Genomic DNA, 56,022 nt, shown 5'->3' on the forward strand with positions numbered 1-56,022 from the left:
TCGTCGTCGAAGGCCTTCTCCATTTCGTAGCCCTGCTCCTCGGCCGGGCGGTTGACCACCAGCAGACTGTCGGAGGGCAGCGCGCGGCCCAGTTCCGGGGCGGCCGGGAAGGCATCGTCGGCCGGTGCGGCGGCAACCGGCAGGTCCAGCTGCAGTGCGAGCGCCTGGCGGATATCGGTCGGCGCGGTGCGCACATGCACGGTGCCGCGGCGTTCGGCCGCGTCGAAGTACCAACCTTCGTTGGCGCCCTGCCAGGCCGCCTGGTCGGCCAGCATCGGCAGCACGCGACCGTCCAGCGTCACCGCGGCGGGGCGCTGGCGGCTGAGCACGCGCAGCGCATAGCGGCGCTGCGGCAGCTGACCGGCGTACTGGCCCTGCACCGGATCGATGCGCACCTGCACTGGGCCGCTGCCCTGCGCCGGTGCCTGCACGTGGATCTGCTGGGTGCTGGATTCGCCCTTTTCGTAGCGGCGGGTAGCACCGTCGTCTTCGTAGAGGGTGTAGCGGGCCTCGCCCTGCGGGTACAGATCGAAGGTCACTTCATCCAGCGGCTTCTCACCGTCGTAGAGCATCGCCGGGTACATCGGGATGATCGCGCCGGCGCGCACGAACACCGGGATCGTGGCCAGGTCGACCGGGCGGTCCAGCGAGCGTCCTTCGGCACCGGCGAGCAGCTGGCGGCCATCCCAGTAGTCGATCCAGCGGCCCTGCGGCAGGTGGATGTCGCGGCGCCAGCCACGGCTCGCGGCCTGGCTGCGGTACACCGGCGCGATCAGCAGCTCGCGGCCGAGCAGGAACTGGTACTTGTGCGCTTCGGTATAGGCCTGCGGGTCCTGCGGGTAGTCCCACATCAGCGCGCGCAGCAGCGGGGCACCGGTGGTCGCCGCGTCATGCGCCAGCCCGTACATGTACGGGGTCATGCGCATTTTCAGCTTGAGGTAGTCACGGTTGACGCTGCGGTAGGGTTCATCGAACCACCACGGGTGCTTGCGCGCATTGCCCGACCAGCCGGACATGCCCATCAGCACGGGGGTGAAGCTCTTCCACTGCAGGTCGCGGGTGAAGGTCTCGGCGCTGCCGCCGAAGATCGCGTCCACATCGCCACTGGCGTAGGCCATGCCGGACAGGCCTGAGCCGATCAGGGTCGGGATGTGCCAACGAATGTAGTCCCAGCTGCTGCTCTGGTCGCCGGTCCAGGCCACCGCGTAGCGCTGGATGCCGCCCCAGCCCATCACCGTCCACAGGAACGGGCGCGACTCGGAGTTGTGCAGGATGCCGTTGAACGCGGACTGGTTGGCATCCATCGCGAACTGATAGCCCTTGCCGGTCCAGGCCACGTCCAGCTTCTGTACGCGGCTGCCGGCGGTGCCCACTTCCCAGGCGATCTTGTCGACGCCGTTCTCGGTCCACAGCCCGGTCTTGAAGCCGTACTTCGCCAGCCCCTGCACGGTCTCGGGCAGCTTTTTGTAGCCGCAGCCGTAACCATCGTTGGGCAGGATCCAGCCGCCGGGCATGTCGTGGTCGCGGTACTGCCTGGCCACGCTGTCGACGACATCCGGCGTGGTGCCGGTCGGGCCATCGCTCCAGCCTTCGGGCACGCTGCCGGGCTTCTTGATGTTGTCACCGTCGTTGTAACAGTCGGCGTCGCCATAGGAGAACGCCCAGCGCGGCAGCAGACCGGCGCGGCCGGTCAGCGTGGTGTAGCGGTCCAGCAGGGTATGCAGGCTGGGCCCGACGAAGTAGTACGCATCGAAGCGGTCTTCGCGGTGCAGCAGCGTGGCCTGGTCGGCCTGGCGCAGATCGTAGGTGCCGTCGCTCCACGTGTTGCGCAGCATGCCCCAACCGCGCGAGCTCAACAGCATCGGCGCCGGGTTGGGACGATCGCCCTCTTCCCAGCCACCGGAGTACGACACCTCCAGTTCGCGGCCCTTGAACTCGAAGCGACCGTTCTGCTGGCCGCCGCCGTAGAAGTGCTCATCGCTGTCGCTGGAGAGCACCTGCACGCTCTGGTCCTTGTCCAGGTCCAGCGGCTGCAGTTCGCGCCACAGCGCGACATCGCGGTCGCCCTCACGGCGTACCAGCGACAGACGCAGTGGCTGGCGCTGGATATGCAGCACCAGGGCATCGGTGCGGATGCGCACCTCGTTGGCATCTTCTTCCAGCTGGGCGGCGACCTTCGCGGGCGCTTGCGGCAGCACGATCGGAGCAGCCTTGTCGCCGGCACCGGTGAGCGTGCCGTTGCGGCCGGCCCGCACGCGCAGCACGTCATCGCGCAGCAGGTCCACGCGCACGGTGGCGCCGGTATCGGTGCTGAGTGTCCAGCCGGCGGTGCCGTCGTTGGCGGGGGTGGCACTGATCGCACGCAGGTTGCCCACGGGCGCGGCACTGGCGGTGCCGCCCAGCGCCACTGCGGCAAGCAGTGCGATCGTCAGACCAGTGCGTCGTAACCGGAAGTCCACCTTGCCCCCAAGCCCGCGGTCAGCGGGAAACTGAAACCAGTGCGGCCGACTCTAGGGCAGGGTCTCGAAAGATGTCAACAAATTGCAAAGAAAAAGGAAGGATAATTTATATAAAACGAAAGATAATGCACCGCCCTGCTTTCCAAACGGCGCCTGAATACGCGTTTCCATCCGTCTGAAACCTTGCTGCGGCGCGGCATTACGGCGACGACCGGAGAGCTGCCCGCCCAGAAGACGACGAAAACTGTGACCGAACGACCTTTTCTTTATCTTTCGATATTTGACATTTCGAAAGAAAACACAGAAGGTGCGGTCGCCCAACAGGAATTGCGAATGGACGCTTCTCTGCTCCCTGATTTGCCCGCGTGGCAGCGCCTCGGTGGCGCCTATACCGCCGAAGAAATCGCTCAGCAGCCCCGTCTATGGGCCGCGCTGGCCGGCCTTCTGGACACGGCGCAGGCGCGCATCGACGGCTTCCTCGGGGAAGCCCTGCGCGATCCCGGCCAGTTGGTGATCTTCACCGGCGCCGGCAGCTCGGGCTTCATTGCCGAGATGGTGGCCGACCAGATCAATGCGCAGTGGCCTGCCGAGGTCCGCGCCGTGCATACCACCAGCCTGCTGACCCATCCGGCGTTGTACCTGCGCCGCGACCGCCCGACCCTGCTGGTCTCGTTCGGGCGCAGCGGCTCCAGCCCGGAGAGCGTGGCCGCAGTGGATCTGGTCCGCGACCAGGTCGAGCAGGCGCGCTTCGTGGATATCACCTGCAATGCCGAGGGCGAACTGGCCAAACGTGGCCACGGCCGCAGCGATACGTTGTCGCTGCTGATGCCGGTGGCCAGCTGCGACCGCGCCTTCGCCATGACCAGCAGCCTGAGCTGCATGCTGCTGGCCGCGCTGAGTGCGTTCGACAGCGCCCCGTGGGCGCAGCGACTGCAGCGTCTGCACACCCTGGCCAGCCACGGCGAACGTGCGCTGGATGCCTGGGACGGCGCAGTGGGCGCCCTGGCCCAGGCGCCGTATTCGCGCGTCATCTATCTCGGCAGCGGTCCACTGGAAGCGGTCGCCCGCGAGGCCGCGCTGAAGGTGCTTGAACTCACCGCCGGCCGCGTGCTGGCGCTGGCCAATACGCCGCTGGGGTTCCGCCATGGGCCCAAGTCCACCCTCAACCGCGAGACCCTAGTGGTGATGCTGCGCAGCGCGCAACCGCTGGCCCGCCGCTACGAGCAGGACCTGTTGAACGAACTGCGCCGCGACGGCATCGCCGGGCGGGTGCTGTCGATCGGACCGGACGATGCGGACCGCGCCGACGGCGACTTCGTCCTCGCCGCACCCGCACTGCCCGATCCGTGGCTGGCCCCGCTGTGGCTGCTGGTGCCGCAGTGCTATGCGCTGCAGCGTTCGGCCGCGCTTGGCATGACGCCCGACAATCCCTTCCCCGACGGCACGGTCAACCGTGTGGTGCAGGGCGTGACCATCCACCCCCACGGCTGAGCACGCATGCAGACCTGGTACGGCATCGACATCGGCGGCACCAAGATCGAGCTGGTCGCGTGCGATGCCACCCTGGTGGTCCATCACCGCCAGCGCGTGGCGACACCGACCCGCGACTACGCCGCGTTCCTGCAGGCCATCGTCGATCTGGTCGACGCGGCAGACGCTGCCCTCAGCCAGCGCGGGGTGGCGGTCGGCATCGGCCTGCCCGGCGTGCGCGACCGCGCTAGCGGCCGCCAGCTCAGTGCCAACGTGCCCAGCCTGACCGGTCACACGGTCGGCGCGGACCTGCAGGCACGCCTGCAGCGCCCGTTGGAACTGGGCAACGACCTGCAGTGCTTTGCCTTGTCCGAAGCGCATGACGGCACCGCCGCCGGGTATCCCAGCATGTTCGGGGTGATTCTCGGCACCGGCGCGGGCGGTGGCTTCTGCGTGGGTGGCCGGCTGATCGCCGGGCACAACGGCATCGCCGGCGAGTGGGGCCACTGGAGCCTGCCCGCCACGCTGCAGCAGCGCCACGATCTGCCGCTGCTCGCATGCGGGTGTGGCCTGCGCGGCTGCCTGGAGCGCTACGTGTCCGGCAGCGGCCTGGCGATGATCCATGAACGCCGTGGTGGCGATGCGCTGGACGCCGCCGAGGTGGTCGCACGTGCCCAGGCCGGCGATGCCATCGCACAGCAGGCGCTGGCCATCCACCGCGACCTGCTCGGCTACAGCTTCGCCAGCCTGATCCTCGCGCTGGATCCACACGTGATCGTGCTCGGCGGTGGCCTGTCCAAGCTGGAGCAGCTGTACCGCGATCTGCCCGCCGCGATCGCGCCCTACCTGTTCGACGGCGTGCGCGTGCCGCCGATCCTGCCGCCCACCTTCGGCGATGCCGGCGGTGCGCGGGGCGCCGCCCTGCTCGCGCGCCAGCACCATCCCTCCCCCTGAACACCGTTGTTACTGGAGTTGCCATGTCCGCCGTCCAATCGTTGATCGCCGCCCATCGCCAAGGCCACCCCGTCGGGCTGTACAGCGTGTGCTGCAGCAACGCGCAGGTGTTGCTGGCGGCGATGCAGGTCGCGCAGCGCTATGACACGCTGCTGCTGATCGAGGCGACCTCCAACCAGGTCGATCAGTTCGGCGGCTACACCGGCATGACCCCGCCGCAGTACCGCGATTACGTACTGCAGCTGGCGCGCGATGCCGGGTTCCCGGCCGAGCGGCTGGTGCTCGGTGGCGACCACCTCGGTCCCAACGCCTGGCAGAAGGGCCCGGCAGACGCTGCAATGGCGAACGCGCGTGCGCTGATCGCCGCCTATGTCGCTGCCGGTTTCCACAAGATCCACCTGGACTGCAGCATGTCCTGCGCCGATGACCCGACGCCGTTGCCGGACGCCATCGTCGCGGCGCGCTCGGCCGAACTGGCGCGCATCGCCGAGCGCACCGCGGCCGAGCACGGGCTTACGCCACCGGTCTACGTGATCGGCACCGAAGTGCCGATTCCCGGCGGTGAAGCCTCGCTTGCCGGTGGCCTGCAGGTGACTACACCGGCCGCTGCGGCGACCACGCTGGCGATCCACCGCGAGGCGTTCTCCGCCCCGGACCTACTGCCGGCGTGGGACCGCGTGATCGCGATGGTGGTGCAGCCCGGCGTGGATTTCGACCACAGCAGCGTGCACTACTACGACCCCGCCGCCGCCGCGGACCTCTCGGCCTTCGTCGAGCAGCAGCCGCGCATCGTGTTTGAAGCGCACTCCACCGATTACCAGACCGAAGCCGGCCTGCACGCGCTGGTCCGCGATCACTTCGCGATCCTGAAGGTCGGCCCGGCGGCGACCTACGCCTTCCGCGAAGCAGTGTTCGCGCTGGCCATGATCGAGCGTGAGCTGCTGCCCGCCGCGCAGCACTCGCAGCTGATCGAGGTGCTGGACCGCTGCATGGTCGACAAGCCCGCCAACTGGCGCAGCTACTACCAGGGCGACGAACACGAACTGCGCCTGCTGCGCGCGTACTCGCTCAGCGACCGCAGCCGCTATTACTGGGGCGAGCCGGCGGTGCAGGCCGCGCTGGACACGCTGGTCGCCAATCTCACCGCGCACGCGCCGCCGCAGATGCTGCTCAGTCAGTTCATGCCCGAACAGCTCAAGGCGATCGAGGCCGGCGAGCTGCAGCCCGAACCGCTGGCGCTGATCCAGCACAAGGTGGCGCTGCGCCTGGCCGAGTACGCCCGCGCCTGCAATCGCAACGTTTCGGGCGCGCATAACGAAACCCGGCAGGCCAAGGAGCTTTCGGAACGGTAAGCTTCGGCTTTCCCTTTCGAACGGAATCGCCCCCATGCGAAACACCCGGCAGCGCCGCCAACAGATTCTCCAGACGCTGGTCGAGCACGGCAACGTGCAGGTCAGCGAGCTGGTGGAGCGCTTTGCGGTCTCGGCGGTCACCATCCGCGCCGACCTGAGCCACATCGAGTCGCAGGGGCTGGCCACGCGCACCCACGGGGGCGCCACGCTGGTGCGCACACCGCCGCAGGAACAGGACATCCACGAGAAGGATGCGTTGAACCTGCCGATGAAGGACCGCATCGGTATCGAGGCGGCCAAGCTGGTCAAAGCCGGCGACAACATCATCATCGACTCCGGCTCGACCACGATGACCCTGGCGCGGCACCTGCGCGGGCATCGCGATGTCACGGTGATGACCAACGGGCTCAACATCGCCTGGGAGCTGGCCAATGCGCCCGGCGTGGAGCTGCTGCTCACCGGCGGGCTGCTGCGCAAGCAGTCGCTGTCGCTGCATGGCAGCCAGGCCGAGGCCAGCCTCAACACCTACAGCTTCGACACCCTGTTCCTCGGCGTGGATGGCCTGGACCTGCAGTTCGGCCTGACCACCCACCACGAGGCCGAAGCCAGCCTCAACCACCGCATGGTCGAGCGCGCACGCCGCATCGTGGTGCTGACCGACGCCTCCAAGTTCGGCCGGGTCAGCCTGCACCGCATCGCAAGGCTCGACCAGGTCCATACCATCATCACCGACGCCAGCATCGAGGCCGAGTACCTGGAAGGCCTGCAGCGGCTGGGCGTCGAAGTGATCATCGCCGAGTCCCCGCCTTGACCGAGTCCCGCTCCCTGCACGGCCGCCTGCTCACCGACACCGGTTGGGTCCGCGGCGATCTCCATTTCAACCAGCGCATCACCGCCATCGACACCGCGCACGCCGACCCGCGCGGCGATGATGAGGTGCCGCTGATCCTGCCCGGCTTCATCGACCTGCATGTGCATGGCGGGGCCGGGGTGGACATCATGCAGGGCGGCATGACCGCGCAGACGGTGGCCCGCGCGCACGCCCGGCACGGCACCACCGCGCTGCTGGGCACCACCATGACCGCGCAGGAAGACGACATCACCCGCGCGCTTGAAGGCCTGGCCGCTGCGATCGCCACGCGCGGGGAAGGCATGGCGCGGGTGCTCGGCGTCCACCTGGAAGGCCCCTTCATCAGTGCGCAGCGCCTGGGCGCGCAGCCACCGCTGGTGGTCGAGGCGACGCTGGCCGACGTGCAGCGCCTGCATGCGATCGCCCCGATCAGGGTGCTCACCCTCGCCCCGGAGATCGGCCAGCACCTCGCGCTGATTCCCGCACTGAACGCGCTCGGCATCCGCGTGCAGCTTGGCCACAGCGCCGGCAGCTATGAAGACGGCGTGGCCGCACTGAACGCCGGTGCGGCCGGCTTCACGCACCTGTTCAACGGCATGACCGGCGTGGATCACTACCAACCCGGCATCGCCACCGCCGCGCTCGCGCATGCGCAGTACGCCGAACTCATTCCCGATCTGCAGCACGTGCATCCGGGCGCGATCCGCACCGCGCTGCGCGCGATTCCGCGCCTGTACTGCGTGACCGATGCGACCGCCGCCACCGGCATGCCCGATGGCGAGTACGCACTCGGCGTGCAGCGCGTGCACAAATGCCTGGGCTGCGTGCGGCTGTCGACCGGCTCGCTGGCCGGCAGTGCGCTGACCATGGACCAGGCGCTGCGCAATCTGGTCTCGCTCGGCCTGGACATCGCCGATGCCTCCAACCGGCTGTCGCGCTACCCGGCCGATTACCTCGGCATCGATGACCGCGGGCGCATCGCGACCGGTGCCTGGGCGGACCTGGTGGTGCTCGATCACGATCTGCGCGTGCGCGGCGTGGTGGTGGAAGGCGACGACATCGCGCTCGACTGAGCGTGGACTCCCGCGCCGCCATGGCGCATGCAGCAGCAGACAGGACCGGCACGATGAACGACGTTTCCGCAGCCATGCCCGTGCACGCCGGCGCCCCCACGCCGCGCTGGCCGGTACGCTATCTGTTGTTCATCGGCGGCATGGGCGGGCTGCTCTACGGCATCGACATCGGCATCATCGCCGGCGCCCTGCCCTATCTGGAGGCCACCGCCACCGCGAGCTGGCACCTGACCAGCCAGCAGTTGGGCTTCGTGGTCGCCGCGGTGCTGCTGGGCAGTGTGCTGTCCTCGCTGTTCGCCGGGATGGTCGCCGACCTGATCGGCCGCCGTGGCGCGATGCTGCTGGCCGGCGTGCTGTTCACCGCGAGCATTCCAGTCATGGCGCTGTCCGATGGCTATGGCGCGCTGTTGATGGGGCGCCTGCTGCAGGGCATCAGTGGCGGCCTGATCGGCGTGGTGGTGCCGCTCTATCTGGCCGAAGTGCTCAGCCCGGAACGACGTGGGCGTGGCGCGGCGATGTTCCAGCTGCTGCTGACCATCGGCCTGGTGTTGGCGGCCGTGATCGGGCTGTACCACGCGCATGCGGTGGATGCGGCCACCGCCGCGGTGCGCCACCTGCCGGGTGCCGAGCAGCAGCGCCTGCTGTTCGACATCAAGGATCACGCCTGGCGAACCATTTTCTGGAGCTGCCTGCTGCCCGGGCTGGTGTTCACCGGCGGCGTGCTGCTGATCAGTGAATCCCCCCGCTGGCTGGTCCGCCGTGGCCGCATCGACAAGGCCCGCCGTGCCCTGCAGCGTACCGTTGCCGCGGGCGAGGTGGAGCCGACCCTGCAGCGCATGCAGGCCCCCGAAGAAATGCAGATCGGCCGCAACGGCAAGCGCGACCCGCTGCTCAGCCGGCGCTATGTGTGGCCCTTCGTGCTGGCCTGCCTGGTGCTGGCCTTCACCCAGGCCACCGGCATCAACTCGGTGCTGGCTTACGCGGTCAACATCCTCAACCAGGCCGGCCTGCCTGGCTCGGTGGCCAATGGCGCCGATGTGGCGATCAAACTACTCAACGCGGTGATGACCGTGGTCGCGTTGCTGCTGGTGGACCGCAAAGGCCGCAAGTTCCTGCTGATGCTGGGCAGTGGCGGCATCACGCTGTCGCTGCTGGCCGCGGCGCTGCTGTTCGTGCAGAGCGAACGCGGGCGGCTGGATGTGCAGGCCGCGCTGCAGCAGCAGGTGAGCGGCACCCGCCTGTCGCTGCCGCTGGACGCCGCGCAATGGCAGCGCCTGGATGGCAACGCCGGCGCCGCACCCCAGCAGTTGACGGTGTCCTACGCCTACGGTGGCTTCAGCAACGTGCGCTCACTGCGCAGCGACAACCCGATCGACGCCACCCTGCAGATCCGCCGCGAAGATGCGGTCTCGGCCGACAGCGTGATCGGCCGTTTCTTCCGCACCCTGCACCTCAATCCCTTCCCGGACCCCGCCCAGGCCGCCAACGCGCCGCTGGTGATCGAACGCGCGGTGATCGGCCCGGTGCCCTCGCCCACCCACGGCTGGCTGGTCGCCGGCTGCATCCTGCTGTTCGTGGCGTTCTTCGCGGTGGGCCCTGGCGTGTGCGTGTGGCTGGCGCTGTCCGAGCTGATGCCCACCCGCATCCGCTCCAACGGCATGAGCATCGCGCTGTTGATCAACCAGTTCGTCTCCACCGTGATCGCCGCGATTTTCCTGCCCACGGTCGGCCACCATGGCTACGCCAGCATGTTCTTCTTCTGGGCCGGCTGCACGCTGCTGTACTTCCTCATTGCCGCGTTCTGGCTGCCGGAGACCAAGGGCAAATCGCTGGAGCAGATCGAGGCGCATTTCCGCTGAGGCGGGTTGCCGCTGGCGGGGCGTTCAAGGCGCCTTGCCGGTGATCTCCGTGTACAGCCGGTGCGCTTCCTCGGTGCTGTCCAACCCGGACACCTGCATGGACTGCGCGAAGGGGCCGGCGATGACGGCGACATTGAGGACCTGATCGCCGACGGTGAACGCCACACGCTTGGCGACGCGCGCCTCCGTCGCAGCGAGGATGCGCGGTGCCGCCGCATCGGTGAAGCGCAGGATCAGCGTCCCGTGTCCCGTGGTCGCGTCGCTGCCCAGGGCCACCGAGGCGATGTCGGCCGTGGTGATGAAGGCGGGCTCGATCAAGGGCAGCGCGTTGCCGTCGCGGTCCTTGAGCATGGTGACGCCGGCGCGTTTGGCATCCTCGGCCACCTCACGCATCTGGATGCGTGCCTGCGCCAGTGGTGCGATGCCCGCCGGGGAGTCACTCACCGTCGGTGCGGGAGGGGCTTGGGTGCAGGCGCTCAGTCCGGCACCCAGCATCATCGTCGCGATCAACAGACAGCCGCGCATACGTGTCTCTCCTTGTGTGGGGACACGAGTATCGCCGCTGCGCGTGCTCAGCGCAGGCGGCGGATGCGCCAGGCGACGGCGATCTGCAGCACGCCGTAGAGCAGGCTGCCGATACCGATCCACAGCGTGGTGACGGCAATGCCTGCCATCGGATTGGCCACCATCATCGCGCCGAGCACGATCGCCAGCACGCCGCTGAGGATCAGCAACCACTCGCCCTGGAGTTCCTTGCGCACCCGGATCGCAAACACGATGCGGTAGATGCCGGCGACGATCAGCCAGGCGGCGAGCAGCAGGATCAGCACGCTGGCCGTGGCCAGCGGGTTGAGCACGGCCAGCACGCCGAACACCAGCGAGGCCAGCGCGTAGACCAGCAGCCAACCGCGCGGCACGCCACTGCGGCCAAACAGCGCGAACAGGCTGATCAGGCCTTCCACCAGCGCCATCACGCCGAGCGCCCACGCCAGTGCGGTCGCGGCCGACAGCGGCCGTGCGATCGCGATCAGCCCGAACACGACGGCGACCACCCCATACAGCATCAACACCCACCAACTGCGGCCGATGGCGGTGAGAAGCGGCGAGGTGCGCGGATCCGGCGGCAGGTTCATGAGGCGTCCTTGGTGGGGGGGGTGACGCCCCGATGGTACGTCCTGATCCCGTGCAAGGCGCGGCAACGGTGCTCAGGGCACCCGTGCACAGACCCAGACCTGCATCGGGCCGGCGCCGGCGTACTGCAGCGCGCGCAAGGCGGCATCGGTGGTCGCCCCGGTCGTCATCACATCATCGACCACGGTCAGCCCGGCGGGCGGGTGGCCCCGTACCGTGAAGGCATCACGCAGATTGCAGCGCCGAGCATCCGCGTCCAGATTCGATTGCGCGGCGGTTGCGCGCGTGCGCTGCAGCCCGTTCCAGAGCGGGCAGCACAGCCCGCGTGCCAGTGGCTTGCTCAGTTCCAGCGCCTGGTTGTAACCCCGCTGGCGCAGCCGGCGGCGATGCAGGGGCATCGGCTGCAGCGGCCCGGCCAGGAATGTGGGCACACGCTGCAGCATCAGCTGCGAGAGCAACCGTCCGGCGGCCAGATCCTGGTGGAATTTGAATCGGATCAGCAGGCCGTCGATCGGTGGCGCATAGAGGAAGGCGGCACTGGCTGCCGCCTGGCGGGGATACTCGTCCACGCAGCGCTCGCAGTGATCGCCCTCTGGATCGCCGGGATCGGTTGCCGCCAAGGGCAGTGCGCAGCGACGGCAGGCGTGATCGTTCCATGGCAGCGCCTGGTGGCAGGCCCGGCATAGATCCATCCCGTCCTCGCCGGGGCACTCGCAGACCAGGCAGCGCAGCGGCAGGATCTGCCAGCCCAGCCAGCCGAGAGCACCGTAAACTTTAGATAAAATCATATGGTTGACAGATGGCGGCAGCCTCACCAGACTGCCGCCCTTTCGTTCCACTATCTGTCAGGACACTCCCATGGCTTCTGTCATCCGACACGACTGGCACCGCGAGGAGCTGCTGGCCCTGTTCGCGCTGCCCTTCCCGGCGCTGCTGCACCGCGCGGCCAGCGTGCACCGCGAGCAGTTCGATCCGGCGGAGGTCCAGATCTCGACCCTGCTCTCGGTCAAGACCGGCGGCTGCCCGGAAGACTGCGCTTACTGCCCGCAGGCGCAGCGCTACAGCACCGGGGTGGATGCACAGAAGCTGATGGCCACCGACGATGTCGTCGCCAAGGCGCGCCAGGCCAAGGCCGCCGGCGCTTCGCGGTTCTGCATGGGCGCGGCCTGGCGCTCGCCCAAGGACCGCGACATCCCCAAGGTGGCGGCGATGATCCGCGAGGTGAAGGCGCTCGGCCTGGAGACGTGCGCCACCCTGGGCATGCTCAGCGGCGCGCAGGCCACTGCCCTGCGCGAAGCCGGGCTGGACTATTACAACCACAACCTGGACACCGCGCCGGACTACTACGATTCGATCATCCACACGCGCCAGTACCAGGATCGCCTGGACACGCTGGGGCATGTCCGCGATGCCGGGCTGAAGACCTGCTGCGGTGGCATCGTCGGCATGGGCGAGACCCGCGAGCACCGTGCCGGCCTGCTGCTGGCGCTGGCGACCCTGCCTTCCCATCCGGACTCGGTGCCGATCAACCGGCTGGTACAGGTCGCCGGCACCCCGCTGCATGGCACCCCCGAGCTGGATCCGTTCGAGTTCGTGCGGATGATCGCAGTGGCCCGCATCGTCATGCCACGTTCGATGGTGCGGCTCTCGGCCGGGCGCGAGGCGATGAGCGACGAACTGCAGGCGCTGTGCTTCCTGGCCGGAGCCAACTCCATCTTCCATGGCGAAAAGCTGCTGACCACCGGTAACCCGGACACCGAACGCGACCTGGCCCTGTTCGAACGGCTGGGGCTGCGCCCGATGGCGGTCACGGTGGATGCCACCGGGCACGACCACCCGGGTACGGTCCATGCCGACATCACCGCCGGCGGCCCCTGCGGGCGCGCGGCCTGAGCCCCGAGCAGCGGGCCCGGCAACCGGGTACGCTAACGGCCCACCCGGACCCCCTGACGACCATGGCCCGTCCTGACCTGCACGACCGCATCCAGGCCCAGCGCAAGCTCCGCGACGCGCAGGGGCGCCTGCGGGTGCGCCGCGTGGTGAGCCGGCGCGATGGCGTGCAGCTGGAAGTGGACGGTCAATGGCTGACCAACTTCTGCAGCAATGACTATCTGGGTCTTTCCCAGCAGTTCGGCGTGGTCAGCGCACTGCAGGATGCCGCCGCGCGCGAAGGCGCCGGCGCGACCGCCTCGCACCTGATCTGCGGCCACCATGCCCTGCATGAAGCGCTGGAACAGGAAATGGCCGACTGGCTCGGTTATCCGCGGGCGCTGCTGTTCGGCAGTGGCTTTGCCGCCAACCTCGCCGTGCAACAGGCCCTGCTCAGCGAAGAAGACGATGTCTGCGTGCAGGACCGGCTCAACCACGCCAGCCTGCTGGATGCTTCGCGCCTGGCCGGTTGCCGCCTGCGGCGCTATCCGCATCTGGATACCGAAGGCGCGCTGCGCCAGCTCAAGCACGCGCCCAACGGCGCGGCGATGCTGGCCACCGATGGCGTCTTCAGTATGGACGGCGACATCGCGCCGCTGCGGTCGCTGTCGCTGGTGGCGCGCATGCAGGACGCGCTGTTGTACGTCGATGACGCGCACGGCATCGGCGTAGTCGGTGAACACGGCCGCGGCTGCGTGGCCGAGGCCGGCCTGGGCGTCAACGATGTGCCGCTGCAGCTGGCGACACTCGGCAAGGCGCTCGGCGGCAGCGGTGCGGTCGTGCTCGGCGACGAGGCGATGATCCAGCATCTGGCCGAAACCGCACGTCCCTACATCTATACCACCGCCGTGCCACCGGCCCAGGCCGCCGCCGCATTGGCCGCGGTGAAGCTGGCGCGCCGCGACGACTGGCGCCGCGAGAAGCTCACCGAACTGATCGGCATCTTCCGTACCGGCGCCCGCCAGCACGGCCTGGAACTGATGCCCTCCGATACCCCGATCCAACCGCTGCTGTGCGGCGCCGAATCCACCGTGCTGGCGCTGTCGGCCACGCTGGAAGCGGCCGGTTTCCTGGTCAGCGCGATCCGCCCGCCGACCGTCCCCGAGGGCAAGGCACGCCTGCGCGTGACCTTGTCCGCGCTGCATGCACCGGCCCAGGTCCACGCGCTGGTCGATGCGATCGCGCACGCCCGCGACACCGTCGCGCAGCAGCACGCGTTCAATGCCCTGACCGCGTGACGCTGCAGAGTTGAACATGCATATCGATATCATCGGCCAGGGACCGGCGCTGGTCCTGATCCACGGCTGGGCCCTGCATGGCGGCGTGTTCGCGCCGCTGGTGGAGCGCCTGTCCCCGCACGTGCAGCTGCACCTGGTGGATCTGCCCGGCCACGGCGCCAGCCGTGACGACACCACACCACTGCGGCTGCCCTATGTGGTCAACGCCATCGCCGCCGCCACGCCGCCGGCGGTCTGGTGCGGCTGGTCGCTCGGCGGCCTGTTCGCCCTGCATGCCGCCGCCACACTGCCGCAGGTTCGCGGCGTGGCGATGATCGCCGCCACGCCGCGTTTCGTGCGCGGTGACGATTGGCCGCACGCGGTGGAGCCGGCGGTGTTCGAGCAGTTCGGTAAGGATCTCGCGACGGACTACCGCGGCACGCTGGAGCGCTTTCTTGCGCTGGACGCGATGGGCTCCGAACACGCGCGGCAGGAACTGCGCACGCTGCGCGAAATGCTGGTCGCGCGCGGTGAGCCGGCCCCGCGCGCGTTGCAGGAAGGCCTGCGCCTGCTGGAGACCACCGACCTGCGCGGCGCCCTGGCCACCCTGGGCAAACCCAGCCTGTGGCTGGCCGGCCAGCGCGACCGGCTGGTCTCTGCGCGGGCCATGCAGGCCGCCGCCGCACTGGCGCCGGGCGCGCAGGCCCACGTGGTCGCCCACGGCGGGCACGCGCCCTTCCTGGGCCATACCGACGAGGTCGCCGCGCAGCTGCAACAGTTTGTTGCCGCGCTGTCTTGACCTGTTCCGGCCACGCATCGCCGATCATGTACGCCTGCCTTTTCCCACAGGACTGACCCATGGATCTTGGAATCGCCGGCCGCTGGGCCCTGGTCTGCGCCGCCAGCAAAGGCCTCGGGCTGGGCTGCGCACGCGCACTGGCGCGCGAAGGCGTCAACGTAGTGATCGCCGCGCGCGGTGAAGCAGCACTGGACCGCGCCGTGCTCGAACTGCAGGCCCTGCCGGGTGCGCGCAAGGTGATCGGGGTGGTCGCCGACGTCACCACCCCGGAAGGCCGCGCCGCGGCGTTGGCCGCATGCCCGCAGGTCGACATCCTGGTCAACAACGCCGGCGGGCCGCCGGCAGGCGATTTCCGCCAGTTCAGCCGCGAGGACTGGATCGCCGCGCTGGATGCCAACATGCTGGCCCCGATCGAGCTGATCCGCGCCACGGTCGATGGCATGATCGAGCGCGGCTTCGGCCGGGTGGTCAACATCACCTCCTCCTCGGTGAAGGCCCCGATCGACATCCTCGGGCTCTCCAACGGCGCGCGCTCGGGCCTGACCGGGTTCGTGGCCGGGCTGGCACGCAAGACCGTCGCCCACAACGTCACCCTCAACAATCTGCTGCCGGGCCAGTTCGATACCGATCGCCTGCGCGGCAACTTCGCCTACCTGGCACAGCAGCAGGGCATCGATGCCGGCCAGCTGGCCGAACGCAAACGCACGCATATTCCCGCCGGCCGCTTCGGTACCGCCGATGAGTTCGGCGCCGCCTGCGCGTTCCTGTGCAGCGCGCAGGCCGGCTACATCACCGGGCAGAACCTGCTGATCGATGGCGGCGCCTACCCGGGCACCTTCTGATTCCACCCGCACCACCGTTTTGAGCCATGAGTACCCCATGACGTCCAGCTTCGATCCGCATCACGTCCGCCGCGCCTTCTCGCGCGCCGCCAGCAGTTACGACGCCGCCGCCGCGCTGCAGCGCGAGGTGGAGAAGCGCCTGCTTGAATCGCTGGACTATCTGGAAAACCGCCAGCCGCAGGTGGTGCTCGATGTCGGCAGCGGCACCGGCCACGCCAGCGCGCTGATGAAGAAGCGCTGGCCGAAGGCGCAGGTGATCGCGCTGGATCTGGCCCAGCCGATGCTGCGCGAAGCGAAGAAGCAGGCGGGCTGGTGGAAGCCGTTCTCGCGCGTGTGCGGCGATGCGCAGGCGTTGCCGGTGCTGGACCAGAGCGTGGATGTGATCTTCAGCAACCTGTGCCTGCAGTGGGTGGAGGATCTTCCCGCGGTGTTCGCCGGGTTCCGCCGTGCGCTCAAGCCGGGCGGTCTGCTGCTGGTCTCCACGTTCGGGCCGGAGACGCTGATCGAACTGCGCGATGCGTTTGCCGCCGACGACGACGTACCCCATGTCAGCCGCTTCGCGCCAATCGCACAGTTCGGCGATGCGCTGATGATGTCCGGCTTCCGCGATCCGGTGCTGGACCGCGACCTGTTCACCCTGACCTACGACGACCTGACCGCGCTGATGCGCGAACTGCAGGCGATCGGCGCCACCAACGCGCGCCAGGACCGCCGCCACACGCTGACCGGGCGCGGGCGTTTCGATGCCGCGCGTGCGGCCTACGAGCCGCTGCGGCGCGAAGACGGCAAACTGCCCAGCAGCTGGGAAGTGATCTACGCACACGCGTGGGCACCGGAAGGCGGCGCACCGATCCGCGAGCGCGGGCACGATATCGCCACGGTGCCGGTGTCGGCGATTCCGATTCGCCGAAAAACGCCCTGAGCCGATCGCGCTGATCGAGGTGATCGCGCCGGCCGCGGTGATCACGGTGATCCCGTAGAGCCGACCGTTGGTCGGCTGGCCGCACGGCGGCCCGGCCGACCCACGGTCGGCGCTACGACGGGAACAGATCGCGATGGAAGAAGTAGATTTCCTGCGCCAGGAACCGCCAGCTGGTGTGGAAGCTGCGGAAGCGCGTGCTCGGCGTGGACGAGGCCAGCGCATCGATGCCCAGTTCGCGGCACAGGCGCAGCGCGCGCGCCATGTGCAGCGGGTCGCTGACGATGATCACGCGGTGCAGCTTGCGCTGTTCCATCAGGCGCCGCGCCTCGATCAGGTTCTGCCGCGTGGTGCGGGAGGCGGTCTCGATCAGGATCGCGTCATCGGGCACGCCCTGCTTGAGCGCATAGCGGCGCGCCACCTGCGATTCGGAAAAACGCGCACCGGTGCCGCCGTAGCCACCGGTGAAGATCAGCAGCGGCGCATAGCCCTGCTGGTAGAGATCCAGCCCATGGCGGATGCGCTCTTCGAACACGGGTGACGGCTTGGCGTCATACGCCGCCGCGCCGAGCACGATGATCGCATCGGCCTTCTGCGCCTGGTCGCGCTCGCCGATCCAGACGATCCACGCCGTGACCCCGAGCAGCCACACGGCCAGCACGACGCACAGCCGCCACAGCCACCCGAAGAAGCCCACCCGTGTGCGTCGGCTCATGCCGCGCCCCACGGCAGAGCATCCAGATCGACGTTGCCGCCGGACAGCACCACGCCGACCCGTTTGCCGGCGAAGCGTGCCGGTTCGGCGAGGATCGCCGCCAGCGCAATCGCCGAGGACGGTTCCACCACCTGCTTGAGCACCTGCCAGATCAGCCGCATGGCGGCGATGGTGGCGTCATCGGCGACGGTGATGACCTCGGCCGCGCCTTGCAGCAGCGCGAAGTTGGGCGCGCCCAGCGTCCCGCGCAGGCCATCGCAGACGGTGTCAGGGGTGAAATCGATGCGGCGCTCGCCAGCCGCCAGCGAGCGTGCGGTATCGGCCGCGCCCAGCGGCTCGGCCAGGAGCAGCTCCACCGCCGGGTTGGCCACCTGCAGTGCCAGCCGCGTGCCCGCCGCCAGGCCACCACCGCCGACCGGCACCACCATCATGTCCAGCCCGTCGCTGGCCTGCAGCAGCTCCAGCGCGGCCGTGCCCTGGCCGGCGATGACGCAGGGGTCGGTATAGGGATGGACCAGGGTCGCCCCGGTTTCGGCCTGGACCTGGGCGCACATCGCCTCGCGCGCGGCGATCGAGGCATCGCAGCGCCACAGCGTGGCCCCATGGCGGCCGATGTTGGCCAGTTTTGCCGCCACCGCGCCCTCGGGCACGACCACGTGGCAGGCGATCCCGCGGGTACGTGCGGCCAGCGCCAACGCGGCGCCATGGTTGCCCGACGAGTGGGTGACCACCCCGCGCCGGGCCTGCGCATCGTCCAGCGCCCACACGGCATTGCAGGCACCGCGGAACTTGAAGGCGCCGCTGCGCTGCAGATGTTCGGCCTTGAAGACCATGGTGGCACCGGTCATCGCATCCAGCGTGCGCGAGCGCAGCACCGGAGTGACACAGGCGTGCGCGGCAATGCGCGCCGCCGCCGCCAGCACGTCGTCAACACAGGGCAAGGGTGAATCGCTCATGACGCAAGATTAACGTATGCCCCCCGTCCACATCCGCCTTGATGAACGTGTCAGCATGGCAACCATTCATTCGGATCGGGCCGAGTTAAGGGCTGATTCAATGCCCTGGGCTGAAGCTGGCCCTACAGCCCTTTGGGGGGACCCCATCATGAAAATGCGCCTTGTTCTTGCCGGTGGCCTGTTGTTGGCCCTGTCCGGCTGCGCGACGTACGACTATGTCGGCGGTGGCGGCGGCAATGGCTACTACCACGGCGCACCTTCGGTCGAGTACCGCTACCCGGCCGGGTATCCCTACGGGTACGGCAGCGGCTATTACGGTGGTGGCTATTACGGTTACGGCGGTGGCTACGGCTATCCGGTGTATCGCCCGTACCCGAACTATCGCCCGCCGCACAATCATCGCCCGCCGCCGCGCCCCGGCAATGGCAACGGGGGCCAGCCGACCCGTCCGCCGGATCGCCCGCGGCCGAACAACGGCGGCTCGCCGTGGCGGAACATGGATTCGGTCGGTGGACCGCGCCGGCCACAGCAGCAGCAACAGCAGCGTCCGTCGCCGCCGCCGCAGGCACGCCCGGCCCAGGCCCCGCGTCCGTCGGCGCCGAGGATGAACGGTTCCCCGTGGCGGAATCTCAACAATGCGAACCAACGCACAGTTGAGCCCTGAGATGGCTTGATTTTCACGCGCCCGGCGGTTCACTCTAGCCGGGCGGTGACAGCCACGGTCACAAAGTGCCAAAAGCGACAAGTGGCGTCACATCCGGCTCTATGTCGATATCCGCCAGGAACATCTGGATCCCCCCTGTTCCGGCCCTGTCGGATGTCGGCACCTTAAATGCAGAAGGCCCCGCTACTGGCGGGGCCTTCTGTTTTCCGGGTACGCAACCGGCCGCTGCGGCCATAAAAACAGGGCCGGCAGTCCCCCGACTGCCGGCCCCTCTGCTTCCCCACGATGCGCTTGAACCGGCCCCTGTTCCAATTCCGGTCCGTTACGCACAAGGCGCATGCCATCCTGGGTGCTATTGGGTTATCTGCAGAAAACGTGCCAACTTGAGGGCGGATTTCATGGCCCCCGACGAATGGCGCTAAAATCGCCACCCGCGCCCTGCCTGCAGGGCTGATCCGGGCCGCCCGGCCCCGTCCCGAGCTCCTCCGCCATGACTGACTCCTTCTACCGCTACGACGTGATCGTCATCGGCGGCGGCCACGCCGGCACCGAGGCCGCGCTGGCGGCCGCACGCAGCGGTGCGCGCACCCTGCTGCTGACCCACAACGTCGAGACCATCGGCGCGATGAGCTGCAACCCGGCCATCGGCGGGATCGGCAAGGGCCATCTGGTCAAGGAGATCGATGCCCTGGGCGGCGCGATGGCGCATGCGGCCGACCGCGCCGGCATCCAGTGGCGCACCCTCAACGCCTCCAAGGGCCCGGCCGTGCGCGCCACCCGCTGCCAGGCCGACCGCAATCTCTACCGGATGGCGATCCGCCAGATCGTCGAGGCCCAGCCCAACCTCACCGTGTTCCAGGCGGCCGTCGATGATCTGGTCATCGAAGGCGATGCCGTACGCGGGGCGATCACCCAGACCGGCCTGCGCTTCAGCGCGGCCGCCGTGGTGCTGACCGCCGGCACCTTCCTGGCCGGCAAGATCCACGTCGGTGAGACCCAGTACGCCGCCGGCCGCATGGGCGACCCGCCGGCGACCACGCTGGCCGCGCGCCTGCGCGAGCGCCCGTTCGTGATCGATCGCCTGAAGACCGGCACGCCGCCGCGCATCGACGGCCGCTCGCTGGACTACCGCCTGATGGAAGAACAGCCCGGTGACGACCCGCGCCCGGTGATGTCCTTCCTGGGCAGCGCGGCCGAGCATCCGGCGCAGGTCAGCTGCTGGATCACCCACACCAGCGAGCGCACCCACGAGATCATCCGCAACGCGCTGCACCGCTCGCCGCTGTACAGCGGCCAGATCGAGGGCATCGGCCCGCGCTACTGCCCCTCCATCGAGGACAAGGTGGTGCGCTTCGCCGAGAAGGCCAGCCACCAGATCTTCGTCGAGCCCGAAGGGCTGGACGTGGTCGAGATCTATCCCAACGGCATCTCCACCTCGCTGCCGTTCGATGTGCAGCTGGCGCTGGTCCGCAGCATGCGTGGCTTCGAGAACGCGCACATCACCCGCCCGGGCTATGCGATCGAATACGACTTCTTCGATCCGCGCGGACTGAAGAACACGCTGGAGACCAAGACCGTCAGCGGCCTGTTCTTCGCCGGCCAGATCAACGGCACCACCGGCTATGAAGAAGCCGCCGCGCAGGGCCTGCTGGCCGGCCTCAATGCCGCGCGTTTCACCCGCGAGGAGGCTGGCTGGTGCCCGCGCCGCGACGAAGCGTATCTGGGCGTACTGGTCGACGACCTGATCACCCACGGCACCAACGAGCCGTACCGCATGTTCACCAGCCGCGCCGAATACCGGCTGCAGCTGCGCGAGGACAACGCCGACGTGCGCCTGACCGGCGTCGGCCGCGAGTTGGGCCTGGTCGATGATCGCCGCTGGGCGGCATTCCAGACCAAGCAGGACGCCGTGGCACAGGAAACCGCGCGCCTGCGTGCGCTGTGGGCGACGCCGGGCAATGCGCTCGGCCGCGAGGTGGAGGCCACGCTGGGGGTGACGCTCAGCCGCGAAACCAACGTGCTGGACCTGATCAAGCGCCCGGAACTGGACTACGCCACACTCATGCAGGTGCCGTCGCTCGGCCCGGCCGTGGCCGATGCCAAGGTCGCCGAACAGGTCGAGATCGGCGTGAAGTACGCCGGCTACCTGGACCGCCAGCGCGACGAGATCGAGCGCCAGCAGCGTCACGAGAACACCGCCATCGCCGCCGATTTCGATTACGCCGGCGTGCGCGGCCTCTCCGCGGAAGTGCAGCAGAAGCTCGAGCGCGTGCGGCCGCAGACCATCGGCCAGGCCCAGCGCATCCCCGGCATGACCCCGGCGGCGATCTCGCTGCTGCTGGTGCACCTGGAACGCGCGCGCCGCATCCGCGCCGCGTAACACGGCACATCGCCGGTAGAGCCGACCGTGGTCGGCTGCACAGCATCGGCCGGGACATTCCGGGCAGCCGACCAACGGTCGGCTCTACCGGCGGTGGTGTAAGGCCATCAACGGGCGGCGGGCGCAGCCGCGTTATCATCGGGGGCCGGGACAACGCTGCAGGCGACGTCCCAGCCCCTGCGTTGCCGGAGTTTGCGCATGTCCCCGATCCGCCCCTTCCTCGACAAGCTGCCCGTGCTCGGCGAGCGCGTCTACATCGATCCGGCATGCACGATCATCGGTGATGTGGTGCTGGGCGATGACGTCTCGGTATGGCCGGGCACGGTGATCCGCGGCGATGTGAACCACGTGCGGATCGGTGCGCGCAGCAACATCCAGGACGGCACCATCATTCACGTCAGCCACCACAGTCCGTTCAACAAGGGCGGCTACCCGACGATCATCGGTGAGGGCGTCACGGTCGGCCACGGCACCATCATCCATGCCTGCACGATCGGCGATTACTGCCTGATCGGCATGGGTGCGTGCATCCTCGATGGCGCGCAGGTGAGCACGCACGGCTTCCTCGGTGCCGGCGCGGTGCTTGGCCCGGGCAAGGTGGTCGGCGAAGGCGAACTGTGGCTCGGCAATCCGGCACGGCTGGCGCGCACGCTCAGCGACAAGGAGATCGAGTCGCTGCATTACTCAGCCGATCACTACGTACGCCTGAAAGACCAGTATCGGGGTTGATTGCGGCCACCCCGCTGGGCATCGGGATCGGTGCGCGGTAAAGTCCTCAGCCGACCAGGAAGCAGTCGAGAACCGCATGCCCCCGCTGGCAGACCGGAGAGGAATCCGGCGTCCCCGGTGGCCTTTCGTACGATCCACCGTGATGCGCCGCCGATGAGCGCGCCCATGCTGGATACCTACCGGGAGGTCATCACCCCCGAAGGCGTGCCCCTGCACCTGCCGGTCGCCGGTCCGTTGCCGCGTGCGCTGGCCTGGGCGATCGACTTCGTGATCCGGGTCGGCGCATTGATGATGCTGAGCATTCCGCTGGCCTTCCTCGGCGGGTTCGGCCAGGGGCTCTACCTGGGCCTGATGTTCCTGCTGATGTGGGCCTACACCATCGTCCAGGAAGCCTGCTGGGGCCGCACCCTGGGCAAGCGCGCGATGGGCCTGCGCGTGGTCGCGCGCGATGGCGGCCCGATCGGCTGGATGAGCGCGATCACCCGCAACCTGCTGCGCACCGTGGACATGCTGCCGTTCGGCTATGCGTTGGGGCTGCTGTCGAGCCTGTTCGATGCGCATGGCCGCCGCCTCGGTGATCTGGTCGCCGGGACCGTGGTGATCCACCAGAGCGCGGCGCCGCTGGGCGGCACGGTGCCGGTCGGCAGCGTGCTCGCCCCCCCGCAACCGCTGCAGCCGGCCGAACAGGCCGCCGTGGTCGCCTTCGCCGAACGCGCGCCGCGGTTGTCGGGCCCACGCCAGCAGGAACTGGCCGATATCGCCGCGCCACTGACCGGCAGTCACGGGCAGGTCGGCGTGCTGCGCCTGTATGCGATGGCCAACTGGCTGCTGGGGCGGCGATGAGACAGGAACAATTCGTTGCCCGCTACCAGGCCGAGTGGCAAGCGCTGGAGCAGTGGCTGGCCCAGCGCGGTGAGCACCCGCGGCAGGCGCGCCGGCAACCAGTCCATGACGGCCTGGACGATGGCGACTTCCCGCAACGCTACCGCCGCCTGTGCCAGCAGCTCGCGCTGGCACGCCGGCGTGGTTACAGCCCACAGCTGGTGGCGCGACTGCAGCAGCTGATGCAGCAGGGCCACACCCTGCTCTACCGCACCCCGCGCCCGCAGTGGCAGCGCGCGCTTGCCTTCCTGTTCGCCGATTTCCCGCAACTGGTGCGCAGCCAGGCGCGCAGCATGTGGGTGGCCGCCGCCTTGTTCGCGGTGCCGCTGGTGGGCAGTTTCGCGCTGATCCTGTGGCGCCCCGAGCTGATCCACCTGCTGATGGACAACGCGCGGATCGCCGAATTCGAACGCATGTACGATCCGGCCTCGCCGAACCTGGGCCGCGACAGCGGCACCAACTGGTCGATGTTCGGCTACTACATCATGAACAACATCAGCATCGGCCTGCGCACGTTCGCCTTCGGGCTGATCGCCGGTGTCGGCACCGTGTTTGTGATGCTGTTCAACGGCGTCGGCATCGGATCGGTCGCCGGGCATCTGCAGCACATCGGCCACGGCGATCCATTCTGGCGCTTCGTGGCCGGCCACGGTGCCTTCGAGCTGACGGCGATCGTGATCGCCGGCGGCGCCGGCCTGCAGCTGGGCATGAAACTGCTCGCACCCGGTCGCCGGCGGCGCATCGATGCGCTGGTCGAGGGCGGTGTGATCGGCGCCAAGCTGTGCGTGGGCGTCGCCGCGATGCTGCTGGTCGCCGCCTTCATCGAAGCGTTCTGGTCCTCGATCGCCGCGGTTCCGGCCTGGGGCAAATACAGCGTGGCGGCCGTGCTGTGGACCACCGTGTTCGTGTGGTTGTGGCGTGGCGGACGCGGAGCGGCCGATGCAGATTGATCGGCTCAACGTCGTCCTGCGCGCGCGCTCGGGCTGGGAAGCCATGGAACTGGGCATGGCCCTGGTGCGCCGGCATGCGGCGGCGATCTGGGCGCCGTGGGTCATCGTGTCGCTGCCGGTGTTCGTGCTGCTCAACGCGCTGGCCTGGTGGACCGACAGTTTCGGCTGGGCGTGGTTGGCGATGTGGTGGCTCAAGCCGTTGTTCGAACGCATCGCGTTGTATGTGATCTCACGCGGGGTGTTCGGCGATGTATCGACGACCACGCAGACACTGCGCGCGCAGCGCACGTGGGGCTGGCAGGGCTTCTGGGGCTATCTGGGCTGGCGGCGCCTGAGTCCGCTGCGCTCGGTGCTGCTGCCGGTGAATCTGCTCGAAGGCACCGACGCTGCACAGCGTCGCCAACGCCGCCGCGCCATCGCCGGTGGCGCGATGGGCTACGCCGTCCTGTTGACGATGCTGTGCATGATCTTCGAGGTCGTGCTGGTGGTCGGCGGTATCGCGGCGGTGTTCCTGTTCATTCCGGTAGACCTGCTGTCCGAGTCCTGGCGCGCGGCGTGGGAGCTGGCCAAGCAGGACATGCCGGCGTGGATGCAGCTGGGCGTGAACCTGCTGTTCTGGGCGGCGGCCACGTTGATCGGTCCGTTCCATGTCGGTGCCGGCTTCGGCCTGTATCTGGACCGCCGCACGCAGATGGAAGCATGGGACCTGGAGATCGCCTTCCGCCGCCTGCGGGCCCGGCTGCAGCAGGCCGCGCCGTTGCTGGTGCTGGCCCTGGTGCTGATCTGGCCGGGAGCGGGGCTGCACGCCCAACAGGCCCCAGCGCATCCGAACAGCAAGGGTGCGCTGCCGACGACGGCCGAGGACGCACCGTCGCCGGCGGAAGACGCCGATGCGGTGTCGGACGGGGACGCGGACCGCGGCGAAGACGATGAAACCAATGACCCGCCGCGGACGTACGACAACGATCCAGACAACACGCCCACGGTCATCTTTGGCACTGACGCGGTGGATACGGCCGGCTTCCGCCAGGCCGTGCAGCGCGCATATGAAGACCCGCTGCAGAGCCCGACCCGCGAGGTCACCGAGTGGAAGCGCACGGATAGCGAGGCGGCCGAGGCCGAGAAGGCGAAGCGCGAGGCCGCCGCCAAGGGATCCGGGCAACGCGGTAACAAGGGCCCATTGCTGCCGGCACAGATCGCCGAATGGACGCTGTGGGCTGCGGTCGGGGTGCTGGTGTTGCTGCTGCTGGCCACCGCGCCCCGCTGGCTGCCGTGGCTGCGCGGCTCCGGCCGACGCCGTCAGGCACAGGCTGCGGCGGTCGTGGAAGAGCCGATCCGGATACCGGATGTGGCGCCCCCCGATCCCGCCGCGCGTGCACGTGCCTTGTGGCAGGAGGGCCGCCCGCGCCAGGCGCTGGCCCTGCTGTATCGCGCCAGCGTGGAATCGATGAGCGAGCGCGCCGGGGTCACTCTGCCTCCGGGTGCCACTGAAGCGCAGTGCCTGCGTGCCTCGCGGCGGATGCCGGTCGAGGCCGACCGCAGCCTATTCGCACGCATCGTGCGGGTCTGGCAGTACGCCGCGTATGCCGGCCGGTTGCCGGCCGATGATGACTTCCAGGCGCTGGCCACGACCCTGCAGCGCCAGTTCGGGTGGCGCGCATGAGCACCCGCCTGCGCTGGCTGCTGGTTGGTATCGTGCTGCTGGTGATCGGGGTGCCATTGGCGATCCTGTTCCTGCGCACGCACGAGCGGGTGACCCAGGTCGAGCGGCTGCCGCCGCAGGGCGAAGCCAGCTACAACCCGCTGTACGTGCTCGGTCAGGCGCTGCGCGCGGACGGACTCACCGTGCAGTCGCGGCCGCGCCTGGACCTGACCCGGATGCCGCTGGCGCCGGGCGATACCGTGGTGCTGCTGCAGGACAGCGCGGAAGTGCCGGCACCGGCCGTCGCCGCACTGTTGGCCTGGGTGGAGCGTGGCGGGCACCTGATCGTGCGCACGCCACCGGTCGGCAAGGATACCGCACGCAGCGGCCCGCTGCTGGACGCGCTCGGCGTGGACAGCGGAGACCACGGGAGCTATTGCCAGCCCCTTCACGTGCGCGATGACCCGCAGCATGTCGAATTCTGCAGCGGACGCCGCTTCGCGGTGGAACCGCCTGCGGCCGTGACGGTCGAACGCGAATGGGGCAACGCGGCCAATCTGGTCTTCGCCCGCCTGCGCCACGGCCAGGGCCGTATCGATGTGCTGGCCGACATGGCCTTCATGCACGGCAAGGGCCGGCCCAACCCGACCGTCCCGCCGAACGCGCCCAACGCCATCGTCGACGGGCTGCACGACAAGGCGCATCGCGACCTGACCCGCTACGTGCTGGCGCCCAACTATGGCAAGGGCACGATGTGGCTGGTCTACGCCTCGCGTCCGCCTTCGCTGTGGAACCGCGTGTTCTATCTCGGCTGGCCGGTGTGGGTGCCGTTGCTGCTGGCATTGCTCGGCTGGCTCTGGCAGCGCGCGCAGCGCCTGGGCAGCGAACTGCCCTCCCCCGCCGCGGAACGCCGTTCGCTGCTGGAACACATCCGCGCCAGCGGCGAACACCTGCTGCGCTTTGGCAAGGCACCGCTGCTGTACGACGCGGTCCGGCGTGCGTTCCTGGCGCGCCTGCGGCGGCGTTCGCCGAGTGCGGCCGCGCTGACCGGCGAGGCCCGGGTGCACGCGGTCGCCACCTTGCTGCAGTGGTCGCACGAGCGCGTGCAGACCGCCTTGACCCCACCCGCTTCCCACGACGTCGCCGGCCTGCGCGACCGCATCCGCCTGCTGATCCAGATGAGAAACCTGCTATGACCGAGCCGACGCTTCCGCCGCCGTTGTCCCCTCCTGCCGTGACGCCCTCGCCGTCGCCATCGCCATCGCCGTTGTCCGAGCGCGTCGATGCCGTGCGCGAGGCGGTAGGCCGCGCGTTCATCGGCCAGCCCGAGGTGCTGGATCAGATCCTGATCGCACTGCTGGCCGGTGGCCACGTGCTGATCGAAGGCGTGCCCGGGCTGGGCAAGACCCTGCTGGTGCGTGCGCTCGCCCAGGCGCTGGAGCTGGACTACGGCCGCGTGCAGTTCACCCCGGACCTGATGCCCAGCGACGTCAGCGGCCATGCGGTGTACGACCCGAAGACCGAGAGCTTCAAGATCCGTCGCGGCCCGGTGTTCACCAACCTGCTGCTCGCCGATGAAATCAACCGTGCCCCGGCCAAGACCCAGTCGGCCCTGCTGGAAGTGATGCAGGAAGGCCAGGTGACCATCGAGGGCAAGGCGTTCGCACTGACCCCGCCGTTCCTCACCCTGGCTACGCAGAACCCGGTCGAACAGGAAGGCACCTATCCGCTGCCCGAAGCGCAGCTGGACCGCTTCCTGCTCAAGGTGCTGATCGACTACCCGGCGCTGGAGGACGAGAAGCGCATGGTGGATGCCATCACCACCGGCCGCAGCGCCGCGGACTTCGATCTTTCACAGGTGCCACGCGTGCTCAGCGGGGCGGAAGTGGTCGCGCTGCAGCAGGCGACCGTGGCGATCACGGTCGATCCGGAAGTGATCGACTACGCAGTGCGGATCGTCGCCGCCACGCGGCAGTGGCCGGGCATCGCGCTCGGTGCCGGCCCGCGCGGCAGCATCGCGCTGGTGCGTGCGGCGCGTGCGCAGGCGGTGCTGTCCGGCCGTGATTTCGTCACCCCCGATGACGTGCGTGATATCGCCAAACCGGCGCTGCGCCACCGCATCGCGCTGGCACCGGAGCTGCAGATCGAAGGACAGAGCGCCGACGATGCACTCACCGCGCTGCTGGCCAAGGTGGACGCACCGCGCAAATGAGCGGGCACGTCCCCCATCGTGAGCGGACGGCATGAGGCCGGCCGCACTGCTGCTGGCACTGCTGGCCGGCTGGGGCCTGCTCGGCGTGCCGGTGGTCATCGGCCTCTGGCCTCAGGGAGTCTGGTGGGCGACCGGTGCCGGCGTGGGCCTGATCGCACTGGTGGACCTGCTGCGCCTGCGCCACCAGCCCTCGCCCAGCGTGCACCGCGAACTGCCGGAGTCGCTCGCGCTGAACGTGGAGCGTGAGGCCACGCTGCGCCTGGAATCGAGTCGGCACCAGCGCGTGGAGGTGTTTGATCTGGTGCCCGGTGGCTGGAGCCTGCAGGGCCTGCCGCGTGCGCTGGCGCTCAAGCCGATGGTGACCAGCAGTGTGGCGTACCGGTTGACCCCGACCGCGCGTGGCCGCTTCGTGTTCGACGGCGTGCACCTGCGCGTGCACAGCGCCTGGCGGCTGTGGCATCAGCGGCGGCAGCTGGCGCCGGCGATGACGGTGCGCGTCTACCCCAACTTCGCACCGCTGACCCGCTTTGCGCTGTTCAGTGCCGAACAGGCCTCGCGTCTGGTCGGCGCGCACCTCAAGCGCCGCCGCGGCGAAGGCACCGATTTCCACCAGATGCGCGAGTACCGCGTCGGCGACAGCCTGCGCCAGATCGACTGGAAGGCCACCGCGCGGGCACGCAAGCTGGTGTCGCGCGAGTACCAGGACGAGAAGAACCAGCAGCTGGTGCTGATGATCGATACCGGCCGGCGCATGATGGCCAGCGAAGGTGGGCTGTCGCACTTCGACCACGTGCTCAATGCGGCGCTGGTGGTGTCCTACCTCGCGCTGCGCCAGGGCGACGGCGTGGGCCTGTTCGCGGCCGGCGGTGAAAGCCGCTGGGTCGCGCCGAAACGCGGCATGGGCACCATCGATACCCTGCTGCGCGCCAGCTACGACCTGCAGGCGCAGCCGGTCGCCACCGACTATCTCGCCGCGGCCACCGAGCTCTCGCTGCGCCAGCGCCGGCGTTCGCTGGTGATGCTGGTCACCAACGTGCGCGATGAGGACATCGAAGATCTGCTCGCCGCGGTGCGCCTGCTGCAGCGCCAGCACCTGGTGTGCGTGGCCAGCCTGCGCGAACGCGCACTGGATGATGCGCTGGCCCAGCCGGTGGAGACGCTGCAGGATGCCACCCAGGCCGGCGCGATCGCCCGTTACCTGCAGCAGCGCAGCGATGCCCATGACGCGCTGCGCAGCCATCGGGTGATGGTGCTGGACGTCACCGCCGAAGCGCTGCCCGGCGCGCTGGTGGAGCGCTATCTGGCGGTCAAGCGGGATGGGTTGCTGTAACGCGTACCGACCAGCGGTCGGCACCTACCCGATGGCGGAGGCCTTGGCGATCAGGCGGGCGGTCGCCTTCTGCAGCAGCACACGGTTGCGTGCCAGTTTCATCCACTGCGGCAGGCGCGAGAACATCGACCTATTGGCGATACCGGTGCTCTCTCGCAGCGGCGCAGCAGCGTAGTCGTGCAGTGCCTGCAGATGCGCTGCGTTGTAGGCCCACAGCAGGCCGGCGGCGGTCTTCTCGATCAACAGCAGCGACATGCCGAAATGCGGATCGACCGCTTCGGTGCCGCGGACCTGCGCCACGCTGACGGTGACCTCGTTGCTACGCCCACAGTGGCCGCAGTTCGCCGCAAGGGATTTCAAGGGCGGCGAGGCCACCTTGCGTGTCGCTGCGACACTGACCCACCGATGGCCACAGTAACCACAAGGACGCCGGCCGCTGTAACTCACCGGCCCTACCCAGTCGCCAGGCCCACAGCGGCTGCAACCGCAGCCGCCGTCCAGCGCAACGCTGCAGTTGAGGCACCGAAAGCTGGCGGCGTTCTCGCGTCTGAGCACCCATCCCGGCGACTGGCAGCGGTGACAGCGTACCGCCACCCGATCCGCATACCGCCACAGGCGGTGGCCGTCATCGAGATGCCGGCCAGGCAATGGGCGGGCACGCAGATGGCGCCGGTACACCATGCTCATCAGACGAAGATGCGCGTCGGCGCTTCGTCGATGATCGCGTGCGGTACGAAGCGGGCGCTGTCGCGGGTGATCCGGCTGTTGTCCTCGCGGATACCCATGCCACACGCCTGGTCGCCCACCACCCAGCTGCCGATCAGCGGATACCCGCCATCGAACGCGGTGAGCGGATGCGCGGCCTGGCGGATTGCCGGGCCGGTATACGGGCCCTCGCTTTCCTGCCAGCTGCCATCGGCCAGGTGCATGGCCACGTTGGCGCCCTCGCGCGAGAACAGCGGCTTGCGCACCCAACCGCGTGGCAGCTCGCTGCCATCGTCGAACTCGGCGGCGAGCAGGTTCGGGTGGCCGCGGTGGCGCTGCCACAGCAGCGGCAGCACGCCCTTGTTGCTGAGGATCGCTTTCCATGCCGGTTCCAGCAGTTGCACCCCTGAAGCGGGCAGCGCCTGGCCGAACGACTCGGTCATCAGGTCTTCCAGCGGGTACAGCTTGAACAGGCTGCCGATCACGGTGTCGTCGAGCGCAGTGAAGCGCCCGTCTTCGGACAGGCCGATATCCTCGATCGCGATCGCTTCGCCGCGCAGGCCGGCCTGGGCGGCGCAGTCGCGCAGATAGGCGACGGTGCCCTGGTCCTCTTCCGACGCACCGACCGCGCTGAAATACAGCGGCGGCGGCAGCTGCGCGGCCAGTACACCGAAACGTTCGACCAGGGCCTCATGGATCGCGTTGAACTGGTCGGCATGCGGCGGCAACCGGTTCTGGTTGCGCTGGTCCTCCAGCCACTGCCACTGGAAGAACGAGGCTTCGAACAGCGACGTGGGCGTGTCGTAATTCAGCTCGTAGAGCTTGGCCGGGCCGGTGCCGTCGTAGGCGAAATCCAGCCGCCCGTACAGGTGCGGCTCGCGGCGGCGCCAGCTGTCGGCGATCCAGTCGCGGAACTGCGGCGGGATCGCCAGCTGCTCCATCAGCTGCTGGCTGCCCACCACCTCGTCCACCAGGTCCATCGCCATCGCATGCAGCTCGGCGCTGGGATCTTCGATGTCCTGTTCGATCTGGCGCAGGGTGAAGGCGTAGTACGCGGTTTCATCCCAGTACGGCAGGCCATCGATGGTGTGGAAGCGGAACCCCGACTCTTCGGCCCGGGCGCGCCACTGGCTGCGCTCGGCGATACGCACGCGCTGCATCGATCAGCCGCCGACGCTGCTGCGGTTGCTGCTGGTGTTGCCGAAGCCACCGCGGCTGGCGGTGACCGCCCGGTTCGGGGTGGCGTTGACCGGGGCCAGGCCGGCCTTGCCGGCGCCGATACCGCTGGCGGTGTTCATCCCACCGGTGGACGGACCCGGACGGGCCCAGCCCTTGGCCTTGTCCTGATAGGCCGGCGCCGCCGCCGGCTGCTGGGCCAGGCCCGCGCCGCCACGGTTGCTCAGCATCTGCGACATGAAGAAGCCCATCATCATCGGGCCGATGAACGAATGGCCGGTCGAGGTCTTCTGCTCCACGCACTGCTCGGCGTTGTACTCGGCCTCACAGGCTTCACGCGTGGCGTACTTGGGGGCCGCATCGGCCGACTGCTTCTGCGCCTCGGCAAAGGCGTTGCGGCAGCTGGACGGATCGCCGGTGGCTTCAGTACAGGCCTGCACCGAGGTGTAGAGCCCCTCCTGCACCTGCACGGCCTCGTTCTTCTGGCAGGCGGTGAACAGCAGCGGCGCAGCGCTCATCAGCAGCAGCGCAGTGGTCCTGGAACGTTTCATGGCGTCATGCCCCCTAATGCGGTTATCTCCCCAATCATGCCTGATCGGCGCGAACAACCAAAACCAGCAAAGTCGAAAACATGAACAGCGTTTCAGGATTCGATCCCGCGGCAGCGGCGAAGGTGGTTGCAAACGCAACCGGAATTTTTCGGCAGAATCGAGCTGAAACGCGCCCCCACGGCCCGCCAGATCCTGCCAGCCACCATGCCTGAATACCGCTCCCGCACCTCCACCGCCGGCCGCAACATGGCCGGCGCCCGCGCCCTGTGGCGCGCCACCGGGATGACCGATGGCGACTTCCACAAGCCGATCATCGCCGTCGCCAACTCGTTTACCCAGTTCGTGCCCGGCCACGTGCACCTCAAGGACCTGGGCCAGCTTGTGGCGCGCGAGATCGAGCAGGTCGGCGGCGTGGCGAAGGAGTTCAACACCATCGCGGTGGATGATGGGATCGCCATGGGCCACGACGGCATGCTGTATTCGCTGCCCAGCCGCGAGATCATCGCCGACTCGGTGGAGTACATGGTCAATGCGCACTGCGCCGACGCGCTGGTGTGCATCTCAAACTGCGACAAGATCACCCCCGGCATGCTGATGGCCGCGCTGCGGTTGAACATCCCGGTGGTGTTCGTCTCCGGTGGGCCGATGGAAGCGGGCAAGACGCGCCTGTCCGAGCACAAGCTGGACCTGGTGGATGCGATGGTGATCGCCGCCGATGAAAGCGCCAGCGATGAGAAGGTCGCCGAATACGAGCGCAGCGCGTGCCCCACCTGCGGCTCGTGCTCAGGCATGTTCACCGCCAACTCGATGAACTGCCTGACCGAAGCACTGGGCCTGTCGCTGCCGGGCAACGGCTCGACCCTGGCCACGCATGCCGACCGCGAGCAGCTGTTCCGCCGTGCCGGCCGCCTGATCGTGGAACTGTGCCACCGCTGGTATGGCGGCGAAGAAATCGGTGCGCTGCCCCGCGGCATCGCCACCCGCCAGGCGTTCGAGAACGCGATGACGCTGGACATCGCGATGGGCGGCTCGACCAACACCATCCTGCACCTGCTGGCCGCAGCGCAGGAGGCGGAGGTGGACTTCGACCTGCATGCCATCGACGCGCTCTCGCGCCGTGTCCCGCAGCTATGCAAGGTAGCCCCGAACACGCCGAAGTACCACATGGAAGACGTGCATCGCGCCGGCGGCGTGTTCGGCATCCTCGGCGAACTCGCGCGCGGTGGGCTGCTGCATACCGACGTGCCGACCGTGCACAGCCGCACCCTGGCCGAGGCGATCGCACGTTGGGATGTCGCGGTGAGCAGCGATGAAAAGGTCCACGATTTCTTCCGCGCCGGTCCGGCCGGCATCCCGACCCAGGTCGCCTTCAGCCAGGCCACGCGCTGGCCGACGCTGGACGTGGACCGTGCCGAAGGCTGCATCCGCAGCGTCGCACATGCCTATTCCGCCGAGGGTGGACTGGCCGTGCTGCGTGGCAATCTGGCCATCGATGGCTGCGTGGTGAAGACCGCCGGTGTGGACGAATCGATCCATGTGTTCGAGGGCAACGCGCGCGTCTTCGAGAGCCAGGATGCCGCCGTGCAGGGCATCCTCGCCGATGACGTGGCGGCCGGCGATGTCGTGGTGATCCGCTACGAAGGCCCGCGCGGCGGCCCGGGCATGCAGGAGATGCTGTACCCGACCAGCTATCTGAAATCCAAGGGGCTGGGCAAGCACTGCGCCCTGCTCACCGACGGCCGTTTCTCCGGCGGCACCTCCGGGCTGTCGATCGGTCATGCCTCACCGGAAGCGGCCGCGGGCGGCGCCATCGGCCTGGTTCGCGATGGCGACCGCATCCGCATCGATATCCCCGCACGGCGCATCGATCTGCTGCTGGATGACGCCACGCTGGCGGCACGCCGTGCCGAGCAGGATGCACTGGGCTGGAAACCGCGCGAGGCGCGCCCGCGCAAGGTCACCGGTGCGCTGAAGGCCTATGCGCTGCTGGCAACGAGTGCCGACAAGGGCGCGGTGCGGGATCTGGCCAAGCTGGCGGGGTAGACGCCGGGCGCCACGCCCGACATGCGCTAAGGTGCAGGTGACATACCAACAGGGACGTGGCGATGGCGTTGTTTTCGATGGTACTGGCCTTGGCAATGGGCGCGTCAACGGCGGCGGCGTCCGAACCAGCATGTGCGGTGGACCGCAGTGCGATGTTGGCGCTGTCGGTGGAGGCCTTCGACCAGGACATGGGCGGGGGCTGGCGCGCGCTGGACGCCCGCCCCGGCTGCCAGCAGGCCGCCGCGGACCTGCTCGCGGCCTACCGCGCGCAGCCCAAGGCTTCCGGCATCATGTTGCTGGTCTGGCATGAGGCCCAGATCCGCGCGGACCTGGGACAGACCGCGCAGGCGGTGGCGCTGATGCAGCAGAGCTACAAGCCTGCCGCGCAGGACCGGGCCGGCTGGAACCTGTATGTGGATGGCAGCATCGCCTTCCTGCAGCAGGACCGCACAGCCCTGCAGCAGGCGCGCGATGCGCTGGCACTGATCGCCCCGCCAGCGGACATGCCGGTGGTGGATGGCATGCTGATCCTCAACGACAACGGCAATGAACAGCGCATCCCGTGGCCGCCCAACCTTAACGTGCTCGACGGGTTGATGCACTGCTTCGACAAGCCGTACCGCGAGGCTTACGGCATGGCGTGCCGGGCACCGGCAGCCCGTTGAGAAGGGCATCCACGCATGGCGTGGATCTACGGGTTACCCCATCACCCGCTTCAACGGCGGCAGTGAATCGATGATGCGTTTGCCGTTCCGGCGGGTATGAGCGCTTGACCCATCACGCACCGCTGGAAAACACTCGGTGCAGACCTCTGCACAAGGATGTGACGATGCACGGCACGCGTTCTCTGCTCTTACTGGCCTTGTCGGCCGTCGCATGTCCGGCCTTTGCCGACGACTGCGCCGTGGATCGCGCCGCGATGCTGGCGCTGACCCCGGAGCAGTTCGATCAGGATCTGCGGGGCGGCTGGCGGCCGATGGCGGAGAAGGCCCAGTGCCAGTTCGCTGCCGCCGATCTCATCGCGGCCTACCGTGCGCAGCCCAAGGCCGCCGGCAACAGCACGATGATCTGGCATGAAGCGCAGCTGCGCGCGGAGGCTGGGCAGGATGCGCGGGCGGTGGAACTCATGCGCCAGACCTATAAACCCGCACCCGATGCCGGTGGCTGGAATCCGTATGTGGATGCCAGCATCGCCCTCATCGAGAAGGACCAGCCGGCCCTGGCCGCCGCCCGCGCGGCGCTGGCAGCCGTGCCTGCGCCGCCGGAGGCCAACGTCAAGGACGGATTTTTCAGTTTCACGATGCCGAGCGGCGAGGTGATGCAGGTCGCCTGGCCGCCCAATCTCGATGTGGTCGATGCGTTTGTGCGGTGCTTCGGCCAGAGCTACCGGCAGGCCTACTCCAATCAGGCCTGCCGTCATCCAGACACCTCGGCCGCGCCTCACGGAAGCACCCCCTGACCGAGCTGCCAGGGAGCAATCTGCGCTACCCGATCACCCGCTTGAACGGCGGCAGTGAATCGATGATGCGTTTGCCGTAGCGGCGGGTCAGCAGCCGCGAGTCGAGGATGATCACGCGGCCGGTATCGGTGGAGGTGCGGATCAGCCGGCCGGAGAACTGAGTCAGCGTACGCAGGGCGTGCGGGATCGCGATCAGGTTGAAGGCGTTCAGGCCACGGCTCTCGAACCACTCGCTCAGCGTCGAGGTCTGCGGGTCGGTCGGCACCGCGAACGGCACCTGGGTGATCACCACCGTGGTGCAGGCCTCGCCAGGTAAATCGAGGCCCTCGCCAAAGGAATTGAGCCCGAACAGCACCGAGCCCTCGCCGGCCGCCGTGCGCCGCAGGTGTTCGTCGATCATCTTCTGCTTGGCGGTCTCGCCCTGCACCAGCACCTGCTTGCGCTGCGCGGCCGGCATCAGCTCGGCCACCTTTTCCATCTTCCAGCGCGAGGTGAACAGCACGATGCTGCCCTTGTCCCAGTCCAGTTCCTTGACCAGGTACTTGGCGATCTCCTTGGGATGACCTTCCTTGTCATCCGGGGTCACCGGAAACGCCGGCACGATCAGCTGCGCCTGGTTGGGCAGATCGAACGGCGAGGCCAGCGAGACCATCTCGGCCTCGGCCGGAATGCCGTTGTCGATCGCCAGCGCCTGGAAATCGCCGCCGCCGGTGAGCGTGGCCGAGGTCATCACCACCGAGTCCACTTCATCCCAGAGCAGCTTGCGCAGCACGTTGGCGGCCGACACCGGCGAGCCATGCAGGACCAGGTCGCCATCGCGCGAGAGGGTGATCCAGCGCGCGGTGGGCGGCTGGCCCTCCTTGTCTTCGCGGCGCCAGCCGGTCCACAGGTTGTGCTGCTGCTCGATCATCTCCAGCGCCATGCCGAGGTTGCGCTGCAGGCGCTCGCGCGCGGCATCCTCGGGCTTGCCCTTGGCCACCTGGGTCAGCGCGGCGTGGGCCCAGTTGAACAGTGCGCGGGTGTCGTCGGCGATGGCCTCGATGTCCGGCATCCAGATCTCCGGCAGGCGGCCGTTCGGGGCGCGCCACATCGGTTCCTGCGCGGACGGGTCCGGCCGCCAGCTGCGGTCGATCACGTCGCGGAAGGCCTTGAGCTGCTTGCTGACCTTGGCGGCGGCCTCGATGGCCTCGTTGGGCAACAGGTTGCCCAGCTTGTCCTTGTCCACTGCGCGGTAGGACGCGGCGATCAGGACCTGCAGGCGGCCGGTGCGCTTGGCCATCTCGTCCAGCGCGAGACTGGCCGCGCCCTGGTCAATGGCGACGTTGCCGATGTGATGGCCTTCATCGAGCACCAGCAGCATGTCCGACGGCGGGGCGATCAGCGGCTGGCCGTTGTCGCTCTCACCGATCGACAGCGCCGACAACAGCAGCGCGTGATTGGTCACCACGATCTGTGCCTCGCGCACGCTGTTGCGCGAACGCAGCACGGCGCACTGCGCCGAGTAGGCGCACTTGCGCCCGGCGCAGCCCGAGGCCGGCGTGGTGATGCGCGAGCGCAGCGTATTGCTGATCGTTTCCGGCGCGTTGTCCAGGTCGCCGTTCCAGCGGCCTTCGAGGAAGGCCTTGCTCAGCGACTGCGCCAGGTCCATCTCGATCGGCGCCAATGGGCGGTCAAACAGCGGCTGCTCGTCTTCGAACATCCCTTCCTGCGCGCCATCGCCATGCGCTTCAGCGGCATTGCGGGTGCACAGGTAACGCGTACGGCCCTTGGCCAGCGCCACCGTGGCTTCGATGCCGGTGGCCTTGAGGAAATTGGGGATGTCGCGTTCGACGAGCTGCGACTGCAGCGCCACGGTGCCGGTGCTGATCACCAGCTTCTTCTTGGTCGCCAGCGCGATCGGCACGCCGGCGGTCAGGTAGCCCAGCGACTTGCCCACGCCAGTGGGCGCCTCGACCACGCCGACGCCGCCGCTGTGCGAGAGCGCACGCGACACCACGCCGATCATCTGGCTCTGCGAGCGCCGGGTGCTGAAGCCGGGCGTATTGGCCTGCAGCTTGGCGTAGGCGTCGCGGATGCCGGCCTTGAGTTCGTCGTTCAGGGCGCGGGGGGCTTCAACTTTTTCGGTCACGCCGGGGGACTGCCTGACTGGATCACGGTCCCCATTTTCTCACGACCCGGCGGCCGTGACCGGCGCCATTTTCCGCGCCGGTTCATCTCCGTGACGCGGCCCACGCCAGGGCGATGGACCGCGACCCGCCGTTTGCACCCGCTCAGCGCGGCGGCGGCGACGGTGGAAGCGCGCGGCCGCGCAATGCGCGGGTCATCGCCCAGACCAGCAGCACCAGGGCGAGCGCCTCGAACAGGTTGAGCGCGAAGTGGCCAGCGCCCAGCAGCTTGGACATCAGCTGCAGGTTTTCGTAGTTGCCCTGCTGCACCATCCACATCGGCACCAGGTTCAGCACCAGGCCGGCCAGCGTAGTGAGCGCCATCACGCCCAGTGCGCCCAGCGCCACGCTGCGGATCGCGCCGCGCGGGGTATCCACCACCCACACCACGGCGATCGCCAGCGCGATCAGCACCGGCAGGCGTACACCCACCATGGTCAGCATCGAGATCAGCAGGTCCATGTCCACCGGCTCAGTCCTCGCCGGCCAGCGGCGCCAGCCGGGTGCGCAGCTCGGTGTAGATCGCATCGGTCTGCGGGCGCACTGCGTGCCACTGCAGGAAGCTCTCGGCGGCCTGCTCGACCAGCATGCCCAGCCCATCAACGATGTTGCGGCAATTGGCCGAGCGCGCCCACGCGGTGAAGGCGATGGCGGCCTCGCCGTAGTTGAGATCCACCGCGGTGGTCATGCTGTTGACCAGCGACAGCGGCAGCTTGAACTCCGCGGCACGGTCGCGGCCGGCCGAGGTGGCGTTGATGATCAGTTCGAAATCGCCCAGCTCGCGGATGTCTTCCCAGTAACGGGTGATCGCGCGGCCGGGCTCGCCCATCGCATCGATCAGCGCATCGGCGCGTTCCGGGGTGCGGTTGACCACCACCAGCTCGAGGATGCCGGCATCCAGCAGGGCCGGGGCCACGCTGCGGGCCGACCCGCCGGCGCCGATCAGCAGGGTGCGTCGGCCACGCAGGTCCAGCCCGTGGCGGTCGGTGAGGTCACGGACCAGGCCGATGCCATCGGTGGTATCGCCGTGCCAGCGGTCGCCCTTGCGCAGCAGGGTGTTGACCGCGCCGGCGCGGCGCGCGCGCGAGGTCAGCGTGGTGCACAGCGCGAAGGCGGCTTCCTTGTGCGGCGCGGTGATGTTGGCGCCCACGCCACCTTCGGCGGCGAAGGCCTCCAGCGCTGCCAGGAACTCGGCCGGGGAGGCTTCGATCGCACGGTAGTCCAGCGCCAGGCCTTCCTGCCGGCCGAACGTGGCGTGGATGTGCGGCGACTGCGAATGCGCGATGGGCTGGCCGAATACGGCGTAACGGTCGGTCATGGGTGTCCTGCTCCGGGCCTAGAATGGAACGCAAACCCCAACGGACGCGATGATGCGCATTCCATTGTCTCTGCTCGCGCTGAGCGCCAGTTTACTCTGCACACCCGCCGCGATGGCGCTTTCCGAATTCGGCATCGAAGGCATGGGCGTGGTCTCGACCAGGGCCAATGAAGCCCAGGGCACGATCGCGCCGGACGGCCAGCGCATCGTCTGGGCCAGCGACCGCGCCGGTGGCCAGGGCGGCTGGGACCTGTGGCAGGCGGTGATGCGCGATGGTCGCTGGCAGGACCCTGCCCCGCTTGCGCTCAACAGCGCCAGCGACGAGCGCGATCCCTATTTCAGCCACGATGGCCGCTGGCTGTACTTCGCCTCCAACCGCCGCGGCGGCCAGGGCGGCTTCGATCTGTACCGCGCGCCCGTGGCCGCCGATGGCAGCATCGGGCCCGCGCAGGCCCTGCCGACGCCGCTCAACACGCGCGACGACGAGCGCGCGCCCGCGCTGCGTCCGGATGGGCGCACACTGCTGTTCGCACGCAATGGCACGCAGACCCAAGGCGGCTTCGATCTGTATCTGGCGCCTGTGCAGGGCGAGGGCTTCGGTGCCGCGCAGGCCCTGCCCGCCCCGCTCAACACGCCCGCCGACGAACTCGGCGCCGCCTGGTTGAGCACGGACGGTGCACTGGCCTTTACCCGCGCGAGCGCCGGGCATTCGCAGGTCATGCTGGTCAGCTGCGATCACCGCCAGGCGGCGGTGCCGTTGACGCTGTCGTTCAACACTGCCGACGGCCAGACCGGCGCGCCGGTGGTGGACGCGTCCAAGCCTACGGAGATGGTGCTGGCTGGCATGGCACGCGCACCGCGTGCCGGCGGGCTGGATCTGTACCGGATCAGGCTGCCGTCGGCGCCGCAGGCCCCGGGCTGCGGTTGACGTAGCAGTCGCCGGAAGGCCGCCACGCGTGGCGTGGCGCTACCGGTGAGGGTGCTGGCCGGGCGCTAGCGCGCCTGCAGCAGTTCCGCGCGCAGCTGCTCGTACTGCGCTTCGCTGATCTCGCCGTGATCCTTGCGCTGGTTCAATGCGGCCAACTGCGCCTGCAACGCAGGCGAGAGCTGCGCCTCACGGGCGATGCGGGCGGCGGCGGAGGGTTGCTCCGGTGCCTGCCGCGCAGCGCGGCGCACGCCACGGATCACCAGCCCGATGACCACGGCGAAGGCCAGCACACCGGCCGTCCAGGTCACCCACTGTAGCCATCCCATCGTCTGCATCATCCTCGTCCTGTATCGGGGTGGGCGCGTATTGTCAGCGCTCGCGCAGCCAACGCGCCACCTGCGGGGCGAAATAGGTCAGCACGCCATCGGCGCCGGCGCGCTTGAAGCCGATCAGCGACTCCATCACGCAGGCCTTTTCGTCCAGCCAGCCATTGGCGAAGGCGGCCTTCATCATCGCGTACTCGCCGCTCACCTGATAGGCGAAGGTCGGCACGCCGAACTGCTGCTTCACCCGGCGCACCAGATCCAGGTAGGGCATGCCTGGCTTGACCATCACCATGTCCGCACCCTCTTCCAGGTCCAGTGCGATCTCGCGCATGGCTTCGTCGCCGTTGGCCGGGTCCATCTGGTAGGTCTTCTTGTCGGCCTTGCCGAGGCCGGCCGAGCTGCCGACCGCGTCGCGGAACGGACCGTAAAACGCCGAGGCATACTTGGCCGAGTAGGCCATGATGCGTACGTTGACGTGGCCGGCGGCATCCAGCGCACGGCGGATCGCACCAATGCGGCCGTCCATCATGTCCGACGGCGAAATGATGTCCACGCCCGCCTCGGCATGCGACAGCGACTGCTTGACCAGTGCCTCTACGGTGATGTCGTTGAGCACGTAGCCGGCCTCATCGATGATGCCGTCCTGGCCGTGCGTGGTGTACGGATCCAGCGCAACGTCGGTCATCACGCCCAGCTCGGGGAAGCGCGACTTGAGCGCACGGACAGCGCGCTGCGCCAGCCCGTTCCCGTCCCATGCCGCCGCCGCGTCCAGACTCTTGCCGGCCGGATCGATCACCGGGAACAGGTCGATCACCGGGATGCCCAGTTCCAGCGCTTCTTCGGCCACCTTGAGCAGCTCGTCGATCGACAGCCGCTCCACGCCCGGCATCGAGGCGATCGGCGCGCGGCCGGCCAGCTCGTGCACGAACACCGGATAGATCAGGTCGTCGGTGGTCAGGGTGTTTTCGCGCATGAGGCGGCGCGAGAACTCGTCGTGACGCATGCGGCGGGGGCGATAGTCGGGATGGGCCATGAGGTGCTCCGGAACGGAAGGCAGGAATTACTGCAGCAGGTACTGCCGCGGTTGCAGGGGCTCGGGCAGCGGCTGGGCGCCGAGGCTGTCGAGCAGATCGATTTCAATGGTGCGCACCATCGCATCCAGCGGCAGATCATTGGATTCCAGTCCGAACGGCTCTTCCATCTCTTCGCCGAGCTGGTCCAGGCCGAAGAACGCATACGCCAGTACGGCCGAGACCACCGGCGTGGCCCAGCCCAGCGAGCTGGCCAGGCCGAACGGCAGCAGCACGCAGAACAGCCAGGCGCAGCGGTGCAGCAGCAGCGTGTACGCGAACGGCAGCGGCGTGGTCAGGATGCGCTCGCAACCGGCCTGGATGCTGGACAGCGCATGCAGGCGTGTTTCGAACTGGGTGTACAGGTAGGGATCGAGCTGACCGGCGCGCAGCGCCTGGGCCAGATCAGAGGCGATCATCGCCAGCAGTTGATCCGGTGCATTGCGGCGCTGGCCGAAACGCACATGGTCGGCCTCGGCCACCCACGGCAGCGCCGCCAGCGCCACGTCGCGGCCCCGCAGCCGGGCGGCCAGCGCATGCGCAAAGCCGATGCACAGCCGGCACACACGATCGCGCAGTGCGGGGTCGTCCATCAACAACGCCTGGCACAGGCGGGCCAGGCTGCGCGATTCATAGATCAGCTGGCCCCACAGCTTGCGGCCTTCCCACCAGCGCTCGAAACAGGCGTTGTTGCGGAAGCTGAGGAAGATCGACAGCACCAGGCCCAGCAGGGTGAACGGTGCCACCGACACGCGCTCGATGCCCGGGGGGTGCCACAGTTCGGCCAGGGCCGCGACCGCGACGGACAGCAGCAGGATCGCCACGACCTTCGGGGCCACCGCCGGAACGATGGAGCCGCGCAGGATGTAGAGCAGTTGCCAGCCGTGGGGACGAGGACGAATGATCATCGGTGCAGGGAGAGCGCCCGGACGGGCGTGGACCGCCGGCGGAGCCGGATGCGGCAGCCGGTCATTCTACGCCGATGGCACCGGGCGGCCGTGAGCTGCGACGGTCGGTCGCACCCTGGCCACGCACGGGCCGCTCAGATGATGCCGCCACCCAGCCCGAGCCGGACGATACCCACCACCACCACGATGCCGTTGAGCACCAGCCCGGTCCAGGCCCGGCCGCGCTTGCTGGCGTGGGTGAACAGGATGCCTATGGCGGCGATCACTGCACCCACCGCGGCAAACGGGATCAGGAACCAGTTGCCCCAGCCCAGCAGCGGGATCAGGGCCACAATCATCCAGAGCAGCGCGACGATGCCCCACAACAGACTGATCAATCCCATATCCGGCTCCTTGAGGTGAATGCGTGGCCCACCATAGCGGTTCCCGGCGCAGGCGCAAGCGGCAGCGAGACGCCGTTGGCGGGGGCCTCACCGCCGCGGTGCTAGGGTGCGCTGGCAGGGGTTGGGACCGATTCAGTCGCCAGCACCGATCATCCCAGCCATCACACACAGGGGTAACGCCATGAACATCCGATGCGCTGCATTGCTGGGCCTGGCGCTGCTCAGCGCCGGCTGCGCCAGCACCTCCAAGGTCATGCTCGGCCAGGCGCGTGCGCCGGTCGATCCGGCCACGGTGCAGATCTATTCCACCCCGCCGGCGGGGTCGCAGGAAATCGCCCAGCTCGAATCGGCCAGCGCGGTGGGGTTTGGCACGCAGGGCCAGACCGATGCCGCCGTGATGCGGCTCAAGCGTGAAGCGGCCGCCCTCGGTGCCAACGGCGTGATCCTGATGGGCGTGGGCTCCAGCGGTTCGCCGGTGGGCATGTCCGTCGGCGCCGGCAGCTACGGCTCGCACGTAGGCGGTGGTGTGGGCATCGGCATCCCGACCACGCAGAAGCGCGCGGCCGGTGTAGCCATCTGGGTGCCAAATCCGCCGCCGCCGCCGCGCCTGCCGACGCAGACGATCACCCCGCAGCGGTAACGAGCGCTGCGGTAAAGAACACCGCGGCAGGCCACGACCGTGGGGCGTGGCTGCTGGAACAGCGCACCGACCAACGGTCGGTGCCTACCGGAAAACGTCCCGCGCCTACCGGAACCGTGTCAGCGCTTGGCCGCGCCATTGTACTTCGGCACGAACACGTCGTTGACCGCCTTGGCGAGCTGGTCCGGCGGCAGCAGGCCCTGGTCGAGCAGGAAGTTGTTGAACGCCAACCGGTCGAAACGATCCCCGAGGGCCAGTTCGGTCTGCATGCGCAGCTCAAGAATGCGGGTGTAACCGTAGAAGTAGCTGCCGGCCTGGCCGGGCATGCGCACCATGTAACGGTCCAGTTCCTGGGTCGCCATCGCCTTGGACAGGCCGACCTCATCGATCAGCACGCGCTCGGCGTTGGCGCGGTCGATCTGGCCCAGGTTGAGCATCGGATCCAGCATCGCGCGGGCGGCACGCAGCAGGCGGAACTGCAGCGCGATCAGCTGCCCGTCCAGCGGCTCGTACGGCACCATCTCCGCTTCGGCATACAGTGCCCAGCCTTCCACGTTGACCGAGTTGAAGGCAAACATGGTGCGCGCCAGCGAGATGCCGCGCTCCACCATCGCGGTGAACTGCAGCTCGTGACCGGGGCGTCCTTCATGCGCGCTCAGCGTCCAGGCGGCCGAGCCGAAGTTGAAATCGTCGTACTGCGCGGCCTTGTCGCCGGCGGCCGGGTTGCCCAGCGGCAGCACGAAGGTGCCCTGCTGCCCGGTGTTACCGACCAGCGGGGCCGGCAGGAAATGCGGGGCCGGCGAGGCGGCACTTTCGGCAGCCGAGCCCAGCCGCATCTGCATCGGGCGCTGCGGCACGTCGACGATCTTTTCCTTGCGGATGATCGGGTCGATCGCATCGATCACGCCACGGTAGTGGTGCTCAAGCTGATCGTCAGGAATCTTGTCGCCCTTGAGCGCACGCACCACCGCTACCGGGTCGGTGGTGTCGGTGACCTTCAGGCCCTTGGCCTGCACCACCAGCGGTGCCAGCTGGCGCATCGCCGAGCGGGTTTCCATGAATTCCAGCTGGGCGCGCTGCATCAGCAGCGCCGGCGCGATGTCGATGCCCACGCGCTTGAGCTGGTACGCATACAGCGGCTCGGGCAGGCGCGCATCGGTGCGGGCCTTGGGCAGCACTTCGCGGCGGGTCCAGTCGCGGTACTCGCGCAGCTGGCTGGCGATGGTCTGCAGTGCCTGCTCGGCACCGGCGACCTTGTACTTGCCGAACAACTGCTCGATACCGCTGATGTAGGTATCCACATTGGCCAGCGACTGCTCGACTTCGATCTTCGTCGGCTGCAGCAGGCTCTTGTCGCCCAGGCGCTCTTCGTAGCGCTGGCGCGACAGCGTGGTCACCGGCTGCGTGCCCGCGGCAAGCCCGGCGTAGGCCTTCAGGCGATCCAGCGCCTTGGCGCGGCGCTCGGCGGGTACCTGGTCGGACAGCAGCAGGTTGAGGCCGCTGAACACCGTCTGCGGGGTGTCGCTCCACGGCAGCAGGTACTTCTCGTTGAGTTCGCTGCCTTCGATGTTCTGGTCGGCGGCGGCGATCATGATCGCCAGGTCCTGACGGACGTTGGGATCGCGCTCGGTGGCGAGCTTGGCCTGCAGTTCACTGCGCGCCTTGGCCATCGCCGCGCGGTAGCGGGCGCCGTTGTCCGGGCCGTAGTCGGCCACCTTGTCGTCGTAGCCCGGCACGCCGAAGAAGCCGGTTTCTTCCGGCTGGAACGGGCCCTGCGCATCCAGCAGGATCTGCGCCAACTGGTTGCTGCGGGTGACCCAGGCCGGCGAGGCGGCGGGCTTGGCGGCCGCGGGGGCGGCCAGGGCCGGCGGGGCCGACAGCGCGGCGGGAACGGACAGGGCCAACGCAACGGCAAGGACAAGCGGCTTCATGCAGGAACTCCAGGGCAGGATGCCTGCGACCCTACGCACTTGGCGGGTCCGGGGCAATTGGCCGGAGGTCATGCGCCACTCAGATCTGCAAGGCCTCCGGTGGCGGCGGGCAGTCCCCCTTCGCCCGGCACTCTTCCAGCGCGCAGCTTTCCGCGGCTTCGATATCGTCCAGCGCCGCCAGATCAATCGCCTCCTTGCCGTCGGTCACCACGTACAGCATCGGGTAGTCCCAGTGATCGCCGGAGCGCTTGGCATTGAGGAACATGCGGCCATTGCCCTGTGGGCCGGAGACCGCGATCACGAACTGGCTCTGGCCATTGGAATGCATCGAGCCGGCCGGCAGGTAGCCATCACGCAGCGGCTCACCCAGGGCCTCCACCAGTTCGATGTTGCAGCGCGCGCGACGCATGGCCTCCTGGTAGGGCATGCTGGATTTGCTCCAGTACGCCCACTGGGACAGCGCGAACCACACCGCCCCGGTTGCGGCGCCGATGCCGAACACCACCGCCACTGGCATGGCCCAGCGCCAGTGGCGGCGCCACCAGCCGGTGGGCACGGTCGTACCAGGAAGCGCGGGCGGCAATGTCATCGGCAAACTCCTTGTCAGGCCGGTGGCAGGAACGGGGGATCAGGGCGCCAGGCAGCGCCCCAGGAAATCCTCGGCCAGGCGGTAGCGGTGCAGCGCGTTGCTGCCCGACAGGCCATGCTTGGCACCGGGATAGGTCATCAGTTCGAACGGCTGGCCGCGCTTCTGCAGGGCGCTCATCAGCACCGTGGAGTTGGTGAACAGCACATTGTCATCGGCCATGCCGTGGATCAGCAGCAGGCGCGAGCGCAGGCCGTCGATATGCGCCAGCACGCGCGCTTCTTCGTAGCCCTTCGGGTTGTTGCCCGGCAGGTTCATGTAGCGTTCGGTGTAATGGGTGTCGTACAGGCCCCAATCGGTCACCGGTGCACCGGCCACGCCGCAGGCGTAGCTGTCGGACGCCTTGGCCAGCAGCATCAGGGTCATGTAACCGCCGTTGGACCAGCCCTGCACGCCGATGCGCGCCGGGTCGACCCAGGCCTGCTGCTTCAGCCAGGCCACGCCGCGCAGCTGGTCGGCCACTTCCACCGTGCCCTGCACGCCATACAGCGCGCCCCCGAAATCGCGGCCGCGACGCGGGGTGCCGCGGTTGTCCAGCGAGAACACCACGTAGCCCTGCTGGGCCAGGTACTGGTTGAACAGGTGATCGCCACGGCCCGGCCAGCTGTTGGTGACCGTCTGCGAGGCCGGGCCGCCGTAGACGTAGACCACCACCGGGTAGCGCTTGGCCGGATCGAAACCGGTCGGCTTGATCAGGCTGTAGTGCAGTTCGGTCTTGCCATCGGCGGCGGTCAGGGTGCCGAACTCGACCGGGCGCTGCGCATCGAGATAGCGCGCATACGGATGCGCCGGGTCTTCAAGATTGTTCTCGACCAGGGTCGCGATCTTCTCGCCGTTGGCACGGTGCAGCGCGATCTGCGGCGGCGTGGTGGTGTTGGACCAGCTGTCCACGTAGACGCTGGCGTTGCGCGCGAAGCTGGCGGTGTGCATGCCCGGCGCCTGCGAGAGGCGCTGCGGTGCGCCGCCCTGCAACGACACGGCGTACAGCTGGCTTTCGCGCGGGCTGTCCATGCCGGCACGGAAGTAGACCTTGCCGGCCTCTTCGTCCACGGCCAGCAGTTCGTCCACCGGCCAGTTGCCGGCGGTCAGTGCGGTGACGGTCCTGCCGTCATCGGAGATGCGGTACAGGTGCTCGAAGCCACTACGCTCGGACGACCACACAAAGCCGCCCTGCTTGAGGAAGCGCAGGCTGTTGTGCAGCGGCACCCAGGTCGGCGACGTTTCGGTCACCAGGGTGCGCTGCTGGCCGCTGGCCAGTTCGGTCTGCACCAGTTCGAGCGTCTTCTGGTCGCGCGACTGGCGCTGGAAGGTCAGGTGCTTCGGGTCGCGCCAATCGACGCGGGCCAGATAGATGTCGGGGTTGCGGCCCAGGTCGATCCAGCGCGGCTTGGCGTTCTGGCGCGGCGCGATCACCGCCAGTTTGACGGTGACGTTGTGGTCGCCGGCGGCCGGGTAGCGCTGCTCGATCATCTCGGTGCGGTCGGCATACATCTCGTAGCGCTTCTGCACCGGCACCGGGGACTCATCGATGCGGGCGAACGCGATTGCCGAGTCGTCCGGCGCCCACCAGTAGCCGGTGTGGCGGTCCATTTCCTCATCGGCCACGAACTCGGCCACGCCATTGCCGATGGTGTCGCTGCCATCGCCGGTGAGCTGGATCTGCTGGCCACTGGCCAGGTCGATCACCCACAGGTTGCGGGCACGCACGAAGCTGACGAAGCCGCCCTTCGGCGAGAGCTTGGCATCGGTGGCGAAGCCTTCACCGTGGGTGAGCTGGCGCACCGCGGCCTTGCCCTGCTTGCTCAGGTCATACAGGTACAGCTCGCCGCCGAGCGGGAACAGCAGGGTGCGCGCGTCCGGCGACCACTGGTAATCGACGATGCCGGTCATCGCGGCGATGCGCTGACGCTCGCGGCGGGCCTTCTCGGCATCGCTCAGGGTCTCTTCGCCCGGCAGCACCACCTTGGAATCGACTAGCAGATGGGTCTGGCCACTGGCAATGTCATACGCCCACAGGTCCAGCTGGTTGCGGTCGGCATCCTTGCCACGCAGGAAGCTGACCTGCGAGCCATCCGGGGCCACCTTGGGTTTCATCAGGGTCGGGCCGGACAACGGCAGCGGGCCGGTGATGGCATCCAGGGTCAGTTTTTCAGCGTGGGCGATCGAGGTCGAGGCGAGCATCAGGGCGAGCGAAGCAAACAGGTGGCGCATGAAGGATTCCGGCAGCGTCTGGGCAGTCCCCGGCCGCAGCTGCGGTACCGGGGAACGCTTCATCCTAACCAAAACCGTCTGGATCGTGCCGGGGGCGGGGGCGTCCGGCCCCGCAAGACGCTCCGGGGGGCCGGCCAGCGGCCGGCACGACGCACTCCCTCAGCGCTGCCCGAACAGGTGCTTGCGCTCTTCCTCGCTGAGCGGTTTGCCGGCCTGCGGGTTCACCTTCTCGCGCAGGGCATAGGCGCGCTGGGTGGCCGGACGGGCGGCGATCGCGTCATGCCAGCGTTTGAGGTTCGGGAAGGCGTCGAAGTCCACCGGGAGGGTATCGTAAGCCCCGATCCAGGGGTAGCTGGCCATGTCGGCGATGCTGTACGCCTCACCGCCGAGGTAAGCGGTCTGCGCCAGGCGCTTGTCCATCACCCCGTGCAGGCGGCGCACCTCGTTGTTGTAGCGCTCGATCGCATAGGGAATCTTGTCGGGCGCGTAGACGTTGAAATGGCCCATCTGGCCGCTCATCGGGCCAAGCCCGGCCATCTGCCAGAACAGCCATTCCAGCACCGCCACCCGGCCGCGGCTGTCGGCGGGCAGGAAGCGGCCGGTCTTCTCGGCCAGGTACAGCAGGATCGCGCCGGACTCGAACACGCTCTGCGGGGCGCCGCCATCGGTGGGCTGGTGATCGACCAGGGCCGGCATCTTGTTGTTGGGCGAGATCGCCAGGAAGGCGGGCGTGAACTGGTCCCCGGCGCCGATGTTCACCGGCTGGATCTGGTACGGCAGGCCGGTCTCCTCCAGCATCAGCGTGACTTTGTGGCCATTCGGGGTGGGCCAGTAGTACAGGTCGATCATGGCGACGGCTCGCGGATTGGGAATACCGAGTCTAGTCCGTCACTCGGCTTGGCAGGGTCAAGCCGGACCGTTACGCTGCGCCGTCCCCGCAACGCAGCATTCCAGCATGAGCTCGACCCAGACCCCCATCAGTCCCCTGTCCTCCCTGATCTTCGCCTCGCGCTGGCTGCAGCTGCCGCTGTACCTGGGCCTGATCCTGGCCCAATGCGTTTACGTGTTCCTGTTCGGCAAGGAGCTGTGGCACCTGCTGCACAAGGCCAACACCATGGGCGAGCAGGAGATCATGCTGCTGGTGCTGGGCCTGATCGATGTGGTGATGATCTCCAACCTGCTGGTGATGGTGATCGTGGGCGGCTACGAGACCTTCGTGTCGCGCCTGCGCCTGGAGAACCATCCGGACCAGCCGGAATGGCTGAGCCACGTCAACGCAAGCGTGCTGAAGGTGAAGCTGGCGCTGTCGATCATCGGCATCTCCTCGATCCACCTGCTGAAGACCTTCATCGCTGCCGGCACCCTGGACGGCCTGCCGTCGTGCGCCAGCCCGGACTACATCCTGGCGGTGCAGACGGCGATCAGCAGCATCGGCCCGAGCGCTGCAGCGGCCTTCAAGTGCGCCCCGCTGACCTCCACCGGCGTGATGTGGCAGACCATCATCCACTGCGCCTTCATCCTCTCGGCGATCGGCATCGCCTACACCGACAAGCTGATGAACGGCACGCCGAGCAAGGCGCTGTCGCACTGAGGCTTGCCCGGCAGCGGCGGCATCGGTGAGGATGCCCCCTGCCCTGACCGCCTGGCCCCCGGGCCGGGCGGGGTGATGCTAGATTGCACACCTGCGGGTCCGCCGTGGACGTCGGGAAACGTCCATGGCCGTCGGTCGGCCTGACCGCATCAGGCCCTACGTATCGTCGTCTTCAAAGGGGAGTTGGATGTCGCACGTCAAGACTCATGGCCCGGCGCGGCTGTTCGCGCCGATGATCCTGCTGGTGGCCCTGGCCGCCTGCTCGGGCAAGGACGAGACCGCACCGGCGACGCCGGCGGCCCCCGTGGCCCCCACTGCTGCCCCGGCCGCACCGGCGGTGTCGGCCAAGGTCCAGTCGATGGGCACCGAGGAACTGCGCGAACTGGCCAGCAAGGCGCTGCGCGAGAACCGTATGTACGCCCCGGCCGGCGACAACGCCATCGAGTATTACCTGGCGCTGCGTGACAAGACCCCGGATGACGCCTCGGTCAAAAGCGCACTGACCGATCTGCTGCCCTACACCCTGATCGCCGCCGAGCAGAACCTGAGCCGCGAGGACTTCGCTGAAACCCAGCGCCTGGTCGCGCTGATCGAAAAGGTCGACCCAACCGCCCCGGCGCTGCCGCGCCTGAAGCAGGGCATCAGCGGCAGCATGCAGACCGCGCTCAAGCGCACCCAGGAAGAGACCGACAAGGTCAAGAAGGACGCCGAGACCCGCGCCAAGCAACTGGTCGAACAGCAGCGCCTGGCACAGCAGCAGAGCACCGAAGCCGAGGCCGCACGGCAGATCGCCGCGCAGCAGGAAGCCGCGCGCCGCGACACCGACCGCCAGGATGCCGAGCGTCAGGCCGCCGCCCGCCGCGAGGCCGAGCAGCGCCAGCAGCAGGCCGCCGCCCAGCAGGCCGCGGCCACCCGCCAGGCCGCCGCGGCGCCGAGCCTGCGCCCGGTCAGCACGCCGGCCCCGCGTTACCCGGCCGACGCCCTGCGGTCGGGCACCTCCGGCGAAGTGCTGGTCGAGCTCACCGTCGGCACCGACGGTTCGGTGACCGCCGCCCGCGTGCTGCGCGCCACCCCGGCCCGCGTGTTCGACCGCGAAGCGCTCAACGCCGTCAAGCGCTGGAAGTTCGAACCGGTCGGCGCCCCGGTCACCACGCGCCGCACGCTTGCCTTCGCACCGGAAGGCGGCTGATTGCTTTAACGGGGACGGGGGTAGTTAATAACAGGGACGGAGGTAGTTAAGCGCGCTTGTCTGACGACTGAGCGCGCCGCAGGCCTAGCGCTTTTCCCCGCCTGGCTCTGCAAGGTAGTGAATCGCCATCAACGTTGCCGACCATGCCTCGTTCCGCCCGCCTGGTTCTCCCGGGCATCCCGCTGCATGTCATACAGCGTGGCGTCAATCGCGCTGCATTATTCATCGACGACGAAGACCGGCGTCACTACCTGCGACTGTTGCGCAATGCCTGCCAGAAGCAGGCGATCGCCGTCCATGCCTTCGTACTGATGGGCAATCACGTCCATCTTCTGATGACACCGTCGACAGCGGAGGGGCTGGCCCCGGCCATGCGGCAGTGCGGGCAGAACTATGTGCAGTACTTCAACATGCGGTATGTGCGTAGCGGGACGCTGCTGGAAGGCCGTTTCAAGTCGTGCCTGGTGGATTCCGATGGCTACCTGTTGATGGTGCATCGTTACATAGAGCTCAATCCGGTACGGGCCGCGATGGTGGCCTTCCCCGAGGACTATCGATGGTCCAGTGCCCGAGTGTATCTGGGGCTTGAGCACAACCCCATGCTGACGCCACACCCCTGCTACACCCTCCTAGGCCCTACGCCGAAAGCCCGTGCGGACGCCTACGGTCAATGGCTTCGGGCCAGCATCCAGCCACAGGAAAGAGAGCGGATCGTCGCCTACGTCGCGCAGGAGCGCGCATTGGGCAGCCGACGCTTTCAGGACATGGTGCAGCAGGCATTGCAAAGGTCCGTGGTCTACCGGCCTGCGGGACGGCCGGTGAAGGAGAGCGGCGACTAGCCGGCTGTCCGTCAGCACGCCGGTACCAACGGACGACATCCCGTTTAACCACCTCCGTCCCTGTTATTAACTACCTCCGTCCCCGTTATTAAAAAGGGCTCCTTGCGGAGCCCTTCGTGCATCAACCCGAAATCGCCAACCGTTCCTGATGGTAGCGGCGCACCGCGGCATACCAGAACAGCGCCGCCAGACCGAAGCCCGCGCCCAGATACACTGCCCACATCTGCGGGCTGATCGTTTCGTGGCGGATGATCTTGAGCAGCATCTGGTTCTGCGCCAGGAACGGCACCGCGAACTGCCACAGCTCGCTCTTGATCGGGTACACCATCAGCGCATACCCCGGCAGCATCGGCAGCAGCATCAGCCAGGTCATGTGGCTCTGGGCTTCTTTCATGCTCTTGGCCGCCGCCGACAGGAACGTCAGCAGCGAGGTGCCGATGAACAGCATCGGCAGCATGATCAGCAGCATCTGCAGCATCGGCAGGAAGCCCATGTTGAGTTGCCGGCCTACCCCGCCGGAGGACAGCTGCGCGCTGATCTTGAAGGCCGCCAGGGTCAGCAGCAACGAGGCAACACCGACCGCGCAGGCCGCGGCGATCTTGCCGCTGACGATCGCGCTGCGCGGTGCCGGGGTGGCGAGCAGCGGCTCCAGCGATTGCCGCTCACGTTCCCCGGCCGTGGTATCCATCACCAGGTAGGCGCCACCCAGGAACGAGGTGATGGTCAGCAGGATCGGCAACAGCACCGAGAGCATCATCCCGCGTTTGGCTTCGGCGGTCGCCAGGTCCTGTGCGGCAACGTCCAGCGGGCGCGCTACCTGCGCATCGATACCGCGTGCCAGCAGGCGCAGGGCACCGACCTGCTGGCTGTAGCCACCCAGCGCCGCCTCCAGGCGACTGCTGGGAATATCGGCAGCGCGGCGGGTACTGTCCTTGATGATCTCCACCAGCGCCGGCCGGCCCTCGCTCCAGTCCTTGCCGAACTCCGGGCTGATGCGCAGCGCCACATCGATGCGCTGGCTGCGGATCGCCTCGGTGAGGTCCTTCGGTGCTTCGGTCGCATTGAGGCCCTGCGACGCCAGGAAACGCACGAGATTGGGGGCGTGCTCGCCGCCGATCATCGGAATCTCCAGCGGCTGCTCGATCTGCGTCTTGACCCGGCTTTCGGCCAGTTTGCTCATGCCCAGGATCAGTACCGGGTACAGCAGCGGGCCGAGCAGCAGCGTCAGCGCGAGCGTGCGGCGGTCGCGGGAGAGATCGCGCAGTTCCTTGCGCATCACGGTCAACAGCGTGGCGAACGAACTCATGCGTGCAATCCTTCTTCGGTACCGATCGCCTTCACGAAGGCATCTTCCAGGTTGCTTTCCCCGGTCTGTGCGCGCAGCTCATCGGCGCTGCCGGCGGCCATCACCGTGCCCTGCGCGATGATCACCACGTGGTCACACAGCGCGGCCACCTCCTGCATGATGTGGCTGGAGAAGATCACGCAGCGGCCCTCATCGCGCAGCCCGCGAAGGAAGCCACGCAGCGCGCGCGTGGTCATCACGTCCAGCCCGTTGGTGGGCTCATCCAGGATCACGTTGCGCGGGTCGTGCACCAATGCGCGGGCGATCGCGGTCTTGGTGCGCTGGCCCTGCGAGAAGCCTTCGGTCTGGCGGTCGAGGATGTCATCCATCTCCAGCGCCGTGGCCAACACCTTGGTGCGCTCGCGGATCCGTGCCGCGCTCAGGCCGTGCAGCTGGCCGAAGTAGGCGATGTTCTCACGCGCGGTCAGGCGCTTGTAGACCCCACGGGCATCGGGCAGCACCGCCAGCTGGCGGCGCACCGCGACCGGGTCCACCGCCGCGTCGATACCATCGACCAGCACGCGGCCCTGGTCGGGCTTCATCAGCGTGTACAGCATGCGCATGGTGGTGGTCTTGCCGGCACCGTTCGGGCCGAGCAGGCCGGTGATACGGCCGTCATCGGCCTGGAAGCCGACGTTCTGGACGGCATGGATCAGGCCGGTCTTGGTCTTGAATGCTTTATGCAGATTCTCGGCGACGATCATGCGCGCACCTCCCCGGTGCGGTACGAGGAACGGTTCATGGGGCCCATCCGTTGAACGAGGTGAACGCCGGCACCGGGCTGAGCGTGTCCAGGCAGGTGGCATCGAGCGATTTGGCGTCGGTGGTGTCGATGAACTGACCGAGGATGCGTGGCATGCAGCCCGCGTTGATCGTGCCGTGGCCCTGGCCCTTTGCCAGCAGGTGGCGCCCGTTCGGCAGCTGCTTGACGACCTGCTCGGCATAACGCGGCGGGGTCACTGGATCGAACTGGCCCGACAGCAGCAACACCGGCAACGATGAAGCGAACGGCGCGTTGAAATCCTTCGGCCGCGAACCGGCGTTCCACGCCGGGCACGCCGCGAAGAACATGCGCGCCACTTCCGGGCCCAGCACGCGGTCGCCCTGCGCGCCCTCCTGATAGCGGTCGGCATCTTCAGCACACAGCACCGACCACTGCATGCCACGGTTCATCTGCACGCCCAACGTACGGCTGGCCATCTTGCTCAGCGACATCAGCGGCGCATAGCGGCCCTGCGCGGCTTCATCGAGCATCACCGGCAGCAGCGAGGACAGCTCGGGCATGTACGAGAACATGAAGGCCAGTCCGGTCACCGAATCGGCGGTCAATACATCGCGTTCGGCCTGGCCGGTCCCGGGATTGCGGTACTCGACCTCGACCGGCGCCTTCGCCAGCGTCGCCATGACGTTGCGCAGCTGGGTGCGGGTATCGACCGGGAAGCGCTTGGCACAGATCGGGTCCTGGCGGCACTGTGCCGACTGCAGGGTGATCGCATCTTCGAAGGTATTGGCGAAATCGCCGCCGACCACCAGGTCGTTCGGCACCACGCCATCGATCACGACCGTGCGGGTGTGCTGCGGATAGTGCGCGGCATACTGCTGTGCCACGCGCGTGCCATAAGAACCGCCGATCACATTGATCTTGTCCACGCCCAGTGCCTTGCGCACCGTATCGAGGTCGCCGATGGCTTCGGTAGTGGTGTAGAAGCGCGTATCGGCGCGACCGGTCAGCGACTGCGCGCAGCGGCGGGCATAGTCTTCGATCAGGCCCGCGCTCGGCGCAGCGTTCTCATCCAGCGGCAGTTCCTTGCCCTGTGCATCCAGGCAGGTGAGCGGGTTGGATTTGCCGGTGCCGCGTTGATCGATCAGGAAGATATCGCGCTGCTTGCGCACATCGCGCAGCGCCAGGTTCACCGGCGCGGCCACTTCCGTCGCGGCCTGGCCAGGCCCGCCGGCAAGGAAGAAGACCGGGTCGGCCTTGCCGGCACCGTCATTGCCGGCCTCCAGCCAGGCGATGTTCAAGCCGATTTTGCGGCCACCAGGTTCGGCGGGGTTCTCCGGTACCTGCAGCGTGGCGCACTGCGCCTCGACGTTCGCGCTGGCCTGCGCACTGGTCAGGGTGCAGGGCTGGAACGCGAGCGTTCCGTACAGGCGTTGAGCGCCAGCAGCGCCGGATGCATCGTCCGGCACCGGCGCACAGCCGGCACACAGGGCGGCGACCAGCACGACGGCCAGCCTCAGGTGGTGTGTAGACATCTTCCGTACTTCCCCTTGTTGAAGGTCATGCCACCACGACGTGCAGGCGTGGCCGATGTGACTCAACTTACACGCCCGGGCCCGTACCGGGGAAGGCGGCGCCCCACTCGCGGCCTCCCTCGGGAGGAAGTATCGGTGCCGTCCTGCGCAGGATGTCGCATTCGGCCGCAGCGCGACGAGCGTCGATGCGTGGTTTGTGCGTGTCGGCACTATCGGAACGTGACGCTCTATAAGCGCGGCGGATCGCCCTGATCACAGTTCGGCACGTTGCCGACGATTTGTGCCGTGGTTCCCTTCTGCGGTGACAGCAATGGATTCGATAGTCCCCGCTCCAGCGGCGGCCGGCGCCGCGCGTGTTCCGCCGGCCGGGTTGGACGCACCCTTCTCTGCAACAGGACATCGAACATGAACAAGACGATTCTTGCTTTCCCCCTGCTGCTGGCGGCCGTCTTCGCCAGCCCGGCGGCCTCCGCCGATACCGCAGACGGCAAACGAGCGACGGTGCAGGAATGCCGCGCTTACTGGAACATCTCGCCCGCCGCCTCCAGCCAGCGCTGCGTCGTCCAGACCATCAGCCCGTATGGTGCGGATGGCTGCACCATCACCGCCAATTGCCCCTACAACGGCCAGTGGATCACCAGCGGCGCAACCGTCACCGACAAGTGGGAACTGGGCCGCCTGAAGAACTGCTCGGGCTGGCTGGGCACCAACTGCTGAGCGTGGCCGGCGCCGCCCAGCGCGGGCCAGGCGCCTGACCCGCGTCCCAGCCTGAGGACCACGTCGCCCTGCAGACGGCAGGGCGACGTCTCTCACGGGGCGCTCAGTGCCGCCGCGCTGATGGTGCGGTCCCGGCCCTCGGCCTTGGCCCGGTACAGCGCGGCATCGGCCTCACCCAGCAGGCGGGCCATGTCGCCTGTGCCCTGATCGATCGCCAGACCGATGCTGGCCGTCACCGGCACCGGCAGGCCGTCGAGCCGCGCGGGCGACTCACGCAGCGCCTGCCGCAGGCGATCGGCGCACTGCCGCGC

The 56,022-nt window shown here is 68.3% G+C and carries 53 protein-coding genes (2 of these 53 running past the window's edge); 29 read left to right on the plus strand and 24 right to left on the minus strand.

The genetic code is table 11. From position 1 onward, the window contains the following. On the minus strand, window positions 1–2,459 hold the 5' portion of the coding sequence (locus ACTT2I_RS16895; protein ID WP_421098814.1) for a TIM-barrel domain-containing protein. It extends 901 nt beyond the left edge of the window; the window shows 2,459 of its 3,360 coding nt (coding positions 1–2,459); it begins with the start codon at window positions 2,457–2,459; its stop codon lies off the left edge, out of view. A 333-nt stretch (window positions 2,460–2,792) separates the two neighbouring features. Here ACTT2I_RS16895 and ACTT2I_RS16900 point away from each other — a divergent pair, with 333 nt between their 5' ends. The 6 genes from ACTT2I_RS16900 to ACTT2I_RS16925 are packed head-to-tail and all read left to right on the plus strand — an operon-like array spanning window position 2,793 to window position 10,017. Continuing rightward, window positions 2,793–3,950, plus strand: a complete 1,158-nt coding sequence (locus ACTT2I_RS16900) for an SIS domain-containing protein (RefSeq protein ID WP_293982488.1) — start codon at window positions 2,793–2,795, stop codon at window positions 3,948–3,950. A 6-nt stretch (window positions 3,951–3,956) separates the two neighbouring features. Beyond that, on the plus strand, window positions 3,957–4,883 hold the full coding sequence (locus tag ACTT2I_RS16905) for an ROK family protein (protein WP_421098813.1): 927 nt from the start codon (window positions 3,957–3,959) through the stop codon (window positions 4,881–4,883). A 23-nt stretch (window positions 4,884–4,906) separates the two neighbouring features. Continuing rightward, a complete protein-coding gene (locus tag ACTT2I_RS16910; protein WP_421098812.1) occupies window positions 4,907–6,235 on the plus strand; it encodes a D-tagatose-bisphosphate aldolase, class II, non-catalytic subunit in 1,329 nt (442 codons plus the stop codon). A 34-nt stretch (window positions 6,236–6,269) separates the two neighbouring features. Further along, window positions 6,270–7,046, plus strand: coding sequence for a DeoR family transcriptional regulator (locus ACTT2I_RS16915; RefSeq protein ID WP_088433514.1), 777 nt, complete (start codon window positions 6,270–6,272; stop codon window positions 7,044–7,046). After that, window positions 7,043–8,158 (plus strand): N-acetylglucosamine-6-phosphate deacetylase, encoded by a 1,116-nt coding sequence (gene nagA / locus ACTT2I_RS16920; RefSeq protein WP_421098811.1) that lies wholly within the window; start codon window positions 7,043–7,045, stop codon window positions 8,156–8,158. The genes ACTT2I_RS16915 and nagA overlap by 4 nt, the downstream gene beginning before the upstream one ends. A gap of 53 nt (window positions 8,159–8,211) precedes the next feature. Continuing rightward, window positions 8,212–10,017 carry an MFS transporter gene (locus ACTT2I_RS16925; protein ID WP_421098810.1) on the plus strand — a complete coding sequence of 602 codons (1,806 nt, stop codon included), beginning with the start codon at window positions 8,212–8,214 and terminating at the stop codon, window positions 10,015–10,017. A 24-nt stretch (window positions 10,018–10,041) separates the two neighbouring features. Here the strand turns inward: ACTT2I_RS16925 and ACTT2I_RS16930 are convergent, their stop codons facing one another. The 3 genes from ACTT2I_RS16930 to ACTT2I_RS16940 form a co-directional block, all read right to left on the minus strand. Further along, on the minus strand, window positions 10,042–10,542 hold the full coding sequence (locus ACTT2I_RS16930; protein WP_088433511.1) for a SecDF P1 head subdomain-containing protein: 501 nt from the start codon (window positions 10,540–10,542) through the stop codon (window positions 10,042–10,044). Between the two features lie 47 nt (window positions 10,543–10,589). Continuing rightward, the gene (locus ACTT2I_RS16935; protein WP_088433510.1) at window positions 10,590–11,150 is read right to left on the minus strand and encodes an HdeD family acid-resistance protein; all 561 of its coding nucleotides are present in this window, start codon (window positions 11,148–11,150) and stop codon (window positions 10,590–10,592) included. A gap of 72 nt (window positions 11,151–11,222) precedes the next feature. Next, window positions 11,223–11,936, minus strand: a complete 714-nt coding sequence (locus ACTT2I_RS16940; RefSeq protein ID WP_421098809.1) for a double zinc ribbon domain-containing protein — start codon at window positions 11,934–11,936, stop codon at window positions 11,223–11,225. 70 nt (window positions 11,937–12,006) lie between these two features. Between ACTT2I_RS16940 and bioB the strand changes: the two genes are divergently transcribed. From bioB to bioC, 5 genes are all read left to right on the plus strand, one after another. Next, the gene (gene bioB / locus ACTT2I_RS16945; RefSeq protein ID WP_421098808.1) at window positions 12,007–13,041 is read left to right on the plus strand and encodes a biotin synthase BioB; all 1,035 of its coding nucleotides are present in this window, start codon (window positions 12,007–12,009) and stop codon (window positions 13,039–13,041) included. Window positions 13,042–13,103: 62 nt separating this feature from the next. Beyond that, window positions 13,104–14,315 carry an 8-amino-7-oxononanoate synthase gene (gene bioF / locus ACTT2I_RS16950; RefSeq protein WP_088433507.1) on the plus strand — a complete coding sequence of 404 codons (1,212 nt, stop codon included), beginning with the start codon at window positions 13,104–13,106 and terminating at the stop codon, window positions 14,313–14,315. 16 nt (window positions 14,316–14,331) lie between these two features. Beyond that, window positions 14,332–15,093, plus strand: coding sequence for a pimeloyl-ACP methyl ester esterase BioH (gene bioH, locus ACTT2I_RS16955; RefSeq protein ID WP_421098807.1), 762 nt, complete (start codon window positions 14,332–14,334; stop codon window positions 15,091–15,093). 59 nt (window positions 15,094–15,152) lie between these two features. Further along, complete coding sequence (locus ACTT2I_RS16960; RefSeq protein ID WP_293982522.1) at window positions 15,153–15,935, plus strand: SDR family oxidoreductase; 783 nt, start codon at window positions 15,153–15,155, stop codon at window positions 15,933–15,935. A gap of 37 nt (window positions 15,936–15,972) precedes the next feature. Next, window positions 15,973–16,857 (plus strand): malonyl-ACP O-methyltransferase BioC, encoded by an 885-nt coding sequence (gene bioC / locus ACTT2I_RS16965; RefSeq protein ID WP_421098806.1) that lies wholly within the window; start codon window positions 15,973–15,975, stop codon window positions 16,855–16,857. Window positions 16,858–16,969: 112 nt separating this feature from the next. On the opposite strand, the gene ACTT2I_RS16970 is transcribed toward bioC, so the two are convergent. Then, window positions 16,970–17,581 (minus strand): YdcF family protein, encoded by a 612-nt coding sequence (locus ACTT2I_RS16970; RefSeq protein ID WP_088433503.1) that lies wholly within the window; start codon window positions 17,579–17,581, stop codon window positions 16,970–16,972. Further along, window positions 17,566–18,525: a pyridoxal-phosphate dependent enzyme gene (locus tag ACTT2I_RS16975; RefSeq protein WP_421098805.1), complete on the minus strand. Its 960-nt coding sequence runs from the start codon at window positions 18,523–18,525 to the stop codon at window positions 17,566–17,568. The genes ACTT2I_RS16970 and ACTT2I_RS16975 overlap by 16 nt, the downstream gene beginning before the upstream one ends. A 148-nt stretch (window positions 18,526–18,673) precedes the next feature. On the opposite strand from ACTT2I_RS16975, the gene ACTT2I_RS16980 reads away from it, so the two are divergent. The 9 genes from ACTT2I_RS16980 (at window position 18,674) to ACTT2I_RS17020 (ending at window position 29,314) form a co-directional block, all read left to right on the plus strand. Next, a complete protein-coding gene (locus ACTT2I_RS16980; protein ID WP_088433501.1) occupies window positions 18,674–19,189 on the plus strand; it encodes a hypothetical protein in 516 nt (171 codons plus the stop codon). 490 nt (window positions 19,190–19,679) lie between these two features. Continuing rightward, entirely contained in the window at window positions 19,680–21,569 is a 1,890-nt protein-coding gene (gene mnmG, locus ACTT2I_RS16985) for a tRNA uridine-5-carboxymethylaminomethyl(34) synthesis enzyme MnmG (RefSeq protein ID WP_421098804.1), read from the plus strand. A 198-nt stretch (window positions 21,570–21,767) separates the two neighbouring features. After that, window positions 21,768–22,298, plus strand: coding sequence for a gamma carbonic anhydrase family protein (locus tag ACTT2I_RS16990; protein ID WP_088433498.1), 531 nt, complete (start codon window positions 21,768–21,770; stop codon window positions 22,296–22,298). A gap of 153 nt (window positions 22,299–22,451) precedes the next feature. Beyond that, window positions 22,452–23,141 (plus strand): RDD family protein, encoded by a 690-nt coding sequence (locus ACTT2I_RS16995; RefSeq protein WP_088433497.1) that lies wholly within the window; start codon window positions 22,452–22,454, stop codon window positions 23,139–23,141. Continuing rightward, a complete protein-coding gene (locus tag ACTT2I_RS17000; protein ID WP_443096732.1) occupies window positions 23,138–24,130 on the plus strand; it encodes a stage II sporulation protein M in 993 nt (330 codons plus the stop codon). Before ACTT2I_RS16995 ends, ACTT2I_RS17000 begins: the two co-directional genes overlap by 4 nt. Then, window positions 24,120–25,793 (plus strand): DUF4129 domain-containing protein, encoded by a 1,674-nt coding sequence (locus tag ACTT2I_RS17005; protein WP_421098802.1) that lies wholly within the window; start codon window positions 24,120–24,122, stop codon window positions 25,791–25,793. Before ACTT2I_RS17000 ends, ACTT2I_RS17005 begins: the two co-directional genes overlap by 11 nt. After that, entirely contained in the window at window positions 25,790–26,968 is a 1,179-nt protein-coding gene (locus ACTT2I_RS17010) for a DUF4350 domain-containing protein (protein WP_421098801.1), read from the plus strand. The genes ACTT2I_RS17005 and ACTT2I_RS17010 overlap by 4 nt, the downstream gene beginning before the upstream one ends. Then, window positions 26,965–27,984 (plus strand): AAA family ATPase, encoded by a 1,020-nt coding sequence (locus tag ACTT2I_RS17015; protein ID WP_421098800.1) that lies wholly within the window; start codon window positions 26,965–26,967, stop codon window positions 27,982–27,984. The genes ACTT2I_RS17010 and ACTT2I_RS17015 overlap by 4 nt, the downstream gene beginning before the upstream one ends. Before the next feature lie 31 nt (window positions 27,985–28,015). Next, complete coding sequence (locus tag ACTT2I_RS17020; RefSeq protein WP_421098799.1) at window positions 28,016–29,314, plus strand: DUF58 domain-containing protein; 1,299 nt, start codon at window positions 28,016–28,018, stop codon at window positions 29,312–29,314. A 24-nt stretch (window positions 29,315–29,338) separates the two neighbouring features. Here the strand turns inward: ACTT2I_RS17020 and ACTT2I_RS17025 are convergent, their stop codons facing one another. From ACTT2I_RS17025 to ACTT2I_RS17035, 3 genes are all read right to left on the minus strand, one after another. Continuing rightward, the gene (locus tag ACTT2I_RS17025) at window positions 29,339–29,674 is read right to left on the minus strand and encodes a hypothetical protein (protein ID WP_421098798.1); all 336 of its coding nucleotides are present in this window, start codon (window positions 29,672–29,674) and stop codon (window positions 29,339–29,341) included. A gap of 326 nt (window positions 29,675–30,000) precedes the next feature. Then, window positions 30,001–31,179 (minus strand): glutathionylspermidine synthase family protein, encoded by a 1,179-nt coding sequence (locus tag ACTT2I_RS17030; RefSeq protein WP_421098797.1) that lies wholly within the window; start codon window positions 31,177–31,179, stop codon window positions 30,001–30,003. A gap of 3 nt (window positions 31,180–31,182) precedes the next feature. Continuing rightward, complete coding sequence (locus ACTT2I_RS17035) at window positions 31,183–31,746, minus strand: DUF1190 domain-containing protein (protein ID WP_070472525.1); 564 nt, start codon at window positions 31,744–31,746, stop codon at window positions 31,183–31,185. Between the two features lie 204 nt (window positions 31,747–31,950). Here ACTT2I_RS17035 and ilvD point away from each other — a divergent pair, with 204 nt between their 5' ends. The 3 genes from ilvD (at window position 31,951) to ACTT2I_RS17050 (ending at window position 35,248) form a co-directional block, all read left to right on the plus strand. Then, complete coding sequence (gene ilvD / locus ACTT2I_RS17040) at window positions 31,951–33,789, plus strand: dihydroxy-acid dehydratase (protein WP_421098796.1); 1,839 nt, start codon at window positions 31,951–31,953, stop codon at window positions 33,787–33,789. A 62-nt stretch (window positions 33,790–33,851) separates the two neighbouring features. Then, on the plus strand, window positions 33,852–34,454 hold the full coding sequence (locus tag ACTT2I_RS17045; RefSeq protein WP_421098795.1) for a hypothetical protein: 603 nt from the start codon (window positions 33,852–33,854) through the stop codon (window positions 34,452–34,454). Between the two features lie 164 nt (window positions 34,455–34,618). Beyond that, window positions 34,619–35,248: a hypothetical protein gene (locus ACTT2I_RS17050; RefSeq protein ID WP_421098794.1), complete on the plus strand. Its 630-nt coding sequence runs from the start codon at window positions 34,619–34,621 to the stop codon at window positions 35,246–35,248. A gap of 25 nt (window positions 35,249–35,273) precedes the next feature. On the opposite strand, the gene dinG is transcribed toward ACTT2I_RS17050, so the two are convergent. From dinG to aroE, 3 genes are all read right to left on the minus strand, one after another. Then, window positions 35,274–37,376 (minus strand): ATP-dependent DNA helicase DinG, encoded by a 2,103-nt coding sequence (dinG, locus tag ACTT2I_RS17055; RefSeq protein WP_421098793.1) that lies wholly within the window; start codon window positions 37,374–37,376, stop codon window positions 35,274–35,276. A gap of 142 nt (window positions 37,377–37,518) precedes the next feature. Next, window positions 37,519–37,875 (minus strand): hypothetical protein, encoded by a 357-nt coding sequence (locus tag ACTT2I_RS17060; protein ID WP_088433489.1) that lies wholly within the window; start codon window positions 37,873–37,875, stop codon window positions 37,519–37,521. 10 nt (window positions 37,876–37,885) lie between these two features. Next, entirely contained in the window at window positions 37,886–38,731 is an 846-nt protein-coding gene (aroE, locus tag ACTT2I_RS17065; protein ID WP_088433488.1) for a shikimate dehydrogenase, read from the minus strand. Window positions 38,732–38,783: 52 nt separating this feature from the next. Here aroE and ACTT2I_RS17070 point away from each other — a divergent pair, with 52 nt between their 5' ends. Further along, window positions 38,784–39,659, plus strand: a complete 876-nt coding sequence (locus ACTT2I_RS17070) for a TolB-like protein (RefSeq protein WP_421098792.1) — start codon at window positions 38,784–38,786, stop codon at window positions 39,657–39,659. Between the two features lie 65 nt (window positions 39,660–39,724). Here the strand turns inward: ACTT2I_RS17070 and ACTT2I_RS17075 are convergent, their stop codons facing one another. The 4 genes from ACTT2I_RS17075 to ACTT2I_RS17090 form a co-directional block, all read right to left on the minus strand. After that, window positions 39,725–39,994, minus strand: a complete 270-nt coding sequence (locus ACTT2I_RS17075) for an SHOCT domain-containing protein (RefSeq protein WP_253247693.1) — start codon at window positions 39,992–39,994, stop codon at window positions 39,725–39,727. A 34-nt stretch (window positions 39,995–40,028) separates the two neighbouring features. Beyond that, a complete protein-coding gene (gene hemB, locus ACTT2I_RS17080) occupies window positions 40,029–41,018 on the minus strand; it encodes a porphobilinogen synthase (protein WP_088433486.1) in 990 nt (329 codons plus the stop codon). 27 nt (window positions 41,019–41,045) lie between these two features. After that, window positions 41,046–41,963, minus strand: coding sequence for a bestrophin family protein (locus ACTT2I_RS17085; RefSeq protein ID WP_421098791.1), 918 nt, complete (start codon window positions 41,961–41,963; stop codon window positions 41,046–41,048). A 134-nt stretch (window positions 41,964–42,097) separates the two neighbouring features. Beyond that, a complete protein-coding gene (locus ACTT2I_RS17090; protein ID WP_019185442.1) occupies window positions 42,098–42,346 on the minus strand; it encodes a hypothetical protein in 249 nt (82 codons plus the stop codon). A gap of 181 nt (window positions 42,347–42,527) precedes the next feature. Here ACTT2I_RS17090 and ACTT2I_RS17095 point away from each other — a divergent pair, with 181 nt between their 5' ends. Next, window positions 42,528–42,986, plus strand: a complete 459-nt coding sequence (locus tag ACTT2I_RS17095) for a hypothetical protein (RefSeq protein WP_421098790.1) — start codon at window positions 42,528–42,530, stop codon at window positions 42,984–42,986. Window positions 42,987–43,105: 119 nt separating this feature from the next. Here ACTT2I_RS17095 and ACTT2I_RS17100 read toward each other — a convergent pair whose 3' ends face one another. The 4 genes from ACTT2I_RS17100 to ACTT2I_RS17115 all read right to left on the minus strand — a co-directional run bounded on the left by ACTT2I_RS17100 (window position 43,106) and on the right by ACTT2I_RS17115 (window position 48,623). Then, the gene (locus tag ACTT2I_RS17100; protein ID WP_421098789.1) at window positions 43,106–44,917 is read right to left on the minus strand and encodes a DUF885 domain-containing protein; all 1,812 of its coding nucleotides are present in this window, start codon (window positions 44,915–44,917) and stop codon (window positions 43,106–43,108) included. Between the two features lie 79 nt (window positions 44,918–44,996). After that, window positions 44,997–45,506 (minus strand): cytochrome c oxidase assembly factor Coa1 family protein, encoded by a 510-nt coding sequence (locus tag ACTT2I_RS17105; protein ID WP_421098788.1) that lies wholly within the window; start codon window positions 45,504–45,506, stop codon window positions 44,997–44,999. Window positions 45,507–45,545: 39 nt separating this feature from the next. Then, complete coding sequence (locus ACTT2I_RS17110; RefSeq protein WP_421099390.1) at window positions 45,546–47,774, minus strand: S9 family peptidase; 2,229 nt, start codon at window positions 47,772–47,774, stop codon at window positions 45,546–45,548. Between the two features lie 159 nt (window positions 47,775–47,933). Further along, window positions 47,934–48,623, minus strand: a complete 690-nt coding sequence (locus tag ACTT2I_RS17115; protein ID WP_088433481.1) for a glutathione binding-like protein — start codon at window positions 48,621–48,623, stop codon at window positions 47,934–47,936. A gap of 106 nt (window positions 48,624–48,729) precedes the next feature. Between ACTT2I_RS17115 and ACTT2I_RS17120 the strand changes: the two genes are divergently transcribed. The 3 genes from ACTT2I_RS17120 to ACTT2I_RS17130 all read left to right on the plus strand — a co-directional run bounded on the left by ACTT2I_RS17120 (window position 48,730) and on the right by ACTT2I_RS17130 (window position 51,393). Further along, entirely contained in the window at window positions 48,730–49,365 is a 636-nt protein-coding gene (locus tag ACTT2I_RS17120) for a TIGR00645 family protein (protein ID WP_088433480.1), read from the plus strand. A 187-nt stretch (window positions 49,366–49,552) separates the two neighbouring features. Beyond that, window positions 49,553–50,554 carry an energy transducer TonB gene (locus tag ACTT2I_RS17125; protein WP_088433479.1) on the plus strand — a complete coding sequence of 334 codons (1,002 nt, stop codon included), beginning with the start codon at window positions 49,553–49,555 and terminating at the stop codon, window positions 50,552–50,554. A gap of 143 nt (window positions 50,555–50,697) precedes the next feature. After that, the gene (locus tag ACTT2I_RS17130) at window positions 50,698–51,393 is read left to right on the plus strand and encodes a transposase (RefSeq protein ID WP_088433478.1); all 696 of its coding nucleotides are present in this window, start codon (window positions 50,698–50,700) and stop codon (window positions 51,391–51,393) included. Between the two features lie 121 nt (window positions 51,394–51,514). Here ACTT2I_RS17130 and ACTT2I_RS17135 read toward each other — a convergent pair whose 3' ends face one another. From ACTT2I_RS17135 to ACTT2I_RS17145, 3 genes are read right to left on the minus strand one after another with little or no spacing between them, the layout of a single operon-like run. Next, complete coding sequence (locus tag ACTT2I_RS17135; protein ID WP_293980733.1) at window positions 51,515–52,699, minus strand: ABC transporter permease; 1,185 nt, start codon at window positions 52,697–52,699, stop codon at window positions 51,515–51,517. After that, on the minus strand, window positions 52,696–53,442 hold the full coding sequence (locus tag ACTT2I_RS17140; RefSeq protein WP_088433476.1) for an ABC transporter ATP-binding protein: 747 nt from the start codon (window positions 53,440–53,442) through the stop codon (window positions 52,696–52,698). Before ACTT2I_RS17140 ends, ACTT2I_RS17135 begins: the two co-directional genes overlap by 4 nt. Before the next feature lie 34 nt (window positions 53,443–53,476). Continuing rightward, complete coding sequence (locus ACTT2I_RS17145) at window positions 53,477–54,994, minus strand: alpha/beta hydrolase (protein ID WP_421098787.1); 1,518 nt, start codon at window positions 54,992–54,994, stop codon at window positions 53,477–53,479. A 405-nt stretch (window positions 54,995–55,399) separates the two neighbouring features. Here ACTT2I_RS17145 and ACTT2I_RS17150 point away from each other — a divergent pair, with 405 nt between their 5' ends. Continuing rightward, entirely contained in the window at window positions 55,400–55,711 is a 312-nt protein-coding gene (locus ACTT2I_RS17150) for a hypothetical protein (RefSeq protein WP_088433474.1), read from the plus strand. Between the two features lie 92 nt (window positions 55,712–55,803). Here ACTT2I_RS17150 and ACTT2I_RS17155 read toward each other — a convergent pair whose 3' ends face one another. Continuing rightward, a protein-coding gene (locus tag ACTT2I_RS17155; protein ID WP_421098786.1) for a GGDEF domain-containing protein crosses the window boundary here: on the minus strand, window positions 55,804–56,022 show its 3' portion. Its footprint extends 951 nt past the window's final position; only the last 219 of its 1,170 coding nucleotides appear in the window; its start codon lies off the right edge, out of view — the gene reads right to left on this strand; the stop codon is at window positions 55,804–55,806.

Origin of the sequence: Stenotrophomonas sp. PUT21 (assembly GCF_052232875.1) — a bacterium.
GTDB lineage: Bacteria > Pseudomonadota > Gammaproteobacteria > Xanthomonadales > Xanthomonadaceae > Stenotrophomonas > Stenotrophomonas maltophilia_N.

Coding starts and splice junctions, on each gene's coding strand:
- ACTT2I_RS16900 (WP_293982488.1), top strand. CDS start 2,793: ATGGACGCTTCTCTGCTCCCTGATTTGCCCGCGTGGCAGCGCCTCGGT.
- ACTT2I_RS16905 (WP_421098813.1), top strand. CDS start 3,957: ATGCAGACCTGGTACGGCATCGACATCGGCGGCACCAAGATCGAGCTG.
- ACTT2I_RS16910 (WP_421098812.1), top strand. CDS start 4,907: ATGTCCGCCGTCCAATCGTTGATCGCCGCCCATCGCCAAGGCCACCCC.
- ACTT2I_RS16915 (WP_088433514.1), top strand. CDS start 6,270: ATGCGAAACACCCGGCAGCGCCGCCAACAGATTCTCCAGACGCTGGTC.
- ACTT2I_RS16925 (WP_421098810.1), top strand. CDS start 8,212: ATGAACGACGTTTCCGCAGCCATGCCCGTGCACGCCGGCGCCCCCACG.
- ACTT2I_RS16930 (WP_088433511.1), bottom strand. CDS start 10,542: ATGCGCGGCTGTCTGTTGATCGCGACGATGATGCTGGGTGCCGGACTG.
- ACTT2I_RS16935 (WP_088433510.1), bottom strand. CDS start 11,150: ATGAACCTGCCGCCGGATCCGCGCACCTCGCCGCTTCTCACCGCCATC.
- ACTT2I_RS16940 (WP_421098809.1), bottom strand. CDS start 11,936: ATGATTTTATCTAAAGTTTACGGTGCTCTCGGCTGGCTGGGCTGGCAG.
- bioB (WP_421098808.1), top strand. CDS start 12,007: ATGGCTTCTGTCATCCGACACGACTGGCACCGCGAGGAGCTGCTGGCC.
- bioF (WP_088433507.1), top strand. CDS start 13,104: ATGGCCCGTCCTGACCTGCACGACCGCATCCAGGCCCAGCGCAAGCTC.
- bioH (WP_421098807.1), top strand. CDS start 14,332: ATGCATATCGATATCATCGGCCAGGGACCGGCGCTGGTCCTGATCCAC.
- ACTT2I_RS16960 (WP_293982522.1), top strand. CDS start 15,153: ATGGATCTTGGAATCGCCGGCCGCTGGGCCCTGGTCTGCGCCGCCAGC.
- bioC (WP_421098806.1), top strand. CDS start 15,973: ATGACGTCCAGCTTCGATCCGCATCACGTCCGCCGCGCCTTCTCGCGC.
- ACTT2I_RS16975 (WP_421098805.1), bottom strand. CDS start 18,525: ATGAGCGATTCACCCTTGCCCTGTGTTGACGACGTGCTGGCGGCGGCG.
- ACTT2I_RS16980 (WP_088433501.1), top strand. CDS start 18,674: ATGAAAATGCGCCTTGTTCTTGCCGGTGGCCTGTTGTTGGCCCTGTCC.
- mnmG (WP_421098804.1), top strand. CDS start 19,680: ATGACTGACTCCTTCTACCGCTACGACGTGATCGTCATCGGCGGCGGC.
- ACTT2I_RS16990 (WP_088433498.1), top strand. CDS start 21,768: ATGTCCCCGATCCGCCCCTTCCTCGACAAGCTGCCCGTGCTCGGCGAG.
- ACTT2I_RS16995 (WP_088433497.1), top strand. CDS start 22,452: ATGAGCGCGCCCATGCTGGATACCTACCGGGAGGTCATCACCCCCGAA.
- ACTT2I_RS17000 (WP_443096732.1), top strand. CDS start 23,138: ATGAGACAGGAACAATTCGTTGCCCGCTACCAGGCCGAGTGGCAAGCG.
- ACTT2I_RS17005 (WP_421098802.1), top strand. CDS start 24,120: ATGCAGATTGATCGGCTCAACGTCGTCCTGCGCGCGCGCTCGGGCTGG.
- ACTT2I_RS17010 (WP_421098801.1), top strand. CDS start 25,790: ATGAGCACCCGCCTGCGCTGGCTGCTGGTTGGTATCGTGCTGCTGGTG.
- ACTT2I_RS17015 (WP_421098800.1), top strand. CDS start 26,965: ATGACCGAGCCGACGCTTCCGCCGCCGTTGTCCCCTCCTGCCGTGACG.
- ACTT2I_RS17020 (WP_421098799.1), top strand. CDS start 28,016: ATGAGGCCGGCCGCACTGCTGCTGGCACTGCTGGCCGGCTGGGGCCTG.
- ACTT2I_RS17030 (WP_421098797.1), bottom strand. CDS start 31,179: ATGCAGCGCGTGCGTATCGCCGAGCGCAGCCAGTGGCGCGCCCGGGCC.
- ACTT2I_RS17035 (WP_070472525.1), bottom strand. CDS start 31,746: ATGAAACGTTCCAGGACCACTGCGCTGCTGCTGATGAGCGCTGCGCCG.
- ilvD (WP_421098796.1), top strand. CDS start 31,951: ATGCCTGAATACCGCTCCCGCACCTCCACCGCCGGCCGCAACATGGCC.
- ACTT2I_RS17045 (WP_421098795.1), top strand. CDS start 33,852: ATGGCGTTGTTTTCGATGGTACTGGCCTTGGCAATGGGCGCGTCAACG.
- ACTT2I_RS17050 (WP_421098794.1), top strand. CDS start 34,619: ATGCACGGCACGCGTTCTCTGCTCTTACTGGCCTTGTCGGCCGTCGCA.
- ACTT2I_RS17060 (WP_088433489.1), bottom strand. CDS start 37,875: ATGGACCTGCTGATCTCGATGCTGACCATGGTGGGTGTACGCCTGCCG.
- aroE (WP_088433488.1), bottom strand. CDS start 38,731: ATGACCGACCGTTACGCCGTATTCGGCCAGCCCATCGCGCATTCGCAG.
- ACTT2I_RS17070 (WP_421098792.1), top strand. CDS start 38,784: ATGCGCATTCCATTGTCTCTGCTCGCGCTGAGCGCCAGTTTACTCTGC.
- ACTT2I_RS17075 (WP_253247693.1), bottom strand. CDS start 39,994: ATGCAGACGATGGGATGGCTACAGTGGGTGACCTGGACGGCCGGTGTG.
- hemB (WP_088433486.1), bottom strand. CDS start 41,018: ATGGCCCATCCCGACTATCGCCCCCGCCGCATGCGTCACGACGAGTTC.
- ACTT2I_RS17085 (WP_421098791.1), bottom strand. CDS start 41,963: ATGATCATTCGTCCTCGTCCCCACGGCTGGCAACTGCTCTACATCCTG.
- ACTT2I_RS17090 (WP_019185442.1), bottom strand. CDS start 42,346: ATGGGATTGATCAGTCTGTTGTGGGGCATCGTCGCGCTGCTCTGGATG.
- ACTT2I_RS17095 (WP_421098790.1), top strand. CDS start 42,528: ATGAACATCCGATGCGCTGCATTGCTGGGCCTGGCGCTGCTCAGCGCC.
- ACTT2I_RS17100 (WP_421098789.1), bottom strand. CDS start 44,917: ATGAAGCCGCTTGTCCTTGCCGTTGCGTTGGCCCTGTCCGTTCCCGCC.
- ACTT2I_RS17105 (WP_421098788.1), bottom strand. CDS start 45,506: ATGACATTGCCGCCCGCGCTTCCTGGTACGACCGTGCCCACCGGCTGG.
- ACTT2I_RS17110 (WP_421099390.1), bottom strand. CDS start 47,774: ATGCGCCACCTGTTTGCTTCGCTCGCCCTGATGCTCGCCTCGACCTCG.
- ACTT2I_RS17115 (WP_088433481.1), bottom strand. CDS start 48,623: ATGATCGACCTGTACTACTGGCCCACCCCGAATGGCCACAAAGTCACG.
- ACTT2I_RS17120 (WP_088433480.1), top strand. CDS start 48,730: ATGAGCTCGACCCAGACCCCCATCAGTCCCCTGTCCTCCCTGATCTTC.
- ACTT2I_RS17125 (WP_088433479.1), top strand. CDS start 49,553: ATGTCGCACGTCAAGACTCATGGCCCGGCGCGGCTGTTCGCGCCGATG.
- ACTT2I_RS17130 (WP_088433478.1), top strand. CDS start 50,698: ATGCCTCGTTCCGCCCGCCTGGTTCTCCCGGGCATCCCGCTGCATGTC.
- ACTT2I_RS17135 (WP_293980733.1), bottom strand. CDS start 52,699: ATGAGTTCGTTCGCCACGCTGTTGACCGTGATGCGCAAGGAACTGCGC.
- ACTT2I_RS17140 (WP_088433476.1), bottom strand. CDS start 53,442: ATGATCGTCGCCGAGAATCTGCATAAAGCATTCAAGACCAAGACCGGC.
- ACTT2I_RS17145 (WP_421098787.1), bottom strand. CDS start 54,994: ATGTCTACACACCACCTGAGGCTGGCCGTCGTGCTGGTCGCCGCCCTG.
- ACTT2I_RS17150 (WP_088433474.1), top strand. CDS start 55,400: ATGAACAAGACGATTCTTGCTTTCCCCCTGCTGCTGGCGGCCGTCTTC.